This window comes from uncultured Clostridium sp. (assembly GCF_963527835.1).
Lineage (GTDB): Bacteria > Bacillota > Clostridia > Clostridiales > Clostridiaceae > Clostridium.
The window spans coordinates 1-54,096 of record NZ_CAURTC010000026.1 but is presented as its reverse complement, the minus strand read 5'-3'; the positions used below and the strand labels follow the sequence as shown (position 1 = coordinate 54,096).

General features: G+C 27.7%; 46 protein-coding genes, 1 pseudogene, 1 riboswitch and 3 other annotated features. Of the genes and pseudogenes, 38 read left to right on the top strand and 9 right to left on the bottom strand.

Translation table 11 applies throughout. The features are described 5' to 3' along the window. Nucleotides 1–220: 220 nt before the first annotated feature. The 9 genes from RYM86_RS12760 (at nt 221) to RYM86_RS12720 (ending at nt 10,647) form a co-directional block, all read left to right on the top strand. Nucleotides 221–643 (top strand): UDP-N-acetylglucosamine pyrophosphorylase, encoded by a 423-nt coding sequence (locus RYM86_RS12760; protein WP_315080921.1) that lies wholly within the window; start codon nt 221–223, stop codon nt 641–643. A gap of 247 nt (nt 644–890) precedes the next feature. Continuing rightward, nucleotides 891–1,037, top strand: coding sequence for a hypothetical protein (locus RYM86_RS12755; protein ID WP_315080920.1), 147 nt, complete (start codon nt 891–893; stop codon nt 1,035–1,037). A 51-nt stretch (nt 1,038–1,088) separates the two neighbouring features. After that, nucleotides 1,089–1,223 carry a CPC_1213 family protein gene (locus RYM86_RS12750; protein WP_315080919.1) on the top strand — a complete coding sequence of 45 codons (135 nt, stop codon included), beginning with the start codon at nt 1,089–1,091 and terminating at the stop codon, nt 1,221–1,223. A 339-nt stretch (nt 1,224–1,562) separates the two neighbouring features. Next, complete coding sequence (locus RYM86_RS12745) at nt 1,563–2,924, top strand: MATE family efflux transporter (RefSeq protein WP_315080917.1); 1,362 nt, start codon at nt 1,563–1,565, stop codon at nt 2,922–2,924. Between the two features lie 383 nt (nt 2,925–3,307). Beyond that, nucleotides 3,308–3,919, top strand: a complete 612-nt coding sequence (locus RYM86_RS12740) for a hypothetical protein (protein ID WP_315080915.1) — start codon at nt 3,308–3,310, stop codon at nt 3,917–3,919. Nucleotides 3,920–4,172: 253 nt separating this feature from the next. Further along, the gene (gene uvsE, locus RYM86_RS12735) at nt 4,173–5,135 is read left to right on the top strand and encodes a UV DNA damage repair endonuclease UvsE (RefSeq protein WP_315080914.1); all 963 of its coding nucleotides are present in this window, start codon (nt 4,173–4,175) and stop codon (nt 5,133–5,135) included. A 297-nt stretch (nt 5,136–5,432) separates the two neighbouring features. Then, on the top strand, nt 5,433–8,633 hold the full coding sequence (locus RYM86_RS12730) for a two-component regulator propeller domain-containing protein (protein WP_315080912.1): 3,201 nt from the start codon (nt 5,433–5,435) through the stop codon (nt 8,631–8,633). 43 nt (nt 8,634–8,676) lie between these two features. After that, nucleotides 8,677–9,360, top strand: coding sequence for an RNA pseudouridine synthase (locus tag RYM86_RS12725; RefSeq protein WP_315080910.1), 684 nt, complete (start codon nt 8,677–8,679; stop codon nt 9,358–9,360). Between the two features lie 123 nt (nt 9,361–9,483). Then, a complete protein-coding gene (locus tag RYM86_RS12720) occupies nt 9,484–10,647 on the top strand; it encodes an iron-containing alcohol dehydrogenase (protein WP_315080908.1) in 1,164 nt (387 codons plus the stop codon). 272 nt (nt 10,648–10,919) lie between these two features. Here RYM86_RS12720 and RYM86_RS12715 read toward each other — a convergent pair whose 3' ends face one another. Beyond that, nucleotides 10,920–11,327, bottom strand: coding sequence for a GtrA family protein (locus tag RYM86_RS12715; protein ID WP_315080907.1), 408 nt, complete (start codon nt 11,325–11,327; stop codon nt 10,920–10,922). A 9-nt stretch (nt 11,328–11,336) separates the two neighbouring features. Continuing rightward, entirely contained in the window at nt 11,337–12,308 is a 972-nt protein-coding gene (locus RYM86_RS12710; RefSeq protein WP_315080905.1) for a glycosyltransferase, read from the bottom strand. 410 nt (nt 12,309–12,718) lie between these two features. Here RYM86_RS12710 and RYM86_RS12705 point away from each other — a divergent pair, with 410 nt between their 5' ends. The 6 genes and pseudogenes from RYM86_RS12705 to RYM86_RS12680 all read left to right on the top strand — a co-directional run bounded on the left by RYM86_RS12705 (nt 12,719) and on the right by RYM86_RS12680 (nt 21,650). Beyond that, nucleotides 12,719–13,579, top strand: coding sequence for an LD-carboxypeptidase (locus RYM86_RS12705; RefSeq protein WP_315080904.1), 861 nt, complete (start codon nt 12,719–12,721; stop codon nt 13,577–13,579). Between the two features lie 43 nt (nt 13,580–13,622). After that, nucleotides 13,623–13,787, top strand: a pseudogene (locus RYM86_RS12700) (amino acid--tRNA ligase-related protein); the annotation flags it as partial. A 354-nt stretch (nt 13,788–14,141) separates the two neighbouring features. Next, nucleotides 14,142–14,440, top strand: a binding site (T-box leader). A 346-nt stretch (nt 14,441–14,786) separates the two neighbouring features. Next, nucleotides 14,787–17,429 carry a valine--tRNA ligase gene (locus RYM86_RS12695; RefSeq protein WP_315080903.1) on the top strand — a complete coding sequence of 881 codons (2,643 nt, stop codon included), beginning with the start codon at nt 14,787–14,789 and terminating at the stop codon, nt 17,427–17,429. Between the two features lie 422 nt (nt 17,430–17,851). Further along, nucleotides 17,852–18,172: a putative heavy metal-binding protein gene (locus RYM86_RS12690; protein ID WP_315080902.1), complete on the top strand. Its 321-nt coding sequence runs from the start codon at nt 17,852–17,854 to the stop codon at nt 18,170–18,172. Nucleotides 18,173–18,320: 148 nt separating this feature from the next. After that, entirely contained in the window at nt 18,321–19,634 is a 1,314-nt protein-coding gene (locus RYM86_RS12685; protein ID WP_315080901.1) for a folylpolyglutamate synthase/dihydrofolate synthase family protein, read from the top strand. Nucleotides 19,635–19,679: 45 nt separating this feature from the next. Continuing rightward, nucleotides 19,680–21,650, top strand: coding sequence for an HIRAN domain-containing protein (locus RYM86_RS12680; RefSeq protein ID WP_315080900.1), 1,971 nt, complete (start codon nt 19,680–19,682; stop codon nt 21,648–21,650). A gap of 44 nt (nt 21,651–21,694) precedes the next feature. Here the strand turns inward: RYM86_RS12680 and RYM86_RS12675 are convergent, their stop codons facing one another. Continuing rightward, complete coding sequence (locus RYM86_RS12675; RefSeq protein WP_315080898.1) at nt 21,695–21,943, bottom strand: TIGR03905 family TSCPD domain-containing protein; 249 nt, start codon at nt 21,941–21,943, stop codon at nt 21,695–21,697. A 161-nt stretch (nt 21,944–22,104) separates the two neighbouring features. On the opposite strand from RYM86_RS12675, the gene RYM86_RS12670 reads away from it, so the two are divergent. Next, nucleotides 22,105–22,998 (top strand): YncE family protein, encoded by an 894-nt coding sequence (locus RYM86_RS12670; protein ID WP_315080897.1) that lies wholly within the window; start codon nt 22,105–22,107, stop codon nt 22,996–22,998. Here the strand turns inward: RYM86_RS12670 and RYM86_RS12665 are convergent. Next, the gene (locus tag RYM86_RS12665; protein ID WP_315080895.1) at nt 22,982–23,515 is read right to left on the bottom strand and encodes a DUF4364 family protein; all 534 of its coding nucleotides are present in this window, start codon (nt 23,513–23,515) and stop codon (nt 22,982–22,984) included. The two genes, RYM86_RS12670 and RYM86_RS12665, sit on opposite strands and share 17 nt — an antisense overlap. 128 nt (nt 23,516–23,643) lie before the next feature. Between RYM86_RS12665 and RYM86_RS12660 the strand changes: the two genes are divergently transcribed. Then, complete coding sequence (locus RYM86_RS12660; protein ID WP_315080894.1) at nt 23,644–24,405, top strand: polysaccharide deacetylase family protein; 762 nt, start codon at nt 23,644–23,646, stop codon at nt 24,403–24,405. A 98-nt stretch (nt 24,406–24,503) separates the two neighbouring features. Next, nucleotides 24,504–25,154 carry a single-stranded DNA-binding protein gene (locus RYM86_RS12655; RefSeq protein ID WP_315080892.1) on the top strand — a complete coding sequence of 217 codons (651 nt, stop codon included), beginning with the start codon at nt 24,504–24,506 and terminating at the stop codon, nt 25,152–25,154. A gap of 142 nt (nt 25,155–25,296) precedes the next feature. Here RYM86_RS12655 and dapD read toward each other — a convergent pair whose 3' ends face one another. Then, nucleotides 25,297–26,007: a 2,3,4,5-tetrahydropyridine-2,6-dicarboxylate N-acetyltransferase gene (dapD, locus tag RYM86_RS12650; RefSeq protein WP_315080891.1), complete on the bottom strand. Its 711-nt coding sequence runs from the start codon at nt 26,005–26,007 to the stop codon at nt 25,297–25,299. 221 nt (nt 26,008–26,228) lie between these two features. On the opposite strand from dapD, the gene RYM86_RS12645 reads away from it, so the two are divergent. The 7 genes from RYM86_RS12645 to RYM86_RS12615 all read left to right on the top strand — a co-directional run bounded on the left by RYM86_RS12645 (nt 26,229) and on the right by RYM86_RS12615 (nt 35,773). Continuing rightward, nucleotides 26,229–27,368, top strand: coding sequence for an aminotransferase class I/II-fold pyridoxal phosphate-dependent enzyme (locus RYM86_RS12645; RefSeq protein ID WP_315080889.1), 1,140 nt, complete (start codon nt 26,229–26,231; stop codon nt 27,366–27,368). A gap of 454 nt (nt 27,369–27,822) precedes the next feature. Continuing rightward, nucleotides 27,823–29,496, top strand: coding sequence for a peptide ABC transporter substrate-binding protein (locus tag RYM86_RS12640; protein ID WP_315080888.1), 1,674 nt, complete (start codon nt 27,823–27,825; stop codon nt 29,494–29,496). 543 nt (nt 29,497–30,039) lie between these two features. After that, the gene (locus RYM86_RS12635; RefSeq protein WP_012424500.1) at nt 30,040–30,966 is read left to right on the top strand and encodes an ABC transporter permease; all 927 of its coding nucleotides are present in this window, start codon (nt 30,040–30,042) and stop codon (nt 30,964–30,966) included. A gap of 18 nt (nt 30,967–30,984) precedes the next feature. Further along, nucleotides 30,985–31,929, top strand: a complete 945-nt coding sequence (locus RYM86_RS12630; RefSeq protein WP_315080886.1) for an ABC transporter permease — start codon at nt 30,985–30,987, stop codon at nt 31,927–31,929. A 12-nt stretch (nt 31,930–31,941) separates the two neighbouring features. Continuing rightward, complete coding sequence (locus tag RYM86_RS12625) at nt 31,942–32,952, top strand: ABC transporter ATP-binding protein (protein ID WP_315080884.1); 1,011 nt, start codon at nt 31,942–31,944, stop codon at nt 32,950–32,952. Then, on the top strand, nt 32,952–33,932 hold the full coding sequence (locus tag RYM86_RS12620) for a dipeptide ABC transporter ATP-binding protein (RefSeq protein ID WP_315080883.1): 981 nt from the start codon (nt 32,952–32,954) through the stop codon (nt 33,930–33,932). The genes RYM86_RS12625 and RYM86_RS12620 overlap by 1 nt, the downstream gene beginning before the upstream one ends. 191 nt (nt 33,933–34,123) lie before the next feature. After that, a complete protein-coding gene (locus RYM86_RS12615) occupies nt 34,124–35,773 on the top strand; it encodes a peptide ABC transporter substrate-binding protein (RefSeq protein WP_315080882.1) in 1,650 nt (549 codons plus the stop codon). Between the two features lie 344 nt (nt 35,774–36,117). Here the strand turns inward: RYM86_RS12615 and dapB are convergent, their stop codons facing one another. Genes dapB through RYM86_RS12600 form a run of 3 tightly spaced genes read right to left on the bottom strand, consistent with a single transcriptional unit; the run spans nt 36,118 to nt 38,773 of the window. Beyond that, nucleotides 36,118–36,876 (bottom strand): 4-hydroxy-tetrahydrodipicolinate reductase, encoded by a 759-nt coding sequence (gene dapB, locus RYM86_RS12610; protein ID WP_315080880.1) that lies wholly within the window; start codon nt 36,874–36,876, stop codon nt 36,118–36,120. Between the two features lie 9 nt (nt 36,877–36,885). Then, nucleotides 36,886–37,764 (bottom strand): 4-hydroxy-tetrahydrodipicolinate synthase, encoded by an 879-nt coding sequence (gene dapA / locus RYM86_RS12605; protein WP_315080878.1) that lies wholly within the window; start codon nt 37,762–37,764, stop codon nt 36,886–36,888. A gap of 16 nt (nt 37,765–37,780) precedes the next feature. Further along, nucleotides 37,781–38,773, bottom strand: a complete 993-nt coding sequence (locus tag RYM86_RS12600) for an aspartate-semialdehyde dehydrogenase (RefSeq protein WP_315080877.1) — start codon at nt 38,771–38,773, stop codon at nt 37,781–37,783. A 273-nt stretch (nt 38,774–39,046) separates the two neighbouring features. Between RYM86_RS12600 and RYM86_RS12595 the strand changes: the two genes are divergently transcribed. The 3 genes from RYM86_RS12595 (at nt 39,047) to hslO (ending at nt 41,239) form a co-directional block, all read left to right on the top strand. Continuing rightward, nucleotides 39,047–39,316, top strand: coding sequence for a small, acid-soluble spore protein, alpha/beta type (locus RYM86_RS12595; RefSeq protein ID WP_315080876.1), 270 nt, complete (start codon nt 39,047–39,049; stop codon nt 39,314–39,316). A 280-nt stretch (nt 39,317–39,596) separates the two neighbouring features. After that, on the top strand, nt 39,597–40,334 hold the full coding sequence (locus RYM86_RS12590) for a class I SAM-dependent methyltransferase (RefSeq protein ID WP_315080874.1): 738 nt from the start codon (nt 39,597–39,599) through the stop codon (nt 40,332–40,334). A 17-nt stretch (nt 40,335–40,351) separates the two neighbouring features. Beyond that, nucleotides 40,352–41,239, top strand: coding sequence for an Hsp33 family molecular chaperone HslO (hslO, locus tag RYM86_RS12585; RefSeq protein ID WP_315080873.1), 888 nt, complete (start codon nt 40,352–40,354; stop codon nt 41,237–41,239). 269 nt (nt 41,240–41,508) lie between these two features. Here the strand turns inward: hslO and RYM86_RS12580 are convergent, their stop codons facing one another. Then, nucleotides 41,509–42,213, bottom strand: a complete 705-nt coding sequence (locus RYM86_RS12580; RefSeq protein WP_315080870.1) for a DUF6873 family GME fold protein — start codon at nt 42,211–42,213, stop codon at nt 41,509–41,511. 152 nt (nt 42,214–42,365) lie between these two features. Here RYM86_RS12580 and ytxC point away from each other — a divergent pair, with 152 nt between their 5' ends. From ytxC to RYM86_RS12530, 10 genes are all read left to right on the top strand, one after another. Beyond that, a complete protein-coding gene (gene ytxC / locus RYM86_RS12575; protein ID WP_315080868.1) occupies nt 42,366–43,274 on the top strand; it encodes a putative sporulation protein YtxC in 909 nt (302 codons plus the stop codon). Nucleotides 43,275–43,293: 19 nt separating this feature from the next. Then, nucleotides 43,294–43,416: a sequence feature (ribosomal protein L20 leader region), on the top strand. Between the two features lie 14 nt (nt 43,417–43,430). After that, nucleotides 43,431–43,952: a translation initiation factor IF-3 gene (gene infC / locus RYM86_RS12570; RefSeq protein WP_012423110.1), complete on the top strand. Its 522-nt coding sequence runs from the start codon at nt 43,431–43,433 to the stop codon at nt 43,950–43,952. Between the two features lie 21 nt (nt 43,953–43,973). After that, entirely contained in the window at nt 43,974–44,171 is a 198-nt protein-coding gene (gene rpmI, locus RYM86_RS12565) for a 50S ribosomal protein L35 (protein WP_003373773.1), read from the top strand. Between the two features lie 18 nt (nt 44,172–44,189). Continuing rightward, nucleotides 44,190–44,549: a 50S ribosomal protein L20 gene (gene rplT / locus RYM86_RS12560; RefSeq protein ID WP_003369926.1), complete on the top strand. Its 360-nt coding sequence runs from the start codon at nt 44,190–44,192 to the stop codon at nt 44,547–44,549. Nucleotides 44,550–44,697: 148 nt separating this feature from the next. Further along, entirely contained in the window at nt 44,698–46,047 is a 1,350-nt protein-coding gene (locus tag RYM86_RS12555; protein ID WP_315080862.1) for a TrkH family potassium uptake protein, read from the top strand. A 13-nt stretch (nt 46,048–46,060) separates the two neighbouring features. Further along, nucleotides 46,061–46,729 carry a TrkA family potassium uptake protein gene (locus tag RYM86_RS12550; protein WP_012424026.1) on the top strand — a complete coding sequence of 223 codons (669 nt, stop codon included), beginning with the start codon at nt 46,061–46,063 and terminating at the stop codon, nt 46,727–46,729. A gap of 14 nt (nt 46,730–46,743) precedes the next feature. After that, nucleotides 46,744–47,526: an RNA methyltransferase gene (locus tag RYM86_RS12545; RefSeq protein ID WP_315080861.1), complete on the top strand. Its 783-nt coding sequence runs from the start codon at nt 46,744–46,746 to the stop codon at nt 47,524–47,526. A gap of 56 nt (nt 47,527–47,582) precedes the next feature. Then, nucleotides 47,583–47,807 (top strand) — a binding site (T-box leader). A gap of 50 nt (nt 47,808–47,857) precedes the next feature. Then, nucleotides 47,858–48,877, top strand: a complete 1,020-nt coding sequence (gene pheS / locus RYM86_RS12540) for a phenylalanine--tRNA ligase subunit alpha (RefSeq protein WP_315080859.1) — start codon at nt 47,858–47,860, stop codon at nt 48,875–48,877. A gap of 121 nt (nt 48,878–48,998) precedes the next feature. Further along, nucleotides 48,999–51,374: a phenylalanine--tRNA ligase subunit beta gene (gene pheT, locus RYM86_RS12535; RefSeq protein WP_315080858.1), complete on the top strand. Its 2,376-nt coding sequence runs from the start codon at nt 48,999–49,001 to the stop codon at nt 51,372–51,374. A gap of 444 nt (nt 51,375–51,818) precedes the next feature. After that, nucleotides 51,819–51,903, top strand: a riboswitch (cyclic di-GMP riboswitch). A 271-nt stretch (nt 51,904–52,174) separates the two neighbouring features. Continuing rightward, the coding region (locus RYM86_RS12530) for a glycoside hydrolase family 18 protein (RefSeq protein WP_315080857.1) at nt 52,175–54,096 on the top strand (1,922 nt) is incomplete at its 3' end.

Genomic DNA, 54,096 nt, shown 5'->3' with positions numbered 1-54,096 from the left:
AAGTTCCTGTTTCCAAATGTAAAATTTGGACATTCACTTTTGGACACTTACTTTTGATTTTCACTTAACTATTCTCAAAGTCCAATTACAATGCCTCTTTGCCTATTGCATATATCAACATATATTTTAAAACACAGCCTATTATTTAAATGTTTAAATTAAATCTACGTTAGGATATAATTTTATTATACTTATGTAAAAATAAAGAGGTGAATTTTAAATGAAATTAGAATTAACAATATTTGAATTAGGTCAAGTTTTAAAAAAATTAGAAAAAAACCATGAACTAGATTTACTAATAAAATCAACATTAAACGGTGGTTGGATGACATTAAGAGGAATGGCTAATATACAAAGAGTTCCAGGATTAACTTTAGGTTGTAGTAGCAAAGGAAATAATATTATAGATATAAGAATAAAAGATAATAACGGACAAGGAAGTACATTAAAGCTTACTGGAGCAAAAGAAAAAAAATTTAATGTAGAAATATCTTCAACTAGATATATGGAACTATCTAATAAAAATAAATTAAATTCAAATGAAATAAAAGTTAATCAAAATGAATGTAAATTAAGAATTGACGAAAATATGATATTTACTATAAAAGCTAGTGCAGATGAAGTGGTAAAACTTATAAAATAGAAATACATAGATATATTAATCTCAAATTGATTATAAAAAATGGATTTGAGATTTTTTTATTTAAAATTTTATATTTATATGATAGTGAAAAATATGTTTCAAAGTTATTGATTTATATATTAAAATATTAACTTAAAAGAGAATTTAATTATAACAATACATTCAAATAGAACTTAATTTTGATGAATTACTTTTAGTATAAAAAAAATATATAAACACAACATATTAATAAAGCGAGGTGAGATAAATGGATAATAATAAAAATAGGTTAAAAGATAGACCTAAATCAAATGCTAAACTTAGAAAAATAGATCCTAAAGAAAATTCAGACTTAGGTATTGTTAATGGGAAAAAGATAGGTGCGCCTTCACATAAAGAAAAAGATCATTTTTAATCAAAGTATAAAACAAGCTTAATTGGACATACTACTCTTGAGGTGATAGTTATGGATAACAGCATGAAGAAGAAACATACAAACAAACATAAAAGTTTAAAACATAATCCTCAAGCAGAAAGCATAAAAGCTGTATTTGGTGAACCAAAAGCGAAACCATATGATCCAACTGATTTTAAAATTTAATTAAGCTATTACAAAAAATGAGGTATTAGTAAATTTACTAATACCTCATTTTTTTAAAGAGTTAAAATATTTTTTATTTCACACCAAAATTAAGGGAATAAGTACTCTCTAATAATTTATCCAATCCTTCTTTAGTAAAAACATCTACTTTTACCAACTTTGAAGTGAGGAATTTTAGAATCAGGATTATTAACTATATAAATATTATACAATATATTACTGGAAAATTTTTGAGTTTAGGAGTAATATAATATAATTGCGTTAAACAACCATTTAAAAACTAGTAAATTATACTGTGAGGGAGAAGTATAGTTATTAGAGGAGAAAGAGGGCTATAGTATGTTTATAAGAAAAAATGTTTTGAAATTAGCTATACCAATAATAATAGAGCAAACATTTGTTATGCTTTTAGGTGTATGTAATACAATGATGGCAGGGCATATAGGGGAAGAAGCTGTTTCTGCAATTGGAATGGTAGATTCAATAAATAATATGTTTATATCTTTTTTTGCGGCCTTATCTGTTGGAGCTACTGTAGTTGTTGCACAACATATTGGAAAAGAAAATCATAAAAAAGCAAATGAAACAGCTAGACAAGCTTTGGTATCTGGATGCTGTTTAGCTGCTTTAATAAGTATTTTAATGTGGATTTTGCGTGTTCCAATGATTAACTCTTTGTATGGTACTGCGGAAGAGTTAGTAAAATCAAATGCAAAAATATATTTAGAACTTACACTTATTACGTATCCTTTTATTGCAGTGCAGCAAATTGCAAATGGAGTATTAAGAGGATGTGGAGATACAAAAACACCCATGTATATTACAATGTTTATGAATATTATTAATATAATTTTAGGATATATATTAATTTATGGAATAAAAGATGTTAAGTTATTAGGATATGTTTTAAATACAACATCATATGGAATAGATGGCGCTGCCATATCAATTGCAATTGCAAGATTGGTTGGAACAATTCTTATAGGAATTGTTTTAGTCAGAGGAAGCAGAGTTATAAGAATGAGAAAAATTTTCCCATTTAAATTTGATTTAGAAACACAAAAGAGTATATTTAATATAGGAATACCAGCAGGTGTTGAGCAAGTACTTTTTAATGCAGGAAAATTAATTGTTCAAATATTTATAGTAACTATGGGAACCGCATCAATAGCAGCAAATGCAATAGGTTCATCAATAGCAACTATTGTTGCAGTACCAGGAAATGCGCTATGTTTAGCCGCAACAACTTTAGTAGGTCAATATGTAGGAAGAGATGATACAAAAGGTGCCAAAAGCACACTTGTTTATTTAACTAAATTTGGAACAGTATGTTTAGTAGCAATAGGTTTAATATTTATTCCTATTTCAGAATGGGTATCTTCTTTTTATACAGATAATATAGAGGTAATAAAACTTTCATCTACATTAATTAAAAGTAATAGCGTGGCTTTAATGGTATGGCCTATTTCTTTTATATTATCATCAGGGTTAAAGGGAGCTGGAGATACAAGATATACTATGTTAACAGCTTTTGTGGGAATGTGGATTTTTAGAATATTTATAGGATACATTTTAGGAATAGTATTTGAACTTGGTGTTTTGGGAATTTGGATCGGAATGTATACAGATTGGTTGATTAGGGGAATAATGTATTGTTTTAGGCTTAAAGGTGAAAAATGGCTTAAACATAAAGTTGTATGAGAAATTTAAATAATAGTTTTAAAATTTAAATAAAGTATCAAATATAATAAAGAGATAATTTATATAAATAGTGTACATTGTTTTAAGTGAAATTTTTAAGTTTATTAGTAATATGATATGATTATATAAGTTCCAATAAAGTTTGTTCATTAATATAAATCTAAAAATATTTACAAATAACATGACTTACCAGTATAGTGAGGAACTTATATAGAAAATTTATGATATATATGCTTCTAACTAGATATTGTTTATTAAAGATATAATTGTCTATAAAAATTATATAAAAGATTATAAATGTATTAACTTACTTAGAACATATATATTGAATTAGATTTAAGTAAAACTAGTAGTAAATAATAATATGCAGAGGATGACGTAATATGGAAGAAAATATAATGTTAGAAGGATTAAGCACAAAAGAAATATGGGAAAAAATATATAATAAAGAATTGGATTGTAAGAAAAATGTATTAGATTATATAGAAAAAACGAGAATACTTAAAAAATCAAATGTTAATGAGGAGCAAATTCAAGATACTTATAATTTTATTTATGATAGCATAGATGCTATGGCTGATAAAATAAAACCAAACACTATTATGTATTTAAAAAATCAACTTAAAGCACAACTTGGAAAGTATGTTTCAATAAAAGATCCTAAAAAAGAAAATGGGTTTATAACATTTTTTAAAAAAGCTTATCCAGAAAAGAACAGAAGAAAAGATTTCACATGGGTATTAATGGACATAAATAAGATATCAGAAGAACAAATTTGGACTACATTAACTTATATTAATAGAGAATGTCTAAAAAATAATTGCAGATTAAATGCAGATGAAAAATCTGATATTATTAAAATTATAGAAAAATTAATTGCAAAGAACAATATAAAGTATATAAATCAAGTTAAAAGTTTAGAAAAACTTCTTAATGTTTTAAAGATTAAGGTTGTGCCTATAAAAGATAGGTATAGTATTAAATCTATAAATTAAATTTAGTACATAACTTAGAATAAAAATTTTAAGTTTATAATATTAATAAAAAGTAATTTTCATTAAAAGAATAAATATAATTAAAATAACACATCCTTATAAAATAAGAATAAATTTTATAAGGATGTGTTATTTATGCCTTGGTATATAATTTTAGTAATATTTATTATAGTATGCTTAATAGGAATATGGATAGCTAATTGGTACAAAAATAAAAGATAGGTAATTCTTTTGGTAATATAGGAGAATGTTGATGAAAGTAAGATTAGGATATGTTTCAATTGCAATGAATTTAGGAAAAAAAGTTACTAGTTCTAGTACAGTAACTTTTAAAAATTATAGCAAAATAACAGAACAAGAAAAGAAGAGTGAAAAATTAAAATCAGTTACGTTATCTAACTTAAATGACTTAATAAAAATACTTGGATATAATATAGAAAATAATATACATTTCTATAGAATAACATCAGCTTTGATTCCTCTAGTCACTCATCCAGAAGTGGGATATTGGGGACACCGGGAACTATTTAAAAAAGACTTTAAATATATAGGTGAGATTATAAAAGAATCTAATATGAGAGTAGACACTCATCCAGATGAATTTAACGTTATAAATAGTATAAATCCTCAAGTTGTTGAAAATACAAAATTAAATTTAATACGTCAAGCAGAATGGTTTGAAGATTTTGATTATAAAGAAGGAAAAATGGTAATACATCTTGGTGGAGCTACAGGTGGAAAAGAAGAAGGAATTAAAAGATTTATTACTAATTTTAAAAAATTCCCTATAGAAATAACTTCAAAATTAATTATAGAAAATGATGATAAGACTTATACTGCAAATGAAATTTTAAATGTATGTGAAGAATTAAGAGTACCTATGGTGTTAGATGCTCATCATCATAATTGTAATAATTCTGGAGAAAGAATAATGGAGTTAATTGAAGGTATTTTTAATACTTGGAATGAAGAATCATTACCACCCAAAATCCATTTTTCTAGCCCTAGGGAAAATGAAAAAGATAGAAAGCATTCAGATTTTATAAATTCAAGTGATTTTGTTGATTTCATCGAAAAAACGAAAGTAATAGATAGAGATTTTGATGTTATGCTTGAATGTAAACAGAAGGATCTAGCGCTATTTAAATTAGTAGAAGAAATAAAAGAAATTAAGCCTAATTATAAATGGATTGATAAAAGTACTTTTGAGGTTTAAGTAAAAAGCCTGAAATAATATCTTTCAGGCTAAAAATAGATGTGTTTATAATAGAATAATTACTCCTTTTCATTAGTTTAAAATTGTTTTATTTTTTATTACTATGAAAATTAAATAAGTTATGTGTTGTAAAATGACTAATGGATGAAATTTCATTAAATTTAAAATAAAATTTAAAATATTTAAAAATAAAACAAAAATTAATTGGAAAGTAGAGTTATTAATATAAAATATTGTATTAAAAAATAGTATTGTAGTATAATTATGTATATAACTATTGTAAAAAAAGGAGAAGAGATGAATATATTACTAAAAAAGATAGGGGCATTACTAGTAATAATATTAATATGCAATACTTTATTCACTAATTGCTATAATAATGTACAAGCATCTGTGGTTAATTTTAAAAGTATTACAATAGAAGATGGGTTACCTCAATCTTCTGTAGAGACAATTTTCCAAGATAGTAAGGGATACATATGGATAGGTACTCAAAATGGTTTGAGTAAATATAATGGTAAGAATTTTAAGACATATAGGTACAAAGATGATTCTATAGATAGTATAGCTAATAATGTGATATTAGCTATAAAAGAAGATACAAAAGAAAATTTATGGGTAGGAACATCTAATGGATTAAGCAAAATTAATTTAAATACTTATGAAATAAAAAATTACTATGAAGATAAGGAAAAAGGGAATTTATCAAATTACAATATTTGCGATATATTGATAACTAAAGATGGAAATGTACTAGTGGCTACCGCAGATGGACTAAATGTTTATGATGAACATGAAGATAAATTTGAAAGAATACTATATGATGATAATAAACAAATTCTTAGTAATCAAGTAATATATAGCTTAGATGAAGATGAAGAAGGGAATTTATGGATTGGAACTGAATGTGGATTAAATAAAATTGATATAAATAAAAAAGAAGTAATACAATTATATAATGAAGAGAATACAATAGAAAAGTCAATATACAAAGTATATGCGGATAATCATGGATATGTTTGGGTTGGGACTTTTGGTGCAGGATTACTAAAAGTATCAACAGAGACAAATAAAATAACAGAATATACAGTGGATGAATCAAAAACTAATGCTCTTCAAGGTGGATTTATAAAAGATATTTTAAGAGATAGCAATGGTGTAACTTGGATATGTACTGATGAGGGGTTAGCTAAATATGATGAAAAAAATAATGAGTTTATTACATATTTAAATAAAATATATGATAAATACAGTTTAACAGATAATAATACATTTTCAATAATAGAAGATAGAACAGGACTTATGTGGGTTGGAACGTATTCAGGAATTAGTACTTTTGATCCTAATAATAATATTCGTCATTATAAAAAAAATCCAAGTGAAAAAAATTCATTAAGTAGTAATTCTATTCAAGGTATTTATGAAGATGATGAGGAGTTACTTTGGATAGGAACAGATAAAGATGGAGTAAATATTTTAAATACTAAAATTAATTTTGTTAATCACTTAAATACTGATAATTCAAATTTAATTAGTGACAAAATAAATTTTATTACAGGTAGAGGAAATGATATATGGATAGCTACTGATAATGGATTAAGCAAATTTGATAAAAATACTAAAAAAATAAAATCATTCACAGTAAGTGATGGATTAAGTCATAATAAAATAGTGAGCTTACTTATAGACAATAAAGATTATTTATGGATAGGTACTGCTGATGGAATTAACGTTTTAAATACTAAAACTTATGAGATAACTAATTTAACAGATATTTTCAAAAAAAATGGTGTTATAGATACATATTTTTATTCAATATTTCAAGATTCAGCAGGGATGTGCTGGATAGGATCGTATATAGAAGGTGGATTAATAAAAATAAATCCTGAAAATAATTATATAAAAATATATAAAAAAGATGAAAATAATAAGAATACACTAAGTTCTAATTCTATAATATCCATAACAGAAGATAAAAATAATAATTTATGGGTAGGGACTAATTATGGAATAAATAAGTTTAATAAAAAATCTGAAAAATTTACACGATATACAGAAAAAAATGGATTGGCTAACAATACTATCTATGGAATTTTAATAGATAAAAACAATAATCCATGGGTAAGCACTAATTATGGCATTTCAAAACTTGATATAAATACTAATACTTTTTTTAATTTAAATACTTCAAATGGATTACAAAGCAATGAGTTTAATGGTAATAGCTATTTTAAAAATAATAAGGGCGAATTCATATTTGGTGGAATTAATGGAATAAATATATTTGATTCAAAAGAAATAAGTGAGAAAGCTTATTCAGAATATGCTATATTTGATGAATTTGAAGTAAAGGGGAAAGAGTATAATGATATAAATGATATGAAATTTGATTGGTATGAAAATATGATAAAGGCTAAAATATTCGTACCAGATTTTAGAAATACTAATAATACAAAATATTATTATAAATTATCAAGTGTAGATAGTGATTGGATAGTTAGCAATGAAAATGAATTTGTATATAATAATTTAAAACCAGGAAAACATATATTAAAAGTTAAAGTAATGAATGGATATGGAGATATAAGTAAAGAGAATCAAGTTAAATTTATTATAAAGCCACCTTTATGGAAAAGTTCAGAAGCTATATTTATGTATTTTTTTATGATTCTTTTGATAATATATTTAAGTATTACTAAACTGAAAAATTTAGATAGAATGGTTGAAAAAAGGACAAAACAATTAAAGGATGAAATGGAAAAAAACATAAAGTTATTTGATAAAGTAATAGACTTAGAAAGAAGGAAAAATAATTACTTTGTAAATTTATCACATGAACTTAGAACGCCGTTAAATGTTATTTCATCTACTGAACAACTAATTTCAGAATTAAATAAACAAGATGATGGAATAGATAAAGAGAAGTTAAGTTATTATATGAAGATAATAAAAAGAAATTCAAATAGATTATTAAAGTTAATAAATAACATAATAGATACAAATAAAATTGAAAGTGGAAGATATGAAATAAATTTAAAGGAAAATGATATAGTATACTTAGTTGAAGAAACTTCTTTAAGTTTAAAAGATTACATTGAAAATAAAGGAATACACTTAATTATAGATCCAGAAATGGAAGAAAAAATTATAATGTGTGATAGTTATGAGATTGAAAGATGTATAGTTAATTTAGTAAGTAATGCAGCTAAATTTACTCCAGAAGGAGGAGAAATAAAAGTAACATTAAAAGAATTAAATAATAAAGTTATAATTACAGTTAAAGATACTGGTATTGGAATAGATCCTAAATATCATAAAGCAGTATTTGATAGATTTAATCAAATTATAGATGCAAATTCTGAATCAAAAGGTGGAAGTGGATTAGGATTAACTATAACCAAACATATTATAGATCTACATAAGGGAAAAATATATGTTAATAGTGATATCGGAAAAGGCTGTGAATTTGTTATAATATTACCAACTAATATAATGTAAAATTTATATGTGTAATTAAGTTTTTAAGGTTGTGAGACAAAACATGAGAATAAATAAACTTTTTAGTAATTTAGGTATTTGTTCAAGGAAGTATACCAGTAAATTGATTGAAGAAAATAGAATAATAGTGAATGGACTTCCTTGCATACAAGGGCAGTGGGTTGAATTGGATGATGAAATTCTTCTTGATAATAAGCCTCTTCCAATAAAGGAAAAAATATATATAGCTTTAAATAAACCAGTAGGAGTAACTTGTACTGCAGCAGATGAAATTGAAAATAATATAATAAATTTTATGAATTATCATGAATATATATTTCCAGTTGGAAGATTAGATAAAGCATCTCAAGGATTAATTTTATTAACTAATGATGGAGATTTGGCTAATAAGATTTTAGAGTCTGAAAATCAACATGAAAAAGAATATATAGTTACTTTAGATAGATCATTTGATGATGAGTTTATATTAGGTATGGCAAATGGTGTTGAGATATGCAATGTGAAAACAAAACCATGTAAGATAAGGAGAATTTCAGAAGACACGTTTAATATTATTTTAACCCAAGGACTTAATAAGCAAATTAGAAGAATGAGCAAAACATTTGGTTATACTGTTCAAAAATTAAAAAGAATGCGAATTATGAATATTAAACTTGAAAATTTAGAATATGGTAAATGGCGTTATTTATCAGAAGAAGAAATAGAAAGGTTAAAAAATTCTAAGTAATAAAAATTTTTTATATGTATATACATATAAGGTTATATTACAATGCTACTTTACATATTGAATATATCAATATATATTAAAAACATAACCAAATATAAAATATATTGTAAGGAGAGAGTTTATATGGAAAAATTTAGTTACTCAATACCAACTGAAGTTTATTTTGGAAAGGGTCAAATAAAACACTTAGGAAATTCCATAAAAAAATATGGAAGTAAAGTTCTTGTTGTATATGGTGGGGGAAGCATTAAAAGAATAGGTTTATATGATGATATGATAAAAATATTAAAAGATAATAATATATCATATGTAGAACTTTCTAATATAGCTCCAAATCCTAGAATAGAGTCTGTTAGAGAAGGTATAAAGCTTTGTAGAAACAATAATGTAGAAGTTGTGTTAGCTGTTGGAGGAGGCAGTACAATAGATTGTGCTAAAGTTATTGCAGCAGGAGTAAATTATGATAAAGATCCATGGGATATTGTATTAGATTCAAGTAAAATAACAACAGTGTTACCTATAATAACTATCTTGACTTTATCAGCAACTGGCTCAGAAATGGACCAATTTGCAGTAATATCTGATATGAGTAAAAATGAAAAAATAGGTGTAGGCAATGATAAAATGAAACCTAAAGTTTCAATATTAGATCCAGAGTATACTTATTCTGTTCCTAAAAATCAAACAGCAGCAGGAACAGCAGATATCATGAGCCATATATTTGAAAATTATTTCAATAACACTAAAGGTGCATTTATTCAAGCTAGAACTGCAGAGGGACTACTTAAGGCATGCATGAAATATGGAAAAATAGTAATAGAAGAACCTAATAATTATGAAGCAAGAGCAAATTTAATGTGGGCTTCTAGTTTAGCTATTAATGGGTTAATATCATATGGAACAGCTGGAGCGTGGTCAGTGCATCCAATGGAACATGAATTAAGTGCATTCTATGATATAACACATGGAGTTGGTCTAGCAATTTTAACACCTCATTGGATGAGATATGTTTTAAATGACGAAACTTTATATAAATTTGTTGAATATGGAGTTAATGTATGGAATATAGATGAAAATTTAGATGATTATACTATAGCTAATACTGCAATAGATAAAACAGCAAAATTCTTTAAAGAGTTAGGAATTCCATCAACATTAAAAGAAATTGGAATTGGAGAAGAAAACTTTGAAATTATGGCACAAAAAGCAGTAAAATCAGGTTTAGAATATGGTTTTAAACCACTTACGCCAGAAGATGTAGTAAAAATATATAAAGCTGCATTATAAATGTATGTTTCATAAAAATGTTTATATATGCATAAGCAAAGTGGACTTAGTAATTGAACTTAGGAATACTAAAATAAGTATAGTCCCATTTTAGCTTGCTCCCAATATAAAATTGTAACAAGCAGTAAATATGACAATACTTATTAAGAATTCTCAAAGTCCAATTACGATGCCACTTTACCTATTGCATATATAAATATATATAATTAATATAAAAATAAAAGTTACTACATGTAAAGTATATTTATCATGTAGTAACTTTTTTATTTATATCATTGTTCTTTATGTTTAAATGCAAAGAATTTCATTAATACAAATGTTATAGGAACACCAATTATAGCTGCTAAAACATAAGCTATAAGCTTGTGTAAGCCCATAATATTAAACACTATAAGGACAACTATATTTTGTATAATAAAATTTGGTATATATGAAATCGCAAATTTTATAAATTTCTTAAGATCTAATTCTTCTTTAAATGTAAAGAAACTGTTTAATAAATAAGATACAAATAATCCACAAATATAACCTACTATAAAAGCTACATTTTCATTTAAAAAGTTTGAAAATATATAGGAAAAAATAACACCAATAAATGTGTTTATAATCCCTATTGTTACAAAAATGAAAAATTGTTTTGAAAAAAAAGTGTCTTTAAATTTTAATATAAGTTTATCCAATATAGTCACCTACATATCAGTTTTATCTTCATCAGTTTTTATTAATTTATCAGCAATAATGAAACGAGGTCTTTGTTTTGTTTCATTATATATTTTACCTATATATTCACCAATTACTCCTAAAGATAAAAGTTGTATTCCACCAAGCATCCAAATAGATAAAGTTAATGAAGTCCAACCAGTAACTGTTTTGCCTAAGAATTTAACTATAAGTGAATATATTAAAGCTATAAAACTAACAAAAAATATGAAAAATCCTAATCCAGTAATTATTCTTATTGGTTTTATACTAAAAGATGTAATTCCATCTAATGCAAAAGCAACCATTTTCTTTAATGGATATTTTGATTCACCAGCAAATCTTTCATGACGTTCATATTCTACAACAGAATATTTATAACCAATTAAGGGAACAATACCTCTCAAGAATAAATTAACTTCTTTAAATTGACTTAATCCTTCTAAAGCTCTATTACTCATAAGTCTATAGTCAGCATGATTGTACATAACATCTACACCAAGAGCATTCATAAATTTATAAAATCCTAAAGCAGTTGTTCTTTTAAAAAATGTATCTGTTTTTCTAGATGATCTAACACCATAAACAACATCACTGCCTGAATAATATTCTTCAACAAATTTATCAATTACTTCAATATCATCTTGGAGATCAGCATCTAGTGATATTGTTATATCAGCATAATCTTTAGCAGTCATTAATCCAGCTAATAAAGCATTTTGATGTCCTTTATTTCTAGATAAATTCACTCCACTGAAGATTGGATTTTGAGCGTGAAGCTCTTCTATTATATCCCATGTTTTATCTTTTGAACCATCATTAACAAATAAAATTTTACTATCATATGTTATAAAATTTTTATCTATCATAGAATTCATTTTTACTAATAATCTTTTTGCTGTTTCATGTAATACAGCTTCTTCATTATAACAAGGAATTACCAAGTATAGGCAACCTTTCATATTATACTACCTCCAAATTGTTAACATATATATTAAAAACATATGCACAAATATTTCACAACGTCTAAAAATACAAAAATCATTATAATCCATAATATTCAAATTGTAAACAAAACTCTGAGCTAAAGCAAGTGTATATAGGAAATAAACTTAAATAATTACGATTTTAAATAAAAACTTATCATTGACCATTAATAAATGAAAAAATATAATTACTTTAGATAAAGTCTGTAACTTAGCAGAATTATTATATATACATAAGCAAAGCTGTAATTATAATTGAAGTTAGAAATACTAAAATGAGTATAGTCCAATTACAATTTAACTTTATCTACTATATATATTAACAACACATTAAAATAAAGGTTAAGTAAGAGACATAATTAAAAAAATAGCAAAAGGAGAATTTTATGAAATTATTAAATTTTGGTGATAAAGTTGGAATTATAGCATGTTCTAATGGGCTTGATAAAAGCATGGAATTAAAGATAGACAAATTAGAAAAAATTTTAATGGATATAGGTTTAAATGTTGTTTTTTCTAATACAATATTTAAAAAGTATTCTGTATTTAATGGAAGTGGAAAAGAAAGAGCTATCGAACTAATGAAATTTTTTGAAGATAGCAGTATAAAAGCTATATTTGATGTTTCAGGTGGAGACTTAGCTAATGAAATCTTAGAATATTTACATTTTGATATTATAAAAGAAAACCCTAAATTGTTTTTTGGATATAGTGATTTATCTGTGGTTATAAATGCATTATATGTTAAAAGTAATATTAAAACGTATCTTTATCAAATAAGAAATTTGATTGGAGATGATTCTGAAATTCAAATTAAAAATTTTACAGAAACATTTATGGAAGACAAAAAGAGCCTTTTTGATTTTGAATATAAGTGGATACAAGGAAAATCTATGGAAGGAATAGTAGTGGGGGGAAATATACGTTGTTTTTTAAAACTTGCTGGAACAGAATATATGCCTAAGTTTAAAGATAAAATTCTATTATTAGAGAGCTTGAGTGGTGATGTAGCAAAGATGACTACATATTTAACTCATTACAAACATTTAGGAGCATTTAAAGAAATAAAAGGGATAATATTAGGTGAGTTTAGAGAGATGGAGAATAAGAAGTATAATCCTAGTATAATTGAATTAGTAAAAGCAATAGTAAGTGATAAAAATATGACCATAATAAAAACAAATGAAATTGGTCATGGTTCAGATTCAAAATGTATTATTATAGGTGAAAATATAAAATTGAAATAAGTGTTTGACAATTAAAAATTAAATGAATAGAGTAATGATAAGTAATTTAAATGAATATGAAAGTTACACGTCAAACTTTAAGTATGGAATGATGCCCCATGGAGGACTCGCAATAGGACTTGAAAGAATAACTTGCAGAATATTAGGAATTGAAAATGTGAGAGAAGGTAGCTTAAGATCTAGAGATAGAACAAGACTATTACCTTAATTATGTAATTACTAGATTAATGAGCTTAGCTGCTTTATAATGGAAAATATAAACAGCTAAGTTCGTTTAGAGTAAATATTATAGAAGGTGAAATAATGAAATGCAAAGTAAAGTATTTAATTTACTAGTAAGTGAATGACTAAATAAAGTGTAAGAATAATTATATATGAATTTTGGATAAGATAGAAAGTAATAAAGAGGAAAGTGTACTTATTTATATAGGGATAAAGTTATAAGCAATACTTAAAGATTTAGTTAACATAGGAGGTTGGTAAATAAATTTTCATTGAACTACGATTATTGACAAAACATGACCATTAATATATTATAAAATAAAGAAAATGCAAATTAATAATAAAAGCAATGAAAAAGAGGAGTAAAAACTTAGAAGCATTATAAGAAACTCATTAAAATGCTATGAGGAGCACAGTTCTTTTAGGATAAATTATATATTTAGAAAGAACTAGTAAGAGAGAGGGAGTAGCTGAAAACCCTTATGTGAAAAGTTTTGAAGGTAGCTTTTGAGCTTCTTTGGTGAAATAATAGTAGCTAAAGACGGTTTTTCTAAATCGTTAACTAATTAAGAGTCCATTAAAGCATTATATTGTGCTTATGTGGAAATAAAGGTGGTACCGCGAGTCTTCGTCCTTTTATGGATTGAAGGCTTTTTTTATTCTTTAGAAAATTATATTACTAAAGAATCTGTAGATAATTTCTGGAATATCTTGTTTTAGAGATATGATAAGTACCTCTAAAGAATAAAAAAGAATCATATGCCGCACCATTATTCCTGCACTACGTTTGGAAAGGGTGCATGGCTAAAAAAATCGACAGCTCTAAAGTCGCCTTGGCGATTTTGTTCTTGCCAAAAACAAGTTTAGAAAAATGATAATTAATTAGCTTTAAATAATGGCTCTGTTTTAAATATGTATATATCAACACGCTACTAAAACATAGCCTAAATAACAAGAGCTAATTTAAATAATAGGGAGGAAAAAAATGTCAGAAACAAAAAATATTGCAACAACTTATGATCCAAAAGAATTTGAAGACAGAATTTATAAGACATGGGAGGAAAAAGGTTATTTTACTCCTGTAGTAGATAAAAAGAAGAAGCCATTTACAATAATAATGCCACCACCAAACATAACTGGTGAATTACACTTAGGTCACGCATTTGATGACACTCTTCAAGATATGCTTATAAGATTTAAAAGAATGCAAGGTTATGCAGCACTATGGTTACCAGGTGAAGACCATGCATCTATAGCAACAGAAGTTAAAGTTGCAAATGAACTTGCTAAGCAAGGTTACAACAAAAAAGAAATGGGCAGAGAAGCATTCCTTGAAAAAGTTTGGGAATGGAGTAACGATTATAGAGCAAGAATAAGAAATCAAGTTAAAAAACTTGGAGTTTCTGCTGACTTTACAAGAGAAGCATTTACAATGGATGAAAATTTAAGTGCAGCTGTAAAGCATGTATTTGTTAAGCTTTATAATGAAGGTTTAATATATCAAGGAAATAGAATAACTAATTGGTGCACTCATTGTCAAACAGCACTTTCTGATGCTGAAATTGAATATGAAGAACAAGCAGGTCACTTCTGGCATATAAACTATCCATTAGCTGATGGAAGTGGAGTTTTAGAAATTGCAACAACAAGACCTGAAACATTACTTGGAGATAGTGGTGTAGCTGTTAACCCTAACGATGAAAGATACAAACATCTTATTGGTAAAACTGTAATATTACCACTTGTAAATAGAGAAATTCCTATAGTTGGAGATGACTATGTTGATTTAGAATTTGGTACTGGTGCAGTTAAGATGACTCCAGCGCATGACCCTAATGACTTTGAAGTAGGCATGCGACACAACCTTGAAATCATAAGAGTTATGGATGATAAGGGTATTATCAATGAAAAAGGTGGAAAATATAAAGGTTTAGACAGATATGAAGCTAGAAAAGCTATAGTTAAGGATTTAGAGGATTTAGGACTTCTAGTTAAAGTTAAAGATCACTCTCATAATGTTGGTACACACGATAGATGTGGAACTACAGTAGAACCAATAATATCTAAGCAATGGTATGTTAAGATGGAAGACTTAGCAAAACCTGCTATAGAAGTAGTTAAGACTGGAAAAACTAAATTTGTTCCAGAGAGATTTGATAAGACATACTTCAACTGGATGGAAAACATTCAAGATTGGTGTATTTCAAGACAATTATGGTGGGGACATAGAATACCAGTTTACTACTGTAAAGACTGTGGTGAAATGATGGTACTTGAAGAAGCACCAACTAAATGCTGTAAATGTGGATCTAGTAATATAGAACAAGATAATGACGTACTTGATACATGGTTCTCTTCAGCATTGTGGCCTTTCTCAACATTAGGTTGGCCAAATAAAACAGAAGACTTAGAATATTTCTATCCAAACAATGTGTTAGTTACTGGACATGATATAATCTTCTTCTGGGTTGCTAGAATGATCTTCTCAGGACTTCATTGTATGGGAGAGACTCCATTTAATACTGTATTAATTCATGGACTTATAAGAGATTCTCAAGGCAGAAAGATGAGTAAATCTTTAGGTAATGGTGTTAATCCATTAGATGTAATAAGTGAATATGGTGCTGATGCATTAAGATTTATGATTGCAACTGGTAATGCTCCAGGAAATGATATGAGATATTATCCAGAAAGAGTTGAAGCTTCAAGAAACTTTGCTAATAAGATTTGGAATGCTTCAAGATTTGTTATGATGAACCTTGATAAAGAAATCATGAACAAATATAAAGATTGCAAAGAATATTCATTAGCTGATAAATGGATATTATCAAAAATGAATACATTAGTTAAAGAAGTTACAGAAAACATGGATAAATATGAACTTGGAATTGCAATGCAAAAAGTTTATGATTTCATGTGGACTGAATTCTGCGATTGGTATATTGAACTTGTTAAGCCAGTATTCTATGGTGAAGATGAAAAAGCTAAGGGAGTAGCATACAATGTTTTAAATACTGTATTAGTTACAGGATTAAAATTACTACATCCAGCTATGCCATTTATAACAGAAGAAATATTCACTCACTTAACAGATGAAGAAACAATTACAACTTCTGCTTGGCCTATATTTGATGAAGCATTAGTAAATGCAGAATCTGAAAATGATATGGCATATATTATTGAAGCTATTAAGGGATTAAGAAACGTAAGAGCTGAAATGAATGTACCACCATCAAGAAAAGCTAAAGTTATATGTTATATTGCAGAGGATGCAAAACAAGCATTTACAGCGGGTAAAGCATACATGGAAAAATTAGCATCAGCTTCAGAAGTTGAATTTATAGCTGATAAATCAATTGTTCCAGAAAATGCAGTATCATTAGTAGTTAAGGGTGGAGAATTATTTATGCCATTACTTGACCTAGTAGATAAAGATAAAGAGCTTGAAAGATTAAATAAAGAACTTAAGAAATTAGAAGGCGAAATCGAAAGAATAGATAAAAAATTAGGAAATGCAGGATTCGTTGCTAAAGCTCCAGCTGCTGTTGTAGATGGAGAAAAAGCAAAGAGAGAAAAGTATGTTGAAATGCTTGATGCTGTCAAAGTAAGAATTGAATCTTTAAATTAATCATATAATTAAGATGTGATTTTAATGAGAATTGTACACATATTTGAATGTGCGTGCAATTCTTTTCTTATATACAAGAAATTATAGAATTTTTGATGTATAAAATTAGACTTCAGCAAATATTAGTTGATAATTGAGAGTTGAAAATGGAGAGTAAAGGAATAAATTCCTTAGTGGAATTTTAAAATATCTATTTTTGGAAAGTCTATAGGACTTTTAATCAAAACTTTCAATTCTCAACTTTCCACTCTCAACTAAAAAAGCATGGCATAGCCACTTTGTTATTTTAATCTTAAGATAATCTTAAAGGATGGTCTAATATTGAAGAATATATTATAATCATGTTAATAATAAATATAAATGGAATAATTAATAAATGAGATAATATAAATATAGCCATTAATATAAAGGAGAATTTGTATATGATTATTACAACAACACCATCTATAGAAGGTAAAAATATTTTAGAATATAAAGGAGTAGTATTTGGGGAAGTAATCTCAGGTGTCAATTTTATAAAAGACTTTGCAGCTGGATTATCTAATTTCTTTGGGGGACGCTCTAATACTTATGAAGATGAATTAATTGGGGCAAGAGAAAATGCTATGAAAGAAATGGAAAATAGAGCTATACAAATGGGAGCTAATGCAGTAGTGGGAGTAGATATTGATTATGAAGTATTAGGAGCAGATAATGGGATGCTAATGGTAACAGTATCAAGAACTGCTGTTTATTGTGAATAAGATTAGAAATTTTTTTTAGCAGTGCTGATATATGCATAAGTAAAGGAGGATTAAGCAATTAAACTTAAGAACACTAAAATGAGTATTAATGTATTTAATTATATAAGTTAAATAAGCAAATTTATATAGATAATTAAAGGGGAAGCAAATGAAAATGAATTATGAAGAAGCAATGAATTATATAAGTAGTGTTGGAAGATTTGGATCTAATTATGGTCTTAAAAGAACTTATAGATTATTAGAGTTACTAGGAGAACCTCAAAAAAAATTAAAATTAGTGCATATAGCTGGAACTAATGGTAAGGGTTCTACAACTTCAATAATAACAGCTATTTTAACTGGAATGGGTTATAAGGTTGGTATGTATACTTCACCGTACTTAGAGGAATTTGAAGAAAGAATACAAATTAATGGTGAAAATATTCCTAAAGATAAATTAACAGAATTAATTAATATAGTAAAAAAAGCAGTAGATAAGGTTATTGAAGAAGGATATGATCATCCAACAGAATTTGAGATTTTAACATCACTTATGTATTTATATTATTATAATGAAAAAGTTGATTATGCCATAATTGAGGTTGGACTTGGTGGAGAATTAGACTCAACAAATGTAATAACTCCAATTGTTAGTGTTATTACATCAATTAGTTTTGATCATATGAATATTTTGGGAAATTCTTTATATGAAATTGCTATGCAAAAAGCAGGAATAATAAAAGAAGAAATTCCAGTAGTAGTCTATCCTCAAACTAATGAAGCAATGAGAGCAATAGTGGAAAAAGCTAAAATGGCAAAGAGTACAGTATACGAAATAGACAGTAATAGTGGAACATTTATAGAAGTAAAGTACGATGATAAATTTTATCAAAAAGTTAAAATTAATACTGGCAAGGAATTATATAATGTTAACTTACCATTAATGGGAGAACATCAAATTTTAAATTTAAGTGTAGCTTTAACTACAATAGAGGTATTATGTGAAAGAGAGGGATTAATACTTAATAAAGAGTTAATTGGAAATTCAATTGAATCTGTAAAGTGGAAAGGCAGATTGGAAGTATTAAATAAAAATCCTTTAATTGTAATCGATGGAGCACACAATATAGAAGGAATAAAGATGTTGAGAAATAATGTGGAGAAATATTTTAAGTACAATAATGTTTTTTTATTGTTAGGAATTTTAGCAGATAAGCAAGTAGAGGAAATGATTAAAGAAATAACACCAATGGCATATAAGGTTTATGCATTAACGCCTCATAGTGATAGAGCTGAATTAAATACAGAGCTGAAGAATCATATATTAAAGTATAATAAAAATACCATAGCTTTAGACAGCTATGAAGAGGCAATTAAAATAGTGTTATCTGAAGCAACTTCAGAAGATTTGATATTGATTAGTGGGTCATTATATATGATAGGGGATATGAGAAAAATAATAACGCAAAAAATAATGATATAGCATTAGCATATTTGTTTTTTGTATTTGAAGGGAATGAGAATGTAGATGTTTGATTCTAATGATATATGTGCATATGAAAGAAAATCCATATATGAAGAATTAAAGGAGTTTTATAGTAAAAAACCAGGTTGTCCTTATAGTTATCAAGATTTTGAAATTGGTGGAGTTAGGGAATTTAAGGTTATTTATAATAAGATAAATCCGTTAAAAATAAATCAAAAAGCAAAACTCGCTAATGAGCTTATTAATTTGATTTTAGATTATATAAAAGAAGAAAAAAAAGAAATCTTTGAAAATATTAAAGGTTATATGGTGCTAAATCCTATAAGTGATTATTATGAGGAGTTTATTAAAAATTTTAGAGCTTTTGTAGAAACATTTAAAGAATACAAGGAAGGCTTAACCAATTTTCTAAAAGAATTAATTTTTAATGGAAGAACTCATGATGAGATAAAGCTAGCACTTATGATGTTATGTGTTATAAAACTTGATAAAATAGAAGAATTGTTAAAAGTTTTATCTATAGATAATGAATATATTTTTTACGTTATAAAAGTTTATGAAACTATGGAGGATTCTAATAATAGAACTTTCAATTTAGCTATGAATTCTATTGGATATGGAAAAGCAATATGTATACATGAATTACAGCCCGTAAGCGATAAAATAACTGAGTGGTTAATATTAGATGGATTAGAACAAAATTTTGGCTATTTGGAGTCATTAGAGTATACAATGTTGTCGGTAAATCTTCTTAAGTTTTTAAAATCAGGGAGAATAAATAAAGATAATATTAAACGATTATCTAAGTCATTTAGTGAACTGTTTTCAGAGTATACAATTAATAACATAGATAATGGTTTTAATGTATGTTTTGAATATTTTAAATTAGTTGATAAGTATGGAGATGATATATATAGTTTATATGGAGTTATAAGTGGAATATATTCTATAGATACTTTTATATTCGAAGAATATGGTGATGATGGAGTCGATAGGATAGCATCTTTAATACCACAGTATGAGAAGCTTTCTAATTCTGCTGATGAAATATATAAAAAAGATATTTGGAAAGATGTTATTTTTAAAGAGTTAAGCAATATAGACTTAGAAATTGAAATTTTGATAGATGCAATGGAAAAAATTGAGTTTAAGATTTCTAATGAAGAATTTATAGGACTTATAGAAAGAGATTATGCGAATCCAGCATTATATAGATATGGACTTGAAAAAGGAAATAAAAAATTAAAGGAAAGTATATATAATATAGCATATGATAAACTTCCAATTATAAAAATTTTAAATAGAGATAAAGAAATTATAGATTTAGATGACCTTATAATTAAGCCAATGTACCATCTATGTTTCTATTTTTTAGTTAAGGGAATTAAATATGATGAATTCCCTAAAGAATATAAGAAAATAAATTTTGATGCTTTAAATGCTAGTTTAGTAGAAACTCGTAATAAAGCTATTAATAATCTTATGTTAATTAAAAATGAATTTTCTGATGAGGATAAAAAAATAATAGAGCAGCAATTAACAGAAGAAACTTTAAAAAAATCATTAACATCTTTAGTAGACAATTTGCCTAATAAAAAGAAAGAATATTTAGAATTAAGTAAAGAGGAAATAATACCTCATGTTAAGGACATATATGTTATGTCAACACATATTGCAGATACTAAATATAGGGATTTAAGTGTTATAGATAATAATTGCATAGAAGATGAAATACTATATTTAATTAGAGAGAAAGATAGTAATTATGATGAAAATGCTATAAATATAGTTACAGAGCAGGGGTATGTATTAGGATATGTACCTAAAGCGGATAGTTCAATATTAAGAAATATGATTGATAATGGTAAATATTTTTATGGAGTAATTAAAAAGATAAGTGGAAATCTTGATAGAATTGATGTGATGATTTATATGAGCTATAAAGATGTTATAGATGAAATAACTAATACAATATCGTTATTATACAATAAAGACGGAAAGTACTTGCAATAGGAAAAAGTGGTGTATCGAATTTTTTACGATACACCATTTTTCTGTTAACAACTAACTTTCCATTCTATTAAAGCCTTAGCTAATTGATCAGGACAAGAAGTCTCTTTAATTCCACACTTAATTCCTCTTAATTTTTCAATTGCCATATCAACATCCATATTTTTAACTAATGTACTAATTCCTAAAAGATTTCCTGCACAACCACCAATGAAATTTACAGATTGTATTTTATTGTCTTCAATTTCAATATTTATAGTACTTGAACACACACCTTGAGTTTTATATGAAAACATATTAACTTTCACTCCCCTTATTATTAATAAAAATAAACTAATATTTTTATTATAGTATTATTTTGTCAAGAAATAAAGATATTAGAGAAAAATAGTAGTACCATTAATATCTTTTGAGAATATATTATAAATACAAGATGATTATCCAAGGGGGGAAAGAGATGAAAAAATCAATTATTATATGTAATACAGGGTCAAGTACATTAAGTAAAATTGATGTTGAAAATTTAGGCGTTGAAACTTTAAATTTATCTCTAGAAGAGAAAGAGATAGGACCTCATGGATTGTCATTATACGATCAAAAAATTTTAGTAGCAAATAATTATAGTAATACTATATCATTAATAGATACAGATAAATTTAAAGAAGAAAAAAATATATATATAGGAGCACATCCTAATGATTTAACAGCATACAATAATAAGCTATATGTATTATGTGGTGAAGCAAATTCTCTTATAATATATGATTTATTTAAAAGAGAGATTAATTTAGAGTTGCCAATGGGAATATTTCCCCATAGCATAGTAATTTTTCATGAAAAAAATAGAGCATTTATAAGTAACATGGGTGATGACACCATATCAATAATTGATTGTATTGAAAATAAAGAGATAAAAAGAATGAAATGTAACAAATATCCAACTAAAATAGCTATATCTAATAATAGAAAGTATTTATATATATGTGAAAGCTATATAGGTTATGCAACAAGAGGAAGCATATCTATAATATCATTAGAAGATTTATCTTTAAAAGCAAGTATAAAAGTAGGGAATGGTCCAGTGGATTTTTGGGAAGAAGAGGGATATATTTATGTTTCTAACTTTGTAGAAGGATCAATTAGTGTTGTTAATATAAATAAATTAAAAGAAGAAAGTAAAATATTTATTTCAGGGATGCCAAGAGGAGTTATTAAGGTTGACGAAAAAATTTTTGTTGGAGACTATTTAAATGGAAAATTGAAGGTTATTGATTTAAAAGGCAGGATAATAAAAAACATAGCAATAGGAAAAGAACCTAATGCTATGCTTTTAATTAAGAATCTTCACTAAATAACATATTTATTATATTATTATAAATATTTGATGGATTATCTTTCCATTTATTGCAAAGGATAATAGCTTGTTTTTTCGTTGGAACTGTTAATTTTAGTTCCATAAGCACACCATCATTTTCGATAGCTTTTAGATGCACTAAAAAATTATCATTATTATCAAGTGTATAATCACTATGTATAGTAAGCTCTTTTTTTATAAGTTCTAATTTTTCTGTTATATATTGTTGTACAATTGAAATCTTTGAAGGGGATATTCTATCTTTAAATAAAGTTAGAACAGTATCTCCTTTTTTTGTTAAGCATAATAATTTCTTATCATTATTTTCTTTGTAAACAACAAAATCAGCACTTTCTAATTCAGATAAATATTGTTGAAGAGTGAAGTAATTAATAAAATTATTTTGAAGTACTATTTCTGTTAACTGAGTATTAGATATTGGGTCTTTTATTGCTTTTAATACATAGAGTAATAATAATTTATTCTCCGCTAATTCTGCTGAACTTTCGTACATAAACTAAACCCCCATGATCGTTTAAATAATATATATATTATATCATAAAATATGATTTATTGAATATAGTTAATATTAATAATAATTAAGTAGAATGAAAAATTATAAAATATAAGGAGCGTTTAGGGGTGAAATGGAGAAAAACACGGATATTTTTGGATTTAATTTTAATAATTATAGTGATTTTTATATCAATAGAGTCTAATAAAAATGTAAATGCTATTTCTGTAAACATATATGAACATCCTATATATTCTGTTGATATAGAAGAAAAAGCAATTAGTTTAACTTTTGATATAAATTGGGCAGAAAAGGATAATCTTCAAAGCATATTACAAATATTAGATAAATACAATATAAAAGGAACATTTTTTATAATGGGGGGATGGGTTGATTATAACAGTGAAAATGTTGAAAAACTAAAAGCTATTAAAGAAGGGGGGCATGAAATAGGTAACCATAGTTATAAACATCCTGATTTTGCAAAGATAAGTGAATCAAAAATAGAAGAACAACTTAAAAAGACAGATGAAACTATAGAAAATAACATAGGAGAAAGAACTAAGCTTTTTAGATTCCCTAGTGGATCATATAATAAACAAGCAATTCAGAAAGTAAAAAGTTTAGGATATATTCCAATTCAATGGAATGTAGATTCGGTTGATTGGAAAGAAGTAGGGCAAGAAAATGAATATAATAGGGTTATGAAAGGGGTAGCTCCAGGGGCAATATTACTTTTTCATAATAATGCAAAATATACTCCAAACAATTTGGAGAGAATTATAAAAGAGTTAAAAACTCAAGGATATGAATTTAAAACAGTAGGGAATTTAATATATTCTGATGAATATTATATAGACGAAAATGGTATTCAGCATAAAAATAAATAATAAAGATTGAAAATAAACCAGTATTTGTATTATAATGGTAATAAGTGCTAGTGGGAGTACTGTTTACCAAATTATTAACAGTAGAGAGAGGGGTAACAATGGATAATTTAATGTTAAATAACAAGATTTATCTAGAAGGTAAAATAGCGTCTGGATTAGAATATAGCCATGAAATGTATGGAGAGGGTTTTTATACTTTTAATTTAGATGTTATGAGATTAAGTGATTCAGTTGATAGGTTAAATATAACTATATCAGAAAGATTAATTGCAAATATTGATTTAAGTATTGGAACAGAAGTTATTGTTGATGGTCAATTAAGATCATATAACAAATTTATAGATGGATCTAATAAACTTATACTTACCGTTTTTGCAAGAAATATAGAGCCATGCCTAGAAAGAAGTAAAAACCCAAATGAAATATTTTTAGATGGTTATATTTGCAAAGAACCAGTTTACAGAACAACACCTTTTGGACGTGAAATTGCAGATGTATTGCTTGCTGTAAATAGAGCGTACAATAAATCTGATTATATTCCAACAATTGCATGGGGAAGAAATTCAAGATTTTGTCAAAGTTTAAGTGTTGGAGATAATATAAGAGTATGGGGTAGAGTTCAAAGCAGAGAATATCAAAAGAAAGTTTCTGATACTGAAACTATAAAGAAAATTGCTTATGAAGTATCTATATCTAAAATGGAAAAAGTAGAAGGTGATAATTCTTCAAACGAAGAAGGTGCAGTTTAAAGCAATAATTTATATATATAGGTTCTGTTTAAGCAATCAGTTTATATGTACAAGCAAAGTTAGACAAGTATAAACACTGATTTAAAACAGAGCCTATAAATGAAAAGAGGATTTCTATTAAGAAATCCTCTTTTCATATGTATTATTTTCTTAAATCATCTAATAGTTGAGTTTTACCTTTTGTTTTATCATCAACTGATTTAATTATTTTTGCTGGAGAACCAGCAACAACAACACCTTCAGGAACATCTTCTGCAACAACAGAACCAGCTGCAACAACAGATCCAGCGCCAATCTTAACTCCTTCTAAGATAACAGAGTTAGCACCGATTAAAACATTATCGCCTACTGTACAAGGTTCTTTGCTTGGTGGCTCTAGAACACCAGCAACAACAGCACCGGCACCAAGGTGAACATTTTTACCTAGCTTACCACGAGCACCGATTACAGCGTTCATATCTACCATAGTGCCATCACCAATTTCAGCACCAATGTTTATTACGGCGCCCATCATTACTACAGCATTTTTTCCTATAGTTACTTTATCTCTAATAATAGCACCAGGCTCTATTCTAGCATCTACTTCAAGTAAATCAAGCATGGGAATAGCAGAGTTTCTTCTATCATTTTCTAATCTAAAATGTTTTATAAGATGTTTATTATCTAAAATGATTTTTGCAACTAAATCAGATTCTCCTATTAGTATGTAAAAACCATTTGCACCATACCATTCAATGTCATCCATTAAAGCTTCGCTTAAATCTCCGTTAACATATACTTTAACAGGAGTAGATTTTTTTGATTCTTTAATAAATCTAGCAATTTCATAAGGATCTGTTAAATTATAAGACAAGTGTATCATCCTTTCATTAATTAAAATTACTTTAATTATAATAAAAAAATAAGAAAAATGAAAGAGAAAGATTTAAAACAGGAAAGTTTGAATACTATTATTTAATAATGTAAAATGATTTATAATAAAGTAATAGGTATACTATATTATATATAGTAGCAATATTTTAATAAGTAATAATACGTATTCATTTAAAATAAAAATAAAAAGGGAGAGTAACAATGAACAATAGGGTGAAAAAAATACAAATTTCGGGAATAAGAAGATTTTATGAAAAAGTTCAGAAGGTTGAAGGTGCAATATCATTAACAATAGGGCAACCTGATTTTAATGTTCCAGTTGATATAAAAAAGGCAATGATAGCTGCAATAGAAGAAGATAAAACTACATATACGTCTAACTGCGGTATTGAACCTTTAAGAGAAGAAATAAGTAACTACTTAAAAAAATTTAATATTAACTATAAAAAAGAAGAAATATTAATAACTGTTGGTGGGAGTGAAGGATTATATTCAGTATTATCTGCAGTTATTAATGAAGGCGATAAAATATTAATACCATCTCCTGCATATCCAGCTTATGAAAGCATATCTAATATAATAGGGGCAGATGTAATAAATTATTCTTTAAATGATGATTTTACATTAAATATAGATGAAATTAGAAAAAATATAAAAGCGCAAAATGTTAAATATTTATTAATTTCTTTTCCATCTAATCCAACTGGGACAATATTATCTAAAGAAAATAAGAATGAGTTAATAAAACTTATAAAAGAAAATGATATTACTGTAATAACTGATGAGATGTATTCAGCTATAATATTTGATGAATATTATTCTGTTGCTCAAGATGATGAAGTATTAGAAAAAGTTATATATGTAAATGGGTTTTCAAAAATATTTTCTATGACTGGACTTAGAATAGGGTATGTTGCATGTAAAAGTAAGTTTATGAAAGAGATAATGAAAGTACATCAATATGCTGTTTCTTGTGCACCATCTATAGTACAATGGGGAGCTTTGGAAGGATTAAAAAAATCACTTGGTGATGTTGAAGAAATGAGAAAATCTTTTGAATTAAGAAAAAAATATTGTATCAAAAGATTAAATGATATTGGAATAGATTTTATTGAACCTAAAGGAGCATTTTATATATTTCCATCAATTAAGAAGTTTAATATGACATCAGAAGAATTTTGTACTAGACTTTTAAACGAAGAAAAATTAGCTTGTGTTCCAGGAGATGCTTTTGGAAAACTTGGAGAAGGATATATGAGAATATCTTATTGTTATAGCGAAGAGGTTTTATGCCAGGCTTTTGATAGATTGGAGAAATTTATAAAAAAATTGTCTAAATAATTTAAAATTTAAATAGCAATAAGGTTTTTATGTATATAAAATAAATTACTTGAATAGAGACTTTATTGTAAGTTAAACAAGTAGTTATAGTTGTATAAAAGAATTTAATTAAGGTTAATACCTTTATATAAAATATAATTAGAAGCATTTAATATTTATACTCGGTTATTAATTGTAAATATTAAATGCTTTTTTAAAATATACTAAATTATCAAAATAAACTGAAAGAAACACCGAATATAAGGAAAAAATAAAATAATAATATGATTTATTAATAAATTCGTATTATTAATGTGTTAATTAATAACGGCAAAAAAAGAAGAATGTTTGACAAAAACATAAAATATTATATAATTTAATAAATATTAATAAATAAAAATTAAAAAATGATATTAATGAGTTGCAATGATAGCGCTATTATGTCGTTTATAAAAATAAGGGGGATAATATAATTATGAAAAAAAACAAACTTAAAAAGTTGCTTACTGTAACTTTAGCTTTAACTTTAGGATTATCAGTTTTAGCAGGGTGTGGTAAATCAGGTGCCAATCAAACGAAAGCAGATGGACAAGTTATGACTTACAACTTGAATGCAGATCCCAAGACTTTAGATCCTGCTTTAAATAATGCAGTTGATGGGGCAATAATGTTAGTAAATACATTTGAGGGATTATGCAAACTGGATGAAAATAATAAAGCTATTCCAGGTATAGCAGAAAAGTGGGATATTTCAGATGATGGAACAGTTTATACATTCCATTTAAGAGATAGTGAATGGTCAAATGGAGAGCCTGTTACAGCTCAAGATTTTGAATTTGCATGGAAAAGAGTGTTAAACCCACAAACAGCTGCAGAATATGCGTATCAAATGAGTTACTTAAATAATGCAAATGAATACAATCAAAGTAAAGACCTTAACGGAGATGGAAAAATAGCTACAGCAGATGATGTTGGTGTTAAAGCTATTGATGATAAAACATTAGAAGTAACTTTAAATGAAGAATGTCCTTATTTCTTAGAATTAACAGCATTTCCATGTTACTTCCCAGTTAATAAGGCTTTAGTTGAATCAAATCCAACTTGGGCAAATAGTGCTGAAACATATGTATCAAATGGTCCTTTTAAAATGACTAAGTATGCAATGAAAGATGAAATAGTATTAGAAAAAAATGAAAATTATTATGACACAAAAGATGTTAAATTAGACAAACTTAATGTGAAATTAGTTACAGAGGAAACTTCTGCTTGGGCAAGTTATCAATCAGGTCAATTTGATATGGTAGACGTTGTTCCACTATCAGAAATTCAAACAGCCGTTGAAGATGGAAGTGCTAAAATATTTGAACAATTAGGAACTTATTTCTATTGTGTTAATGTATCTGAAAAAGCTAAAACTGTAGATCCAGAAGCTGCTAAGGCATTATCTGATGCAAGAGTAAGAAAAGCATTAACATTAGCTATTGATAGACCTTCATTAGTTGAAAATGTTACAAAAGCTGAACAAATACCAGCATATAGTTTTGTACCAGAAGGTATATTAGATAAAGATGGAAAAGATTTTGCAAGTAAACAATACTTTAAGCCAGAAGGTGATATTGAGGAAGCTAAGAAATTATTAGCTGAAGCAGGATATCCAAATGGTGAAGGCTTCCCAGCGATAGTATTAACATTTAACCCAGAAAGTGGTCATGGAACTATTGCTCAAGCTGTACAAGATATGTGGAAAAATAACTTAGGTATAAACGTAGAACTTCAAAGTCAAGAATGGAAAGTATTCCAAACAACTAGAGATAATAAGGACTATTTAATTGCTAGACATGGATGGATTGGTGATTATGTTGATCCAATGACATTCTTAGAAATGTGGACTAGTACTTCAGGACAAAATAATGCAGGATACAATAATCCTAAATATGATGAATTAATAAAGGCTTCAAAGACAGAAAAAGATGAAGCTAAGAGAATGGAAATATTGCATCAAGCTGAAGATATATTAATGGAAGATATGCCAATAATACCAGTTTACTATTATACTCAAGCTAAAGGTATAAAAGATTATGTTAAAGATGTTAGAGTATCACCATTAGGTTTTATATATTTTGATAAAGCTTATATAGACGGAAAGTAGTTTTATTATTAAAATTGCTTCAAATGTATATGGATTATAATTCATATACATTCTGAAGCAATTTTTAATTACTATAAAACTGTAAATGTCGAATTATTTTATATAAGTTGTATTCATTTATATAGATTTTAAAAATATAGTAGTTTATTATTTAACAATAAATTTACATATAACTGCAATGTATTTAATTTTGTAGAACATCAATACTTTTTATGGAAATTAATTAGAAAAAAGTAACTTTATTGATAATATATCAAATAGAAAACATATATATTAATATAAAAATAAAAAAAAGGATTTATGTAGAGTGTATTGATAAAAAAAAGCATAAAAATATATACAATTAACATTTGAAAATACAAGTGTTTTTGAATGAAACACAGGGCTAAGGGTGTATGAAGTATGTGGATAAAGATTACTACATTATTAATTAATCAATACAAATGGTTCTAATTTATTGACAAAAATTAATATTATTATATAATTATTAAATAAATTGATATGAATGTATATATCGAATTTTGTAAAAAGGGAGAGGAAAAAATGCTAAAATACATTGGAAAAAGATTATTAGCAAGTATATTAACAATATGGGTTGTCATAACTTTAACATTCTTCCTTATGAGACTTATGCCGGGTGGACCTTTTGATAGTGAAAAATTAACACCTGAAATTAAAGCTAATATGGAAGCAAAATATGGAATGGACAAACCATTAGGAGAGCAATATGCATTGTATATGAAAAACCTAGTTAAAGGGGATCTTGGTGAATCAATGGTATTTAAAGGAAGAAGAGTATCAGAAACAATATCATATTCATTCCCAGCATCTGCGAAAATTGGTTTAGTGAGTGTGGCTTCATCAGTTCTTGTAGGAGTAGGATTAGGGATAGTAGCAGCATTAAAAAAAGGTACATGGGCAGATTCGCTTATTATGCTCTTAGTTACTTTAGGAATTACTATACCAAGTTTTGTAATAGGAGCTGTATTAATTTACTTCTTAACTGTTGAGCTTAGATTATTACCAGCAACAGGATTTAGTAGTTGGAAGCACTATATAATGCCAGTAATAGCATTATCACTAGGATCAATGGCTTTTATTACAAGACTTACAAGAAACAAATTATTGGATGTGTTGAAATCTGATTATATAAGAACAGCAAAAGCTAAAGGACTAAGTAAAAGAAAAGTTATATTAAAACATGCACTTAGAAATTCATTAATACCAATAGTAACTTATGTTGGACCATTAATAGCAAGTATTTTAACTGGTAGTTTCGTTGTAGAAAAGATATTTGCAATTCCTGGATTAGGTAATGAATTTGTTCAATCAGTTACAAATAGAGATTACACTATGTTGCTTGGAGTTACAGTATTTTTTTGTACTTTACTTATAATGTTCAACTTCATAGTTGATATTATGTATGTAGTAATTGATCCAAGAATAAAATTAGAGGATGCAGAAGTTTAGTAAAGGGGAGAAAAAAGCATGGAACGAGAAATAAATTTAAAAAAGGACTTATTTACTCCTCTGACTGAAGATGAAAAAAAGATAGAGGTTATTGTAAGACCGAGTATTGGGTATTGGAAAGATGCATGGAATAGATTAAAGAAAAACAAAATGGCAATTATATCTTTATTAGCAATAATAATAATAATGTTAGCCGCAATTTTTGTTCCAATGACATCAAAATATTCTTATGATCAAAATATGTTATCACAAGTTAATTTAAAGCCATCAGGGGAACATTGGTTTGGAACAGACCAATTAGGAAGAGATATATTCGTAAGAGTATTCTTTGGAGCTAGATATTCATTAATAATTGGTGTGGCAGCAGCATTTATTAACTTATTTATTGGTGTATTATATGGTGGTATATCAGGATTTTGTGGTGGAAAAATAGATAATTTAATGATGAGAATCGTTGATGTATTATATTCAATTCCATTAATCATATATGTAATAATTTTAATGACTATATTAAATAAGCCAGGAAGTGGCGGAAGTGGTCTTTCAACTATTGTATTAGCACTTTCAATATCTTATTGGATTGGAATGGCAAGAATAGTAAGAGGGGACGTTTTACAATTAAAACAACAAGAATTTGTTCTTGCAGCAAAAGCTTTAGGAGCATCTAATACTAGAATTTTAATAAGGCACTTAATACCAAATTGTATTGGTTCAATAATGGTTACAATGACATTACTTATACCTCAAGCTATATTTACAGAAGCATTTTTAAGCTTTATAGGATTAGGACTTGTTCCTCCTAAAGCATCATTAGGTACTTTAGCTAATGAAGCAATGAAAGCAATATATCAATATCCTTATCAATTGCTATTCCCAGCATTAGCAATTTGTTTAATAATACTAGCATTTAATCTTTTCGGAGATGGATTAAGTGAAGCACTAGATCCTAAGAATAAGAGATAGGGGGAAGATATAATGGAAAAATTATTAGAAGTAAAAGATTTAAAAACTTCCTTTAAAACTAATGTAGGAGAAGTGCATGCAGTAAGAGGTGTATCTTTTTACTTAGATAAAGGGGAAGCTTTAGGTATAGTTGGAGAATCAGGTTGTGGTAAAAGTGTTACGATGATGTCAATTATGAGACTACTTGCTGATAATGGAAGATTAGCAGGTGGAGAAATTAAATTTGATGGTAAAGATTTATCTAATATAAAAGAATCAGAAATGGAAAGTATAAGGGGAAATGATATCGGAATGATATTCCAAGATCCTATGACATCATTAAACCCTGTTTATACTATAGGAGACCAATTAACAGAACCATTAATGAAACATACTGGTATGAGTAGATCAGAAGCTAAAAAAGAAGCTATAAAAATGCTTAAATTAGTAGGAATACCGAGCCCAGAAAAAAGAATAAAACAATATCCACATGAATTTTCAGGTGGTATGAGACAAAGAGCTATGATTGCAATGAGTTTAATTTGTGAACCAAAACTTATAATTGCTGATGAACCAACAACAGCATTAGATGTTACAATTCAAGCACAAATTTTAGATTTAATGAAGGATTTAAAAGAAAAGCTTAATACTTCTATTATATTAATTACTCATGATTTAGGAGTTGTTGCTGATCTTTGTTCAAGAATTAATGTAATGTATGGTGGAATAATAGTAGAAACAGGAACTACAGAAGATATATTTTATAGGGGAAAACATCCTTATACTTGGGGATTATTAAGAAGTGTTCCAAATCCTAAGGAAAATTCTAACGAAAAACTTAAGCCAATTGAAGGACAACCACCAGATTTATTAAAACCTCCAGTAGGATGTCCATTTGCAGCAAGATGCGAATATGCAATGAGAGTCTGTCTGCAAAAGCAGCCTCCACAATTTGACATGGGAGAAAATCATAAGGTAGCATGCTGGTTATGTCATGAAGATGCACCGAGTGTAGAGTCACCTATAAAGAGGAGGGAAGAATAGTGGGAAAAGATAATGAAGTAATTTTAGAAGTAAAAGACTTATGTAAATACTTCCCTGCTAGCAAAGGCTTATTCAAAGGAAAAAGTTATGTTAAGGCTGTTGATAGAGTTTCTTTTACAATAAATAAAGGGGAAACTTTAGGACTAGTAGGAGAATCAGGTTGTGGTAAAACAACTACAGGAAGAACAATATTAAAATTATACAATCCAACAGCAGGAAAAATAATTTTTAAGGGAAAAGATATAACTGATTATTCTGTAAAAGATATGGTATCTTTAAGAAAAGACATGCAAATGATATTCCAAGATCCATATGCATCATTAGATCCAAGAATGACAGTAGGAGATATTATAGGAGAAGCTATTGACGTTCATGGATTATATAAAGGTGAAGAAAGAAATGATAGAATAAGAAGTCTTTTAACTAAAGTAGGTCTTGCAAGTGATCATATAAATAGATATCCACATGAATTTTCAGGTGGACAAAGACAAAGAATAGGTATTGCTAGAGCATTAGCAGTTCAACCATCTTTAATTATATGTGATGAACCAATATCTGCACTTGATGTTTCAATTCAAGCTCAAGTTATAAATATGCTTGAAGAACTTCAAGAAGAGTTAGGATTAACTTATCTTTTTATAGCACATGATCTTTCAATGGTTAAACATATATCAACTCATATTGGAGTTATGTATTTAGGAAGAATGGTTGAAAAAGGAGAAAGTAATGTGGTATACTCAGAGTCAATGCATCCATATACTCAAGCACTTCTTTCAGCAGTGCCAATACCTGACCCTAATGAAACTAAAAATAATCAAAGAATAATATTAGAAGGAGATATACCATCTCCAATTGATCCACCTCCAGGATGTAGATTTGAAGGTAGATGTAGATATGCTAAGCCAATTTGTAAAGAAATTGATCCTGAATTAAAAGAAGTTAAACCAGGACATTTTGTAGCATGTCATTTATATGATTAATAAATATCTTTAATTAGATAGTTATAATAAAATAGGATTATAAGTTTTCAGATGAAGCTAAAATGCTTCATCTGAAGCTTAAAGTCGCTATCTAGGGGTTTGCAATCGTTATCTTTTTCTTATTATGGGCATAAATAATGATTGTTAGCTACAAGATAAATTTGACAGAATTGTTAAGGGGGAAATTTTTAATGAAAAATAGTAAAATTAAAAAGTTATGTGCAATAACATTGGCATTAACTTTAGGTTTTTCAACTTTAGTAGGCTGTGGGGGGGAATCTAATAAGTCAGGTGAAAGCGGTCAAGTTTTGACTTATAATTTAGCAGCTGATCCAAAAACATTAGATCCAGCTTTAAATGCATCTCTTGATGGCGGAATAGTATTAGGAAATGTTTTTGAAGGATTATGTAAACTAGATAATAATGATAAAGCTATTCCAGGAATGGCAGAATCGTGGGATGTATCTAATGATGGAACTGTTTATACTTTTCATTTAAGAGATAGCAAGTGGTCAAATGGAGATCCTGTTAAAGCTAGTGATTTTGAATATGCATGGAAAAGAGTATTAAATCCAGAACTTGCTGCTGAATATGCATATCAAATGACATATATTAAAGGTGCAGATGGCTATAATAGAGGAAAATCTAGCGTGGACGATGTTGGAATTAAAGTAATTGACGATAAGACATTAGAAGTTATTTTAGCTCAACCATGTTCATACTTCTTAGAATTAACAGCATTTCCTTGCTATTTTCCAGTAAACAAGACTTTAGTTGAAGGAAATGGACAATGGGCAAATAAGGCGGAAACTTATGTTTCAAATGGTCCATTTAAAATAACTGATTACAAAATTAAAGATCAAATTGTATTAGAAAAAAATGAAAACTATTATTCAAAAGATACTGTTAAACTTGATAAAGTAAATGTTAAACTTGTTACAGAATTTACTTCAGCATGGGCAGGTTATCAATCAGGTGAGTTTGATATGGTAGATAAAGTTCCAACATCAGAAATAACATCTGCATTAGCTGATGGAAGTGCGCAATCATTTAAAACTTTAGCTAATTACTTCTATGTAGTAAATTTTGATGCAGCAAAAACAAGTGCGATTGATCCAAATGCTACAAAAGTATTACAAGATAAAAGAGTTAGAAAAGCTTTAAATCTTGCAATAGATAGAGAAGCCATTGTTGAAAATGTAACTAAAGGTGGAGAAACAGCTGCACATAGTTTTGTTACACCAGGAATTATAGAGGGAAATGGAAAAGATTTTGCTTCAAAAGAATACTTTAAACCACATGGTGATTTAGAAGAAGCTAAGAAATTATTAGCAGAAGCCGGATACCCAAATGGAGAAGGTTTTCCAACATTAGTATGTACCTTTAATCCTGAGGAACCAAATACTAATGTGGCTCAAGCTGTTCAAGATATGTGGAAGAATAATTTAGGTATAAATGTTCAACTTCAAAGTCAAGAATGGAAAGTATTCCAAACTACAAGAACTTCAGGTCAATATGAAATAGGAAGACATGGTTGGACTGGAGATTATGTAGATCCTATGACATTTTTAGAAATGTGGGAAAGTAATTCTGGAATGAACGTGGCTAAATATAAGAGTGAAGAATATGATAAATTAATAAATGCTGCAAAATCAGAACAAAATTCTGAAAAAAGATTTGAATTGCTTCATAAAGCTGAAGATATACTAATGGAAGATATGCCAATCCTGCCTTTATATTATAAAGTAGAAGTTAAGGGTATAAAGACATATGTAAAAGATGTTAGAGTATCACCACTTGGATTCGTATACTTTGACAAAGCATATATAGAAGGAAAATAAAATTTAAATAAAAAGTTATGTTTTTAAATATGTGCTGATATATGTAATAGGTAAAGTGGCATTGTAATTGGACTTTGAGAATTCTTAATGAGTATTGTCACATTTACTGCTTGTCAAAAGGTGAATGTCCAAATTTCATATTTGGTAACATGAACTTTCGCACAGTACAATTTTATATTGGGAACAAGCTAAAATGGGATTAGAGTTATTTTAGTATTCCTAAGTTCAATTACTCAGTCTACCTTTGCTTATGCATATCTCAACACTCTACTAAAATATAGACAAATAAAAAAGAGGAGATTTTAAAAATCTCCTCTTTTTTGAATTAAAATATCAATATAGTCTTATTTAGTTATACCTATAACATCATCCATAGTGTATAAACCAGGACTTGATATATGTCCCATGTATTCACAAGCTTTTAAAGCTCCGATAGCAAATACTTCTCTAGATATTGCTTTATGAGATAATTCAATTACCTCTCCAACTCCAGCAAATATTACATCGTGATCTCCAACTATAGAGCCACCTCTAATAGCATGAATTCCTATTTCATTCTCTTCTCTTTTAGATACGCCAGAACGTCCATAAATGAATTTTGTTTCTTCGTTTATAGAATCTTTTATTGTGTCTGCAAGTAATACAGCAGTACCACTAGGAGAATCTACCTTTTGATTATGATGTTTTTCTATGATTTCAATATCATAATTACCATAAAGAAGAGGTGTTACTTTTCTTAATAGAGAATTTATTAAATTTATTCCAAGAGACATATTAGCAGAACGGAATAATGGAAGAGTGTTACTTTTCTCTTCTATTAAAGCTAACTCTTCATTAGAAAATCCAGTTGAACAAATTACTAAAGGTTTTTTAGTCTTTTCAGTTACATCTAATAACCCTTTTAAAGCACCAGCTCTTGAAAAATCTAATAGTACATCATAATCTAAATCTAAATCTCCAGGAGTTTCATATATAGGATAAGATGTTTCGTAAGGAACTCTATCTATACCAGCAACAATTTGTAAATTATTAAATTTGCCAGCACATTCAGTTATGACTTTACCCATTTTGCCGCAGCAACCATTTAATACTATTTTTATCATTTAATCACCTTATATCAATTTATTTTCAGTTAAAATAATTTTTAATGTTTCTAAATTAGTATCTTCCATTTCACATAGTGGAAGTCTTAGTAAGCCAACTTCAAATCCCATAAGATTCATAGCTGTTTTTACGGGAATAGGATTCGTTTCAATAAATAAAGCATTTGTTAATTTCAACCTATTTAATTGAATATCTAATGCTTCATTAAATTTTCCTTCTAAACACTTTTTAGTAAGTGTATGAACTTCATTTGGTATAATATTAGCTAAAACAGATATAACTCCTTTACCACCAAGAGACATTATTGGAACTATTTCATCATCATTACCAGAATAGATATCTATTTTATCTTTACATAATGATTTCATTTCCATGATTTGGCTTATATTCCCACTAGCTTCTTTTATAGCAACTACATTATTTAATTCTGCTATTTGTACTAAAGCTTTAGGAGTTATATTTACACCTGTTCTACTTGGTACATTATAAAGAATTATAGGAATGTTTACAGAATCATTTACTGCTTTAAAATGCTTGAATAATCCTTTTTGAGAAGTTTTATTATAATAAGGAGTAATCACAAGTATAGCATCAACTCCAACACTCTCAGCATATCTACTCATTTCAATAGCAGATAGTGTATTATTTGAGCCTGTACCAGCAATTACTGGTATCCTTTTATTTATAATATCAACTGCAAATTTGATTACAGTTTTCTTTTCATTTTCTGTCATTGTAGTTGCTTCACCAGTAGTTCCACAAATAACAATAGAATCTGTTCCTTCTTTAACGTGCCATTCCAATAAATCCTTTAATTTATCATAATCTACTCCCTTATCATTAAAAGGAGTAACAATTGCTACACCTGAACCTTCAAATACTGACATTAAAATTCCTCCATTTTTAATTGTTAGATTGGATCATTATTTCAGCAATTTGAATAGCATTAAGAGCTGCCCCTTTTCTTATATTATCTCCAACAACCCATAGGTTTAAGCCATTATCAATACTAAAGTCCCTTCTGATTCTACCAACATAAACATCATCTTTTCCTGTCACTAAAAGAGGGGTAGGGTATTTTAATTCTCTTACATCATCATATACAGTTACACCATTAGTGTTTCTAAATAATTCAAAAATATCCTCTACTTCAAATGAAGAATTTAATTCTACATTTATGCTTTCACTATGTCCATTTAATACAGGAACTCTAGCAGTAGTAGCTGTTATTCTTAAATCAGGACAATGAAGAATTTTTCTTGTTTCATTAATCATTTTTTCCTCTTCTTTAGTGTATCCATTTTCTAAAAAGACATCTATATGAGGTAAAACATTACCTGCTATAGGGTATGGGAATTTTTTTGGTGCAATTCCTTTAACTCCATCTTCTAAATCCTTTATAGCTTGGATTCCAGCACCTGATACGGCTTGATAAGTTGAATATACTATTCTTTTAATTCCATATTGATCATTCAATGCTTTCACAATAGGCATAGCTTGTATAGTAGAACAGTTTGGATTAGCAATTATTCCTTTATGAAGTTTTATATCTTCAGGATTTACCTCTGGCACTACTAAAGGTACCTCTGGATCCATTCTCCAAGCACTACTATTATCAATTACTACAGCTCTATATGAAGCAAATATAGGTGCAAATTCTTTACTAGCATCTCCACCTGCTGAAAAAAGTGCATAGTCTATTTTTTTATTTTTTATATTCTTTTCGCATGTTTCCTCAACAATAAAATCCTTTCCTTTAAACTTTAAAGTTTTTCCCTCAGATCTCTTAGATGCAAAAAGATATAAATTTTTTACTGGAAAGTCTCTTTGTTCTAAAATTTCTAAAAATTTTTTTCCTACATTCCCAGTAGCCCCAACTATTGCGACATTATACACATTAATCCCTCCTAAATATTTTTATAAGTATAATTTATTATTAAAAAATTATCTAATATACAAATACTATAGTTAAATATAATGAAAATATCAAGTGCATGTATAAAATAAGTGAAAAATTTTCATATAATAGATATGTTTTATACATACTAATAGTATATTCGGAACATATTATTAGTGAATAATGAGATAAAACAAATTAAGAAAATAATATACACTTTATTAGATATTATATAGTCTTAATAATTTGTTTTTTGAAAGGAGTGCAGAACTATGAGTGGTACACCATTAAAAAAAATAATAAAATCAAAAATAAAATCTAATAAAGAACTTACTGAAGCAGAAAAAATGAGAGAAAAATTAAAATATGAAATTGCAGAAGAACTTGGATTAGGTGATAAAGTTGATAAAGAGGGCTGGGGTGGACTTTCAGCAGAAGAGACAGGGCGTATAGGTGGTCTGATGACAAAAAGAAAAAAAATACTTAATATGCCAACTAATAATCAAATATTACAAAATGCAATTTATAATAAAAAAATGTAAACTTTTTATGTAATATGTCTTTAGACATAGAAAAAATGCTAGTTGAATGAATGTAAAATTTTAGGGTATATTAAACTTGAAATTAGCAATATGCAAAGTAAGAAATATTATATTTAATATTAGGTGAACATTTACTACTATATTATATGTAGTAAAGGAATTTCATAAGAACTATATTATAAGGTAATTATATTCTATTAAAGTTGACGAATTACTTATTAAGATATAATATAATTGTTGGAAATATATATATATGATATTTTAAGGATGGAGAATATTTATGGCTTATGGCGAATTTGCAAATATTTATGATAAGTTAATATATGAAGATATAAATTATGATTTAGTAGGTAATAGAATTATAGAACTATGTAAAGAAAATAATATAAAATATGAAGACTACTTAGATTTAGCATGTGGGACGGGTAATGTGTCAATAAATGTAGCTACATATTTTAAAAATACATATGCAGTTGATTTATCAGATGATATGTTAAATGTAGCATTTGATAAATTTAAGAAAAATAAAATTAAAGCAAAAATAATATGTCAGGATATGTGTGAACTATCACTAAATCATAAATTTGATTTAATAACATCTGTTCTTGACTCAACAAATTATTTAACAGAATATGATGATTTAATTAGTTACTTTAATAGAGTACATGAGCATTTAAAAGATGATGGAATATTTATTTTTGATATAAATTCTTATTATAAATTATCAACTATATTAGGTAATAATATTTATACGTATAATTCAGATGATGTATTTTATACATGGGAAAACGTATTTGAGGAAGAAGTACTTAATATGTTTCTGACTTTTTTTGTTAAAAGTAAGGAAGAATTATATGAAAAATTTGAAGAGCAACACATAGAAAGAGCTTATAAAGAGGAAGAATTAGAAAAAGCTTTAAAATATTGTGGTTTTAAATTAGTAGGTAAGTTCGATAGTTACAGTAATAAATCTGTATTTAAAGAAAGTGAAAGAATAGTTTATGTTGTAAGTAAATAATGGAGGGCGATATTTATATGAAAGATAAAATAGTTAGAGCAACAGCTAAAAATGGAATGGTTAGAATAATCGGAGGAATCACGACAAACTTAGTTAATGAGGGTAGTAAGATTCACGAATGTACTCCAGTGGCAGCAGCAGCATTAGGAAGAATGCTTACTGTTGGAACTTTAATGGGAACTACACTAAAAGGTGAAAAAGAGACTTTAACTTTAAAGATAAATGGCGGAGGAGAAGCAAAAGGCATAACAGTCACTGCTCATAATGATGCAAGTGTGAAGGGTTTTATAGGGAACCCATATGTTACTAGAGAATTAAATGCTAAAGGAAAGTTAGATGTTGGTGGTGCTATAGGTAAGGATGGACTTTTATATGTAATTAAAGACTTAGGTTTAAAAGAACCATACGTAGGTCAAGTTCCAATATATAGTGGTGAAATTGCAGAAGATTTTGCTTATTATTTTACAGTATCTGAACAAACACCATCAGCAGTATCTTTAGGGGTACTAGTAGATAAAGATCTATCTATAAAAGCAGCAGGAGGATTTATAGTTCAAATGATGCCTGATGCAGATGAACTTTTAGCTGATTTAGTAACGTATAGATTAGAAGAGATACCACCTATAACTACACTTATATCAGAAGGAAAGAGTATAGAAGAAATATTAGAATTTATATTTGAGGGTATGGACTTAAATATATTAGATTCTATTGAACCTAAATATAAATGTGATTGTTCAAGAGATAAAGTAGAAAAAGCATTAGCATCTATAGGTAAGAGTGAGTTACAAGAAATATACGATGATGGTAGAAATGAAGAAATAGTATGTAACTTCTGTAATACTAAATATGCATTTACAACTAACGATATAGGGGAGTTATTAAAAAATTCGACTAAAAAATAATAATATAATTTATAATTAAATAATATTTTTAATTATAAAGACTGTTTTAGAATTAAATAAAATAAAAAAATGTACTTTGACGTTTAAGTTAAAGTACATTTTTTATTTTTAATATTAAGAAAGAAAACTTTAGGATTTAAATATCAAGTTAAAGTTGAACAATAATAATTGTGTAACTATTTTTTTGATTAGAAAAATATTAATGTAGGAACAGAAAAAAAATAAAATCATATTATTAATAGTGGATGTGATAAATTTACAAGTTAGATTTAAAGTAGAAGCAAACTACCTCTATCTATTAATTTACCTTTTCTTAAATAAATAGGAGAAACATCATATTTATATAAAAACTTATTCACTTCATTCCCCCACGTATAATGATTTAATTCACCAAAGAAAGCCAGCTTATTATCAGAAATCAACCCTCCAGTACCTCCAATAAATCCATAATTTAAATTTGGAAGAAGTATATCACCTGGAGGAAGCAAAAGAACATCAAAATCATAATCTATTAATGTGGAATAAATCCCTACATCACTTGTTATAAGTGCTTTGTTTTTAATAGGTAATACAGAACATTTTGTATATCCTTGAGATACATTTATCTTTAATTTTGAAGATTGAGAATTTAGAAGATTATTATCGCTATATTTTAAGTTGTGAATAAAGTAATCATCTAAAATTAAGGAATTTAAAATAATATCATTAGGATATGTATTAGACAAGGCTGAATTTGAAAGAATATACTTTATATTCTTTTTATCTAATAAGTTTATAAATTCTGAAGGTATATCCTTATGAATAATAATTTGATTTTCAGAAGAATTTTTTAATATGTTCATTTGAATATCAGGATGACCATTTATTGATTCATATACATTATTAGATTTAGGAACTAAAATGGGCTCAATATTAAGTTTTTGTAAATTGTCAATCTCTTCTTTTGTTGATCTATAGTCAATAAAACAATACATAGAAATCTCCTTTAATATAAATAATTTATAATAAGAAACTACTACAAGATCGAGAAAAAAACAATAGGATATAAAAATCTAAAATTTAGTATTTTTATAAGTATAAGAGCTTTAAGTTTATTACATACTAATGTAAGAAGGGAGTGAAATCCATGCTTGTTTTGAAATTAGCTTATAATGATGAATTAGATTTTGTTGGTGAATTACAAGATTTAAGAGAATTGCTAAAGAAAAAAAATATATTAATAGGATTAGTGGAAAGCATAGAAGATACGACTCATATAATAAAAATCATTTGTGAAGAAGAACATTATAATGAAAAGGTAAAAGATATTATTAATTTATATGTAAGTAATATTTTATATAAAATCGTTATTGATAATTATAGAAAAAAAGAAATGTTAGAATTTTTAACAGAAAATTATTTCTTCTTAAAGCAAGATGAAATATTAGAAATAGAGGATGATATTGTAAAAGTACTAGAATGTGAAAGCGGATTAAAAGATGGTAACTCTATTTATTATTTAAATAAAATGAATGGAATTATTGAAGAGATAAAAGATTGTATAAAAGAAAAGCAAGAAATTAATATAAATGGATTTATAACATTTAGAATGAAGAAACTTAGAGGAGATATAGAAAAAATAATACAAAAGGTAGTTGAAAATTACATTGTTGAAAAGGAGTATAAAGAGTTTGTTAAATTATTAAAGTATTTTGTTGATATACAAGATTATAAGATTGAGCTTATAGATATATTCATAGATGAAAGTGGGAACTATAGGGTAACTGACAATTATGAAACAGATTTATTAAAAACATTTAAGGAAGAATTTTCAGACTGCAAGAAGATGAGTGATGTTAGCACAGAAGATATATTGATAAGCGGATTGATTACAAACACTCCTAAAAAGATAATCATCCATAATAAAGAAAATTCTATTAATAGAGAATTCCTAGAGACTATTAATAGTGTGTTTGGAGAGAGAGTCGAATATTGTAGTGGATGCATGAAATGTGAAAATAAAAAAATAATAATAAAAAGTATTGACACATTATGAAATGCTTGATATAATTTAGTTCGTAAAGAAGAAACATAGCCGTTTCTCACCATACAGTTGTGAAGTACTAGTGTGGTTATATCTCTAGATTTTATCAATAGTGATAGTGTAAGACGGCTTATGGCCGTCTTTTATTATGTATAAAATTCCTCGGAGGTGAAAAGTATTAGTAAAGATTATTTTATTAATGAAGAGATAAGACAAAAAGAATTAAGAGTAGTTGCAAATGATGGAGAACAGTTAGGTGTGATTTCTTCAAGAGAAGCTATGAGAATGGCAGAAGAACAAGAGTTAGACTTAGTGATGATTTCACCAAATGCAAACCCTCCAGTGTGTAAAATAATGGACTTTGGTAAGTTCATATATGAACAATCTAAAAAAGAAAAAGAAGCTAAGAAGAAACAAAAGGTTGTAAGTGTTAAAGAAGTAAGAGTAAGTCTTACTATAGAAGAACATGATATTTTTATAAAAGCAAAGAATGCCAGAAAATTCTTATTAGACGGAGATAAAGTTAAAATCACTGTTAGATTTAGAGGTAGAGAGATGGAATTGACTCATATTGGAGCAAGAATTCTTGATAACTTCGCAAAAAAATTGGAAGATGTCTGCCAAATAGAAAAGCATCCAAAAAAAGAAGGCAGAAACATGACAATGGTTTTAGGCCCTAAAAAGGGATAACTTGAGAGGAGGATTTTATTTATGCCAAAAATGAAAAGCCACAGAGGTGCAGCAAAGAGATTTAAGAAAACAGGTACAGGAAAGCTTAAGAGAGCAAAAGCATTCAAGAGCCATATATTAACAAAGAAGAGTCCTAAAACTAAGAGAAATCTTAGAAAAGGTGGATACGTATCAAAATCAGAAGAAAAAGTAATGAAAAAATTATTACCATATCTATAATTTGAGGAGGTTTAAAGCATGGCAAGAGTAAAGAGAGCAAAAAACGCTCGTAAGAATCATAAGAAGGTTTTAAAACTTGCAAAAGGATACTACGGTGGAAAGAGTAAGTTATTTAAAACAGCTAACGAATCAGTAATTAGAGCATTAAGAAATTCTTATGTTGGAAGAAAGAATAAGAAGAGAGATTACAGAAGATTATGGATTGCTAGAATAAATGCAGCAACAAGAATCAATGGTCTTTCATATTCAAAATTCATGAACGGAATTAAATTAGCTGGTATCGATATAAACAGAAAAATGTTATCAGAAATCGCTATAAATGATGCAAAAGCATTTGCTGATTTAGTAGAAGTAGCTAAAAAACAATTAAACGCTTAACAAAATGCGACTTAGGTCGCATTTTTATTATATATTGAAAAATATTATAATATTGAAATTATTTATATATATTTAGTTTACATAAAATTTATATTAAATAGGTAAAATAAAATGAAGTAATTTTAAATTAACCTTTTGAGGTGAGTGTATGGGAAAAGTTCTGACAAAAAAATCAAGACTTAATGCAGTTCAAGTGTTAGCTATAGGTTTTGCTATAGCTGTTTTAATAGGAGCACTTATATTGACTTTACCTATTTCTTCTGCCAGTGGTGAAAGTACAAATTTTATAGATGCTATTTTTACATCTACATCAGCAGTATGTGTTACTGGTTTAATTACATTAGATACAGGGACTTATTGGAGTACTTTTGGTCAAGTTATAATTATAATTCTAATAGAAATTGGTGGTATGGGATTCATGTCTTTTACTACATTTATTGCCATACTATTAGGAAAAAAGATAACTTTAAGAGATAGATTATTAATGCAAGAAGCTATGAATACTTTTAATATTGAAGGTTTAGTAAGAATGGTTCAATATGTTTTTGCATTAACATTTTCAGTTCAGTTTTTTGGAGCACTATTATTATCAACTCAGTTCATACCGCAGTTTGGATTTTCAAGGGGATTATTTTACAGTATATTTCATTCTATTTCAGCATTTTGTAATGCTGGTTTTGATTTATTTGGAAATTTTAATAGTTTAACTGGTTATTCTAGTAATATAGTAGTAATATTAAGCATAAGTGCTCTAATCATAATTGGCGGTTTAGGTTTTACAGTATGGCTTGAAATATATAATTATAATAAGAGTTCTAAAAGATTATCTATTAATTGTAAGGTGGTATTATTAGTTACTATATTTTTAATTATTTTTGGATTTATATGTATATTTTTATTTGAATATAATAATATGCAAACTATAGGTGGAATGACTTTTAAAGACAAGATATTAAATTCATTTTTTGCATCTGTATCACCAAGAACAGCAGGTTTCAATAGTATATCTACTGATGATATGACTATGTCTGGTAAATTAATTACTATAATATTAATGTTTATAGGAGGATCATCAGGATCAACAGCAGGTGGCTTAAAGACTGCTACATTTGGTGTTCTAATCTTAACAGTAATTTCTGTTTTGAAAGGAAGAGAAGATACTGAAGCCTTTGGAAAAAGATTTTCAAAAGATTTAGTATATAAAGCCTTTACTTTATTCTTTATTGCAATGATGCTTGTTATGGTAGTAACAATGATTCTCACTATAGTGGAACCAAATCAATCTTTTATAAATTTACTTTATGAAGCGACTTCAGCTTTTGGTACAGTAGGGTTAACTACTGGAGTAACTCAGCAATTATCATTTGCAGGAAAAATTGTAATAATGCTTACAATGTATTGTGGTAGGGTTGGTCCATTAACTGTAATTTTAGCATTATTAAATAGGAAGAAAAAAAAAGGATATAGATATCCAGAAGGTAAGATATTGATAGGATAGGAGTGACTTAGTTTTGGTAAATAAACAATTTGTAGTGATTGGGTTAGGGCGATTTGGTGCTTCGGTTGCTAAGACTTTATATGACTTAGGAAATGATGTTTTAGTAATAGATAAAGACGAAGATATAATTCAAGATATTTCTGATAATGTAACTCATGCAGTTCAAATGGATTCTACTGATGAGAATGCACTAAGAACATTAGGACTTAGAAATTTTGATGTTGCAATTGTAACTATAGGATCTAACATACAAGCAAGCATTATGGCAACTTTACTTGTTAAAGAATTAGGTGTTAAATACATAATTGCAAAAGCTAATAATAAGATACATTCTAAGGTTTTGTATAAAATTGGTGCTGATAGGGTAATATTACCAGAACAAGATATGGGAGTTAGAGTTGCTCATAACTTAGTTTCTTCTAGTATACTAGATTATATTGAATTATCTTCTGATTATAGCATAATGGAAATTGAAGCTTTAGATGAATGGGATGGAAAAAGCTTAAGAGAAATCAAGTTAAGAAGCCAGTATGGAATAAATGTTATGGCAATTAAAGAAGGCGAAGATATAAATATATCACCTTCAGCTGATCACATTGTAAATGCTAAAGATATAATAGTAGCTATCGGTTCAGCAGAAGATTTAAGTAAACTTGAGGGCATGATAGTAAGATTAAAATAATTGAGGTGTAGACTTTGATTTTTATTGAAAGTAAAGAAAATACCATATATAAAGAAGCTAAAAAACTCAAAGAGAGAAAAAATAGAAATAAGGTAAATAAGTATGTAATTGAGGGATTTAGACTTGTTGATGAAGCTGTAAAAGCAAATTTAGATATAGATTATTTAATATTAACTGAAGTGGGCTATGAAAAATTAGATAATTATATAGATAAAGATAAGATAAAAAAACAAAAGGTATACTGTATTACGGATAATTTGTTTAAAGAATTAGCATCAACAGAAAATCCTCAAGGAATAATTGCTATAGTTAAAATGGATAATAAAAATTTAGATTTTCAAGGGGATTTTTATTTGTTTTGTGATAAAGTACAAGATCCAGGAAATCTAGGAACTATAATAAGAACTGCTCATGCAGCTGGAGTAAATGGAATAGTGCTATCTAAAGGAACTGTTGACATATATAATGAGAAAACAATAAGATCAACAATGGGATCACTATTTTATATGCCTATATATTATGATGATGATGAGTTTTCATTAATAAAATCATTAAAAAAAGATGGATTTAGCTTAATAGTTACATCTCTTGAAAGTAGTAAAGACTTTTTTAAAGAAGACTTAAGAGGAAAGACTATACTTACAGTTGGTAATGAAGGAAATGGTGTTTCTAATGAAGTATTAGATTTAGCTGATAGAAGAGTAAAAATACCAATGCCAGGCGGGGCAGAATCTTTAAATGTGGCTATAGCAACATCCATAATAATTTATGAAAAAGTAAGACAAAATTTTAATTAAATTTTTAGTATTGAATTTTAATTAGTTTATTTGTATAATTATAGTGAATTAAATAATTACAAACTGTGAATGAGAGAGTAGATATTAGGAAGTTTTTAGGGAGAATAAGTCATAGACTGGAAACTTATTTAAATGAAATAATATTGAAGTTCACTCAGGAGTTCTAGCTGTGAAATTAAGTAGTAGCTAGCGGTCAATGCCGTTAAATTTTAAGTTGGATTCTTATAATATGTTTTTATAAGTTTCAATTAGGGTGGTAACGCGGATAATTCGTCCCTTTTATAGGGGGGCGATTTTTTTGTGCATAAAAATGTCTGAAAGGAGAAAAAACATGAAAGAAAAACTTAAAGAATTACAAGAGCTTGCAGTAAAGCAAATTGAAAATTCAATTAAAAGTAATGAATTAGAAGAAATTAGAGTTAAGTTCTTAGGAAAAAAGGGAGAACTTACTACAATATTAAGAGGTATGGGGGCATTATCTCCAGAAGAAAGACCTTTAGTAGGAAAGCTAGTTAATGAAGCAAAAGCTAAAGTAGAAGAAAAATTAGAGGCAGCAATAAAGAAAATAAAGGATAAAGAAAAGGTTGAAAAACTTGCTAGTGAAACAATAGATATTTCACTTCCAGGTAAAAAGAAGGTTATAGGAAAGAGTCATCCATTAGAATTAACACTTAAAAATATGGAAGATATATTTGTATCAATGGGATTTACAATTGAAGAAGGTCCAGAAGTTGAATATGATCACTATAATTTTGAAGCATTAAATATACCTAAGAATCATCCTGCTAGAAGTGAGCAAGATACATTATATATAAATGATAATATAGTTCTTAGAACTCAAACTTCACCAGTTCAAGTTAGAACTATGGAAAACCAAAAGCCACCAATTAAGATGATTTCACCAGGTAAAGTTTATAGATCAGACTCAGTGGATGCTACACATTCACCTATATTCTATCAAATGGAAGGCTTAGTTATAGATAAAGGAGTCACTTTTGCAGATTTAAAAGGAACTTTAGAATTATTTGCTAAGAAAATGTTTGGAGATAAAGTTCAAACTAAGTTTAGACCACATCATTTCCCATTTACAGAACCATCAGCTGAAATGGATGCAACTTGTTTTGTATGTGGAGGAGAAGGTTGTAGAGTATGTAAAAATAGCGGATGGATAGAACTTTTAGGTTGTGGTATGGTTCATCCAAATGTACTTAGAAATTGTGGAATAGATCCAGAAGTATATAGTGGATTTGCTTTCGGATTTGGTGTTGATAGAATGGTAATGCTTAAGTATGGTATAGATGATATAAGATTATTATACGAAAGTGATATGAGATTCTTAAATCAATTTTAAAAAATTAGTTTAAAGTTGATAGATTAGTATTACTTCAGAGTGGAATCTTAAAAATATAAAAATATAAGTTCTAAAGAAGTTAAGAAGTTAAGAACTTAAGGAAAAATGAGGAGGAAAAAATATGAAAGTACCATTTAGTTGGTTACAAGATTATGTTGATATAAATGTTAGTCCTAAAGAATTAGGAGATAAATTAACTTTAACAGGATCACAACTAGAAGAACTAATAATTCAAGGTGATGTTATAGATAAAGTTGTTACAGGAAAAATTACTAAAATAGAAAAGCATCCAGATGCTGATAAATTAAGTATTTGTCAAGTTGATATTGGAACTGAGACTATTCAAATAGTTACAGCTGCAACAAATATGAAAGAACAAGATGTAGTACCAGTAGCTTTACATGGTTCAACATTAGCAGATGGAACTAAAATTAAAAAAGGTAAGCTTAGAGGGGTACCATCAAATGGTATGTTCTGTTCAGAAGAAGAATTAGGTATAGCTGGAGATGAACCAGTTCATGGCCTAATGATATTACCTACTGATACTGAATTAGGAGTAGAAATAAAGGAATTATTAAAATTAAACAAAGCTATATTAGATTTTGAAATAACTTCAAATAGACCTGATTGTTTAAGCATAGTTGGTATGGCTAGAGAAACAGCAGCAGCTTTAAGAACTACTTATAAGATGCCTAATTTAGAATATAAAGTTTCTGGTGAAGGCAATGTAGAAAATGAATTAAAGGTTGAAGTTAAAGATGAATTATGTTTAAGATATATGGCAAGAAAAATTAAAAATGTAAAAGTTAAGCCATCACCAGGCTGGATGCAAGAAAGACTTCTTGAATCAGGAATAAGACCTATAGATAACATAGTTGATATTACAAACTTTGTTATGCTTGAATTAGGTCAACCGATGCATGCTTATGATGCTAGAGAAATATCTACTAATAAAATAGTAGTTGAAAGAGCTAAGCAAGGAGAAAAATTCACTACCTTAGATGAAGCTGAAAGAGAATTAGACGATTCTATGCTTTGCATAAAAGATGACAATAAAATAATTGGATTAGCTGGAATAATGGGTGGATTAAACTCAGAAATAAAAGAAGATACAACTGAAGTTATTTTCGAATCTGCAAACTTTGATGGTACTAACATAAGAGTTAATTCTAAGAAGTTAAACTTAAGAAGTGAAGCTTCAGGAAGATTTGAAAAAGACATAGATCCTAATTTAGCTAAACTTGCAATAGAGAGAGCTTGTTCATTAATTTGTGAATTAGAAGCAGGAGAAGTTATAGAAGGAACTATAGATATTTATAATAAGAAAAAAGAAGAAAGTAAAGTAATTGTTGATTCTAATTGGGTTAATAAATTCCTTGGAACACATCTTTCTAAAGAAGAAATGAAAAAATGCTTAGATAGTGTTGATTTATTTACAGACATTGATGGAGATAACTTAAATGTGACAGCTCCAACATTTAGAATAGATATTGCAATTAGAGAAGATATTGCAGAAGAAATAGCTAGAATACATGGATATGATGTTATTCCTGCTACAATATTTAGCGTTGCTACATCAAGAGAACCTAAATATAGAAAGAGATTATTAGATGATAAAGTAGTAATGCTTGCTACAGGTAGTGGATTAAATCAATCAATAAGTTATTCATTTGTATCACCAAAAGTATTTGACAAAATTAATGCACCAGAAGACAGCGAACTTAGAAATGTAGTAAAAATCAAAAATCCTTTAGGTGAAGATTATAGTGTTATGAGAACTACTACTATACCTTCTATGATGGAATGTTTAGGAAGAAACTATTCAAGAAATAATGACTATGTTAGACTATTTGAAATGGCTAAAGTATATATTAAAAATGAAGATGAAACTAAAATTCCAACTGAAAGAAACATCTTAACTATTGGTATGTATGGAGATTGTGATTATTTAAATCTTAAAGGCGCAATTGAAAACATAATTGATGGTCTTGGAATAAAGAATTCTAAGTATGAAAGAGAAAGTGAAAATGTAAGTTATCATCCAGGAAAAACTGCAAAAATTGTTATAGGTAAAAATGTAGTTGGTACTTTAGGAGAAGTTCATTTAGATGTAACTGAAAATTATGGTATTGAGGTACCTTGCTTTATTGCAGAGCTTAACTTAGATGCATTATATGAAAATGCTGATATGGATAGAAAATATAAAGCATTACCTAAATTCCCAGCTGTTACAAGAGATATTGCATTACTTGTAGAAGATAGTGTATTAGTTCAAGAAATTGAAGATTGCATAAGAAAAGCCGGCGGAAATTTAGTAGAAAAAGTAGAACTATTCGATATCTATAAAGGAAAGCAAATTCCTGATGGCAAAAAGAGTATAGCTTATGCTATTGCATATAGAGCTGATAAAACATTAACTGATAAAGAAGTTAATAAAGTACATGATAAGATATTAAGATCTTTAGAATATAAATTAGGTGCTACTTTAAGAGATTAATTATATTGAAAATACAGATGACTAGATTTTGTAAACTCAAATCTAGTCATCTTTTTTCATATATAGGAAAGTATAGAATTTTATAAGTGTGAGAGGCTGATGAAGTCTAGAATAAAGCCAATAACAATGTAGTTAGAGAGATAAGATTGAACGAGGAAGAAATACTATATATTTGTTTACAATGTAAAAAGAAAGAGAATATACTTAATTAGGTTGCTGAATACTTTGATGAAATGGATCAAAGTAACATAAATGAAATACTTTGCTATAAAGTTAATTTGTTTTTATACGATAAGAATTATGTAGACATTGTTATTTTATTGTTACATTCAAGAGGGCATTTGTTACTTTGGGATAATATATTTTAAAGTGTCTTTACAGGTTATTCTAAAGTGTAAATAGACCGAAAGAATGTAAATAATTACATGTATACAACTTTCAATAAAATTTAATAGGCATAGCTAGGGAAATCTAGTGACGCAAAGCTAAAGGGGCTAAAGAAGAAATTCCATGCCAGCCAGTTGCCGATTAATATTAATTTATTAATTGTATAAGATTTTCTTTGTTTTAAAAAAACTAAGACACATTTCAAAAATAATAGACCAGTATGCTTATCTATTTTGCATCATACTGTGTCGTCAAGTTCAGCTAATAACTCGATATTAACTAAACTTGCCTCCTTGTGTAACATCAAATATACCATGCATATTTGATCTATTATTTTCTTTTATGTGCCTAAAGAAAAACTTTAGCTGCTTATTGAAATTTTAAATAAAATTTCTAATAGGAGGAAAATATTTATGAGCTTAAAGAAAAATCACAAACTAAGGACAATGGTTGTAACATCTGTTGTATGTACAATGATGGTAGGTATGTCATGTACACCTATACATACAGGTATGACAGCCTTTGCAAAGGAAAATTTGGAAGTTGCAAGTAGTCAATCAAGGGAAATACGTAATGTTATGTACTATGGAGATTGGTCTATATGGGGAGGTCAAGAAACCTTCTATCCAAAAGATATCCCAGCAGATCAATTAACACACTTAAACTTTGCATTTTTAGATTTTGATGCAAATGGAAATCTTATATTTACAGATAAAGGAGCAGCTGTTGGAGCGCCAGTAGGTCAAGAAGGAGTACAATGGGATACACCAAATTCAGGGATACTAATGGCACTACAACAACTAAGAGCAGAAAATCCTAACTTAAAAATAGGCATATCTCTAGGAGGATGGTCTAAATCAGGAGATTTCTCTGAAGTGACAGCAAATCCACAAAAGAGAGCTAATTTTGTTAAAAACGTAATGAAATTCATTAAGTATGCAAATATGGATTTCGTAGATGTTGATTGGGAGTTCCCAGGAGAGGTTAGAAAACCTGACCTAGTTGATAATAAAAATGATGAAGGAACTAAAAACGCAAGACCTGAAGATAAAAAAAATTACATTTTATTACTTCAAGATTTAAGAAAATCTTTAGATGAACAAGGAAAAGAATTAGAAAAAAATTACGAATTATCAGTTGCTATACCAGCGCCAAAGGATAAGATTGATATAGGAATCGATGTAAAGAAACTATTTGAGATAGTAGACTTTGCAAACATAATGTCTTATGACATGAGAGGTGCATGGGATGAAGTCAGTGGACACCAAACTGGATTATATCCTAATAAAAATGAACCAATAAAGGGTAAGAACTTATCAGTTGATGAAAGTGTTAATTACTTAATTGAGCAAGGTGCTAAGCCTGAAAAGATAGTTATTGGAGCAGCATATTATACTCGTGGATGGGACAAGGTATCAAGTGGTCCAGATGTAAAAAACCCTGGTCTATTTGGACAAGCTGAATTAACTGCAAAAGATGCAGACCAAACACCATCAAGAGGAGCTATAAATGAAGCACCATTAACTTCAGGTGACGGAGGTCGTCGTTCAGGAGTTTGGTCATATAGAAATTTAGAAAAATTAAAAGCTAATTATCCAAACATTAAAGAATATTGGGATGATGAAGCTAAGGCACCATATTTATATGATGCAACTACAGGGGTATTCTTTACTTATGAGAATGTAAGATCAATCAAAGAAAAAGCTAAGTATGTTAATGAAAATAACTTAGGTGGTATGATTGCTTGGATGGCTGCACAAGATGCGCCTACTACAGATGCAAATAAGAGAGATGAATTAACAAAGGCTACAAAAGAAGGTCTATTTGGAAGTGGAAAGTTAAAAGAAGATGAAGTAAAATATTCACCTTTAGATGTCACTGCTTCACTACAAAAGTATGAAGAAGCATGGGGTGACAATAAAGGATATGAAATTACTATAAAAAATAATGAAGTTTTACAAGAAGCAGGAGAAGTATTATCTTCTGTAGAAAAGGGAGCTGAAACTATTAAGTTACCTAAGTTATATATTAAGGGTGATGTAAAGTTCACTGCTGGAGATTATTTGGCTGGTAATGCAACTTATGAAAATGGTTACACAGTATTAGATCTTAAATCAGTATGGGAAGGTAAGAATATTGAACCAGGTAGAACTTACAGATTTAAGCTAAAAGGAAATGGTAAAATAGAAAGCATTGCTTTAGTTCAAAGGGTATCAGACAATAGTCCAGAAATGAACTGGCAAGTTATCTATGGGGAAAATTCTGAAACACCTGAAGTTCCAGAAATACCAGAAGAAAATCAAGCACCAAAATTATATGGAGTGGTTGATAAAAC

What these genes read in the sequence shown, in the direction of transcription:
- RYM86_RS12760 (WP_315080921.1), top strand. Translation starts at nt 221, where the DNA reads ATGAAATTAGAATTAACAATATTTGAATTAGGTCAAGTTTTAAAAAAA.
- RYM86_RS12755 (WP_315080920.1), top strand. Translation starts at nt 891, where the DNA reads ATGGATAATAATAAAAATAGGTTAAAAGATAGACCTAAATCAAATGCT.
- RYM86_RS12750 (WP_315080919.1), top strand. Translation starts at nt 1,089, where the DNA reads ATGGATAACAGCATGAAGAAGAAACATACAAACAAACATAAAAGTTTA.
- RYM86_RS12745 (WP_315080917.1), top strand. Translation starts at nt 1,563, where the DNA reads ATGTTTATAAGAAAAAATGTTTTGAAATTAGCTATACCAATAATAATA.
- RYM86_RS12740 (WP_315080915.1), top strand. Translation starts at nt 3,308, where the DNA reads ATGGAAGAAAATATAATGTTAGAAGGATTAAGCACAAAAGAAATATGG.
- uvsE (WP_315080914.1), top strand. Translation starts at nt 4,173, where the DNA reads ATGAAAGTAAGATTAGGATATGTTTCAATTGCAATGAATTTAGGAAAA.
- RYM86_RS12730 (WP_315080912.1), top strand. Translation starts at nt 5,433, where the DNA reads ATGAATATATTACTAAAAAAGATAGGGGCATTACTAGTAATAATATTA.
- RYM86_RS12725 (WP_315080910.1), top strand. Translation starts at nt 8,677, where the DNA reads ATGAGAATAAATAAACTTTTTAGTAATTTAGGTATTTGTTCAAGGAAG.
- RYM86_RS12720 (WP_315080908.1), top strand. Translation starts at nt 9,484, where the DNA reads ATGGAAAAATTTAGTTACTCAATACCAACTGAAGTTTATTTTGGAAAG.
- RYM86_RS12710 (WP_315080905.1), bottom strand. Translation starts at nt 12,308, where the DNA reads ATGAAAGGTTGCCTATACTTGGTAATTCCTTGTTATAATGAAGAAGCT.
- RYM86_RS12705 (WP_315080904.1), top strand. Translation starts at nt 12,719, where the DNA reads ATGAAATTATTAAATTTTGGTGATAAAGTTGGAATTATAGCATGTTCT.
- RYM86_RS12695 (WP_315080903.1), top strand. Translation starts at nt 14,787, where the DNA reads ATGTCAGAAACAAAAAATATTGCAACAACTTATGATCCAAAAGAATTT.
- RYM86_RS12690 (WP_315080902.1), top strand. Translation starts at nt 17,852, where the DNA reads ATGATTATTACAACAACACCATCTATAGAAGGTAAAAATATTTTAGAA.
- RYM86_RS12685 (WP_315080901.1), top strand. Translation starts at nt 18,321, where the DNA reads ATGAAAATGAATTATGAAGAAGCAATGAATTATATAAGTAGTGTTGGA.
- RYM86_RS12680 (WP_315080900.1), top strand. Translation starts at nt 19,680, where the DNA reads ATGTTTGATTCTAATGATATATGTGCATATGAAAGAAAATCCATATAT.
- RYM86_RS12675 (WP_315080898.1), bottom strand. Translation starts at nt 21,943, where the DNA reads ATGTTTTCATATAAAACTCAAGGTGTGTGTTCAAGTACTATAAATATT.
- RYM86_RS12670 (WP_315080897.1), top strand. Translation starts at nt 22,105, where the DNA reads ATGAAAAAATCAATTATTATATGTAATACAGGGTCAAGTACATTAAGT.
- RYM86_RS12665 (WP_315080895.1), bottom strand. Translation starts at nt 23,515, where the DNA reads ATGTACGAAAGTTCAGCAGAATTAGCGGAGAATAAATTATTATTACTC.
- RYM86_RS12655 (WP_315080892.1), top strand. Translation starts at nt 24,504, where the DNA reads ATGGATAATTTAATGTTAAATAACAAGATTTATCTAGAAGGTAAAATA.
- RYM86_RS12645 (WP_315080889.1), top strand. Translation starts at nt 26,229, where the DNA reads ATGAACAATAGGGTGAAAAAAATACAAATTTCGGGAATAAGAAGATTT.
- RYM86_RS12640 (WP_315080888.1), top strand. Translation starts at nt 27,823, where the DNA reads ATGAAAAAAAACAAACTTAAAAAGTTGCTTACTGTAACTTTAGCTTTA.
- RYM86_RS12635 (WP_012424500.1), top strand. Translation starts at nt 30,040, where the DNA reads ATGCTAAAATACATTGGAAAAAGATTATTAGCAAGTATATTAACAATA.
- RYM86_RS12630 (WP_315080886.1), top strand. Translation starts at nt 30,985, where the DNA reads ATGGAACGAGAAATAAATTTAAAAAAGGACTTATTTACTCCTCTGACT.
- RYM86_RS12625 (WP_315080884.1), top strand. Translation starts at nt 31,942, where the DNA reads ATGGAAAAATTATTAGAAGTAAAAGATTTAAAAACTTCCTTTAAAACT.
- RYM86_RS12615 (WP_315080882.1), top strand. Translation starts at nt 34,124, where the DNA reads ATGAAAAATAGTAAAATTAAAAAGTTATGTGCAATAACATTGGCATTA.
- dapB (WP_315080880.1), bottom strand. Translation starts at nt 36,876, where the DNA reads ATGATAAAAATAGTATTAAATGGTTGCTGCGGCAAAATGGGTAAAGTC.
- dapA (WP_315080878.1), bottom strand. Translation starts at nt 37,764, where the DNA reads ATGTCAGTATTTGAAGGTTCAGGTGTAGCAATTGTTACTCCTTTTAAT.
- RYM86_RS12595 (WP_315080876.1), top strand. Translation starts at nt 39,047, where the DNA reads ATGAGTGGTACACCATTAAAAAAAATAATAAAATCAAAAATAAAATCT.
- RYM86_RS12590 (WP_315080874.1), top strand. Translation starts at nt 39,597, where the DNA reads ATGGCTTATGGCGAATTTGCAAATATTTATGATAAGTTAATATATGAA.
- hslO (WP_315080873.1), top strand. Translation starts at nt 40,352, where the DNA reads ATGAAAGATAAAATAGTTAGAGCAACAGCTAAAAATGGAATGGTTAGA.
- RYM86_RS12580 (WP_315080870.1), bottom strand. Translation starts at nt 42,213, where the DNA reads ATGTATTGTTTTATTGACTATAGATCAACAAAAGAAGAGATTGACAAT.
- ytxC (WP_315080868.1), top strand. Translation starts at nt 42,366, where the DNA reads ATGCTTGTTTTGAAATTAGCTTATAATGATGAATTAGATTTTGTTGGT.
- rpmI (WP_003373773.1), top strand. Translation starts at nt 43,974, where the DNA reads ATGCCAAAAATGAAAAGCCACAGAGGTGCAGCAAAGAGATTTAAGAAA.
- rplT (WP_003369926.1), top strand. Translation starts at nt 44,190, where the DNA reads ATGGCAAGAGTAAAGAGAGCAAAAAACGCTCGTAAGAATCATAAGAAG.
- RYM86_RS12555 (WP_315080862.1), top strand. Translation starts at nt 44,698, where the DNA reads ATGGGAAAAGTTCTGACAAAAAAATCAAGACTTAATGCAGTTCAAGTG.
- pheS (WP_315080859.1), top strand. Translation starts at nt 47,858, where the DNA reads ATGAAAGAAAAACTTAAAGAATTACAAGAGCTTGCAGTAAAGCAAATT.
- pheT (WP_315080858.1), top strand. Translation starts at nt 48,999, where the DNA reads ATGAAAGTACCATTTAGTTGGTTACAAGATTATGTTGATATAAATGTT.